The sequence below is a fragment of the Vibrio sp. 1151_11 genome, from assembly GCF_029478525.1.
Classification (GTDB): Bacteria; Pseudomonadota; Gammaproteobacteria; order Enterobacterales; family Vibrionaceae; genus Vibrio; species Vibrio anguillarum.
The window spans coordinates 1-57,005 of the sequence record NZ_SHMN01000006.1; the positions used below are offsets into that span (position 1 = coordinate 1).

The window sequence follows — 57,005 nt, forward strand, 5'->3', positions numbered from 1 at the left end:
ATCATTAATTATGTTTAGAGCTTGAGAAACATCCATAAAAAAATCCAAGTGCATTAAATACACTTGGATTTTGACAGCTCTGAAGGATCGTTCAACCGATCACTTTGGCCTTAACTGATCGGCATTAATCGTAAAATGACTTTTTATTATCATTTTCATGCCAAAATGGAATGATAAAAGGAGATATTATGGATATTAAAGCACTGCGCTATTTTGTTGAATTGGTCAATCAACAAAGCTTTACCCGCGCATCCGAGCAACTGTTCGTTACCCAGCCCACCATCAGTAAGATGATCCGCAGTTTAGAGCAGGAAATTGAACAGCCACTATTACATCGTGAAGGTCGACGTTTCTGGCTTACCGATGCAGGAGAGGTTGTCTATCAAAGAGCGCTAGAGATCTTAGCGCAGATGTCTCAGTTAGAAGCCGAGCTGGTCGATCTCAATCAGGTAAAGCGGGGACAACTGCATCTCGGAATTCCACCAATGGTTGGACACCTTTACGCAGGTCTGATCCGCCAATACCGTCAAACCTACCCTCATGTAGAGCTCACCATCGTTGAGTATGGCGGACGTAAAATAGAGCAAGCTATCCTCAATGGCGAAATTGACGTAGCCGTCACCATGCTTTCGCCTCATCCGATTGATAATCTGCGGTCACTCTCCTTAGACAGTTACCCCATTTGCGCCGTACTCCCTGATACATCCCCTTGGAAGCAGCAAGAAGCTATCGGTTGGGAGCAACTACAAAATGAGCCATTTTACCTCTATACCCATGATTTTACGCTGAGTGACTACATCCACTCATTCTGCCTACAACACGGATTTACACCACAAGTTGCAGCGCGCAGTAGCCAATGGGATTTTTTAGTCGCGTTGGTCAAAAGTGGCGTAGGCGTTGCCTTTCTACCCGAACCACTTTGTCGACGAATTCAAGGAGAAGGCGTCTTAGTCAAACCGATGACACCCAGTATTGATTGGCACTTAGGATTAATATGGCACGCGGAACGGTACGTTTCTCGCACCGCCGAAGCTTGGATTGAGCTGTGCCAAATGCAGAACGAACAGCCTTAGCGATCACAAAAAGTAACCATTTTGTCTGCATCACTCTCTTCTCTATATTTAGGTTTTTTGCGCACGTACAATTTACGTTGCACTTCAGAGACCACTTCGCCTTTGGCATCCTTAACATGGATAACAAATTCCGGAAAGCATTTATCCCCATTGGCCGTGCTCACTAAGATTGAATCCAGTTGGTCTTGCGTTATCAGAAACTCCGCATACAAATCAGAATGGCCCGGTTTGATAAAGTTGATGCTGGCCTCTTTGTCCCATACGTAATATTGCTCACCCAAAATCCCCATTAACATCAACGAGTAAACAGGGTCAGTAAGAGAGAAAATGCTGCCACCATACTGAGTGCGATTGGCATTTTTGTTCCACCACCGCAGCTTTAGGCGCATTTTCACCTGACGGAAGTCGCTACTAATTTCATCAATGTGGATACCAGCTCCCCAAAAAGGAGGCCAGCTATTTAACGCCCACTTAACAATATTTGGCTTATAAAATCTTGCTAAAGAGTGATTCATTCCGTGCTCACCTTTTAAACCTATCGACTCAATCACTAATAAATGTTACGCAATTGTAACTGGTAAGAGCTGTTATATCAGTGATATTGCGCGGCTTTGTGACAAATATAAAGTAACCCTTTGAACTTCGTGGTTTATTGTTAGCAGTGACTCCCCTATAATGATCGCAATTATGAATTCTGTTAACTGCTGCAGATCATCAACAGGAAAGTGTATGTCAGATAATAACCAAGCGCTCAAGGATGCAGGTCTTAAAGTTACCCTTCCTAGGCTAAAAATTTTAGAAGTGCTACAGCAGCCTGAATGCCAACATATCAGCGCTGAAGAACTGTATAAGAAATTGATTGATCTTGGTGAAGAAATCGGTCTTGCGACTGTTTATCGAGTATTAAACCAATTTGATGATGCGGGTATTGTCACTCGTCACCATTTTGAAGGTGGAAAATCCGTTTTTGAACTTTCAACACAACACCACCACGACCACTTAGTGTGCTTAGATTGTGGTGAAGTGATTGAGTTTTCAGATGAGGTGATCGAACAACGCCAAAGAGAGATTGCTGAGCAATATAATGTACAGCTCACCAATCACAGCCTTTATCTATATGGTAAATGTGCCGACGGCAGTTGTAAGCAGAACCCTAACGCGCACAAGTCAAAAAGATAGCCATCATTCTCAGCCTTGAGCTGGACGATAATAAAAAAGCCGGGTGAATCAATCACTCGGCTTTTTTGTGTAGAGAGAAAGGAGTGGTAAGCCACTCCTTTTTACTAGGTATTAATTAGAAATAATCTCGAATCAACACTTCCGCAATTTGTACCGCATTTGTTGCAGCGCCTTTTCTCACGTTATCTGCCACTACCCACATGTTAATGCCACTGTGGTGACTGATATCGTTGCGAATACGCCCTACAAGAACCGTATCCTTCCCTCCCGCATCGCGAACTTGCGTGGGGAAATCATTCCCGCTGAATACTTCAATACCTTCAGTTTTCTCTAATAACTCAATAACTTGCTCAGCATCAATCGGTAAGCGTGTTTCAATATGCAGTGACTCAGCATGGCCGTAAAAAACTGGCACGCGTACACAAGTTGGGTTGACCATAATGGTTGAGTCATTGAATATTTTTTGCGTTTCCCACACCATTTTCATCTCTTCCTTGGTGTAACCATTATCCATAAACTGGTCGATTTGTGGGATGCAGTTAAACGCAATTTGCTGGCTAAACACATCAGGATCGGCCGAAACACCGTTTAACAGCCTTGCGGTTTGTCCCGCCAACTCATCAATGCCTGACTTCCCAGCTCCTGAAACGGACTGATAAGTTGATACGTTAATTCGCTCGATACCCACAGCGTCGTGAATCGGCTTTAACGCCACCAACATTTGGATGGTTGAGCAGTTTGGGTTCGCAATAATATTGCGGTTACGGAAATCCGCAATCGCTTCAGGGTTCACTTCAGGCACAACAAGTGGGATATCGTACTCATAGCGGAAATGTGAGGTGTTATCGATGACTACCACGCCTTCTTCTGTGGCAATAGGTGCCCATTTTGCGGACAATTCACCACCAGCGGAAAACAGTGCAATCTGAACTTGTGACCAATCGAAATCTTCAACATTTTGTACTTGTATGGTCTTACCATTGAAGCGGTAGAATTTACCTTCACTACGCTCACTGGCAAGTAGGTAAAGTTCACCAACGGGGAATTTGCGATCTTTGAGCACTTCAAGCATGGTTTCACCAACCGCGCCGGTTGCTCCTAAAATAGCGATATTAAATTCTTGGCTCATTTGTTACCTCTGTTTTAAAACCTAATTTAGCTAAGGGAGTGAGATCACACGACTCACTACCGACGACAGTCATCGCGCTATATTCTCTTCTATCCCAATAAAGTTTACGCATTTGATCAAAAGCACCTGGTTTGCCAATTTCACGGCGAAACAAGGCGTCATCTTTGCGTACGTCATAAATCAATTGGGTTAAACTGCGTAATGTTTCTTCATCCCAACCGCGTGATAAATACACTTTGGCAATGGGGGTCTCGGGTAATAAACTACTGGCATTCGCGCAATGGTCATCGCCAAGATACTCACAAAAACTATTGAAAATCATGGTCGTGCCTCGGGCTTTACCTTCTAACCCATAGCCAGCCACATGCGGCGTCGCAAAGGCGAGCAAAGGCAGCAGTTCCATATCCACTTCAGGTTCAAATTCAAACACGTCTAAAGCGGCAATAAAACCATCATTTTTCTGTAGGCGTTGTTTCAGCGCTTGGTTATCCACCACAGGGCCACGAGCCGCGTTGATCAAGATCTGATCACTGCGCAACTGTGCAAGTCGAACTTCATCAATCAAGTGATGAGTCGGCCATTCACCACTTTTAGTAATGGGTGTATGCAGCGTAATGACATCCGCTTTATCAAGTAAAACATCAAGATGAGTAAACTCGCGGCAATCACCTTGTGCTTGTTTTGGGGGATCGTTGAGCAGCACATTAATGCCAATCCCCGCTAAACACTCGGCTAAATAGCTGCCGACTTGACCAGCACCAATAATGCCAACGGTTTTCTCTAAGGCAGAAAAACCATGCTGCTGCGCTAGCACCATCAATACACTGAAAACATACTCAGCCACTCCCACCTTATTACACCCCGGTGCGGCAGTAAAAAAGATGCCTCTTTCAGCCAAAAGCGCTTGATCAACGTGGTCCATACCTGCCGTCGCCGTACCAACAAACTTTAATTTATTGGCTTTCGCTAATAATGCTTGATTTACTTTCGTAACAGAACGAATCATCAAGGCGTCAACGTCGATAAGATCATCAGCCGTTAAGCTTCTACCGGGTTTCAACACCACCTCACCAAGCTGGCTAAATAACGATTCAGCATAAGGCATGTTTTCATCAATAAGGATTTTCATAGCGGAGTTCACAATTTTCGAAATTGAAGGAATTGTGCAGAAAAGCGCACAGACTGTCGAGAAGAAATCCCGCTTTCCATAAAAATGCCCGGCTCCTCACGGAAACCGGGCAAAAACCCAGAACAAAAGGATCCCGTCCCGCTCTCCATGGGACAGAGTCTGCGTCTGTTCGATCAGCTAAGCTGACCCGCTCTGGAAACCTTTTTATTAGAGGTGTGTAGGCGCATTAGCCTTGATACTTTTTGATCACTAGCGTCGCGTTCGTACCGCCAAAACCAAAGCTGTTAGACATCACAGTAGTTAGCTCTTGCTCGCGCATTTCGGTCACAATATCAAGGCCATCAGCCGCTGGATCTAAATTGTCAATGTTGATGCTTGGCGCGATAAAGCCGTGGTGAAGCATCAAGGTAGAGTAGATGGCTTCATGCACACCTGCCGCACCCAATGCGTGGCCAGTCATTGCTTTTGTCGCCGAGATAGCTGGGCTGTTGCCAGCGAACACTTCTTGAATGGCACCCAACTCTTTTACATCACCGACAGGTGTGGAAGTACCATGTGTATTGACATAATCCACACTATCTACCGCTTGCATTGCCATCTTCATGCAACGCACAGCGCCTTCACCTGATGGAGCCACCATGTCGTAGCCATCGGATGTCGCGCCGTAACCGACGATTTCACCGTAAATTTTTGCGCCGCGAGCCAGTGCATGCTCAAGCTCTTCAACCACAACCATGCCGCCGCCGCCTGAAATCACGAAACCATCGCGGTCAGCATCGTAAGTACGTGACGCTTTTTCTGGTGTTTCGTTGTACTTAGTTGACAGCGCACCCATTGCATCAAACATCATAGTTAAAGACCAATCGAGCTCTTCACCACCACCTGCAAACACAACATCTTGCTTACCCAATTGGATAAGTTCCATTGCGTGACCAATACAGTGAGCCGACGTCGCACAAGCGGAGCTCATGGTGTAGTTGACGCCACGGATTTTAAATGGCGTAGCAAGACAGGCTGAAACAGTCGAAGACATAGTACGTGGAACCATGTAAGGACCAACGCGCTTCACGCCTTTTGTGCGCAATGTGTCGACAGCAATAACTTGGTTATACGACGACGCACCGCCAGAACCAGCCACAATACCAGTGCGGTCATTAGAGACCTGCTCTGGTGCTAAACCTGAGTCAGCAATCGCTTGTTCCATTGATAGGTATGCAAACGCGGCCGCATCACCCATAAAACGCATCTGTTTGCGATCAATATGGTCAGCAGGGTTCATTTTCAGGTTACCCCACACTTGAGAGCGTAAACCGTTCTCTTTGAACTGCTCAGAAGCGGTAATACCTGATTTGCCTGCTTTTAGAGACGCTAAAACTTCTTCGACGTTGTTACCGATACTTGAAACAATACCCATACCGGTGATTACGACTCGTTTCATGTGACATTCCTATAATTCAAAATTCGCTTAGATAATAACTAAGAAGAATAACAAAAGTGGTCAGCTTTCCCAGAAATTCGTACAATCTCGAGCTATATATCGCCCGATTTCACAGAATTACACCATTATGACCAGCATAACCAACGCAACACTGGGTTGGAATGAAGCGGGCACACCCGTTTCCGACCAATTCGATGACGTTTACTTTTCCAACGTTAACGGCCTAGAAGAGACGCGTTACGTGTTTCTTTCCCAAAATCATATACCACAAAGATGGCACCAATATGACCAAAAACGATTCGTCATTGCCGAAACGGGGTTTGGCACTGGGTTAAATTTTCTCGCTGTATGGCAAGAATTTGATGCGTTTAGGCAACAAAACCCAAATGCGCCATTGCAAGCGCTGCATTTTATCAGTTTTGAAAAATATCCGCTCAATAAACACGACTTGATAACAGCGCACCAAGCGTGGCCTGAATTAGCGACTTATGCGAAAAAGCTTCAACAACACTACCCGATTGCAGTACCAGAATGTCATCGCATTGTTCTTGATGATGGTGCCATTACCCTTGATCTTTGGTTCGGTGATATCAAAGAGTGTATGCCGCAAGTTCCCACAACCGAGCAAGGCGTGGTAGACGCATGGTTTTTGGATGGTTTTGCTCCCAGTAAAAACCCTGAAATGTGGAATCAAACGCTGTTTGAGAATATGGCCAAACTGGCGAAACACAAAGCCACGTGCGCCACTTTTACCGCCGCAGGTTTTGTACGACGCGGATTGATAGAAGCAGGCTTTTCGATGAAAAAAGTGAAAGGCTTTGGCACCAAAAGAGAGATGATTGCTGGTCAACTGGAACACAAAACGCCGTACAGCAATATAAAACCTTGGTTTGCGATTGCGCCGACAACCAATATTACCGACGTGGCGATCATCGGCGGCGGCATTGCTAGTGCCACATTAGCTAAAATGCTCAATCGCCGCGGTATCAATGTCAGCCTGTATTGCGCCGATCCTCAGGCCGCTCAAGGTGCTTCAGGTAACCGACAAGGTGCGGTTTACCCACTGCTGAATAAAAACCACAGTGGTGTATCGCGTGTTTTTGCGCCCGCTTTTCTGTTTGCTCGGCAATTTGTTGAGCAAATGGCGCAAACCGTCCCTTTTGATCATGATTGGTGTGGTGTGACCCAATTGATGTGGGATGAAAAATCGACCCAAAAACAGATGGCGATGCTTGAAGGGAAATTTAACCCTCAGCTAATGCACTACTGCGATCAACAAGCAACGTTACAAAACGTCGGCTTACCGACTGACATGGTCAGCTTACATTACCCACTCGGAGGATGGCTTTGCCCTGCTCAACTGACACAAGGCCTGTTTGACCAATTAAGCCAAAGTGAGCGATTCAACGCCTATTTCAATCACGAGGTGGAGTCTTTGCACTGGGATGAAATACAGCGGCAGTGGACATTAAGTATTAATGGTAACGAAAAGCACCATCAGTGTGTGGTCATTGCAAACGGTCATCAATTTGACCATTTCGAGCAAACACAAGCGTTGCCACTTGGCAAAGTGAAAGGACAAGTAAGCCATATTCCAACCTCAGAAACATTGCAAAAGCTGAGCAGCGTGTTGTGTTACGACGGCTATATGACACCGCACAACCCCAACACTCAACAGCACTGCATTGGCGCAAGCTATGACCGAAGTCAAATCAACCAAGCATTCGATGCGGCGGCGCAGCAAGAGAATGGACAACGCTTAACCCGTTGTATTAACGACCAAAACTGGACACAGCAAGTCGATACATCTAGCAATCAATCTCGCCAAGGCGTTCGCTGTGTCAGCCGCGATCATTTGCCGTTTGTCGGGAATGTGGGCAACTTTGAACAGATCAAGCTCGACTACCAGCCGTTACCGTCCCAAGATCCGCAACAGACTCCATCTGTGGCTCACTATCCTCATTTGTACTGCATGCTCGGGCTAGGATCGCGAGGGCTAAGTTCTGCGCCATTAATGGCTGAGTTACTGGCTTCACAAATGAGTGGCGATCCGCTACCACTTGCTGTTGATGTACTCGAAACGCTTCATCCAAGTCGAATGTGGGTGAGAAAACTCAAAAAAGGCAAAGCCATCACCGAACGTACTCCTCGATAAAACCCATCATAGAAAAAAGCCTTGCTTATCCAGCAAGGCTTTTTTAATGCTCACTTTTTCACGCGAAAAGGCGTGAAACTTAACGTGAGACGAATTTAAAACGAGACAAGAAAACTATACGAGCTTCGCAACCGCGTCTTTCAATTGTGCAGCCACTTCTGGGTTAGTCACTTGACCCGTGGCCAAGTCAAAATTGTCATAAAAACTCGGTACCGAGACAGACGCTTTTACATTACCACCAAAATAAGGAGCAGAATTATTTGCCGCCGCCAAAACCGATTGCGCGCCACCAGGACCAGGAGAGCTGGCTAGGTAAACAGCAGGTTTACCTTTGAATAGTTCACGGTCAATGCGTGTTGCCCAGTCAAATAAATTTTTGTACGCCGCTGGGTAGTGACCATTATGCTCAGCAAAAGAGATAACAAACGCATCCGCTTGAGCAAGATCACGCAGAAAAGCTTGAGCGCCTTCGGCTTGACCAAGCTCTTTTTCAAGATCTTCGCTAAACATAGGAACGGTATAGTTGTTAATATCAAGCACCACCACGTCTGCACCTTCGATGAGGTGAGCGGTGTAAGTGGCCAATGCTTTATTGATTGAAGTTGAGCTGTTTGATGCTCCAAATGCGATGACTTTCATGGTGTTGCCCTTGTGTGTTCGAATATGGCTTAAGCATAGCGATCGCACAAATTAACAACAACCATAAAAATTTTACGGACTCATTCAAAGAATTCGAATGAGTTAAGTGTGCTCATCTTAAGCTTGGTTGTGAAGCTCGGTCCATAAATCGAACACAATCACGCGGTCGGCAGGCGTCAGCTCTGTGCGCGCTTGCTCTAGGCTTTGCTCAATTCGTGCTTTAAACAGAGATAGATCGTCAATTCCTTCATCTTCACACGCGGCTGCAGACAAAGAAATATGACCTCGCAAATAACCACCCGCAAACAATTCATCGTCCGATGCCGTCGCAATACGTGCATCAATCATTTCCAGCAGTTTTTCTTCAAATCCAATAATCATACAACTCTCATTTTCTCTTATTATTTAGCTAGTTACCTGATAATAAAGTGCTCTAGCCTTAATTCTGTCGTACCATAAAAAGCACGTAATGCATCTGACAGCATCTTCACTCGGGGTGGAAGTCCAACCTGTAAGATAGCGACTACCTCACGATGTACCTGAGTCATAAAGGCGATACGGTCTGGTTCAAAAGCGCCGTGTAGGTTGTCACAACTCACAGTAAAAGGAAAGCCAGCACTGACCGATAAAATCCACTCATACGCTTGAGGGCGAACCTCTACTTTTTCAAATTCGGCTTGAACTTGCGCGGTTCGCCCGTCTGGTTGATACCAATAGCCAAAATCTTCCATCAATCGTCGTTCAGGGCCGGCGACACACCAATGCGCGATTTCGTGCAGTGCCGAGGCAAAGAAGCCTCGTGCGAAAATGATGCGGTGATGATTGATTTGCGCATCAGCAGGCAAGTAAATCGGCTCATCACCACCGAGCTCTAAACGCGTATTGAATGGCTCAAAAAAAGTGTCATTGAACAGGGAGATCAAGTCTTGGTATTGATGTGTCATCGCTCAGTCATGCAGGCAAAAATTTCTCAACGCATTCTCTTATTTTTCTGTAGTCAGGTAAAGCCATTCAATCGCCCCACTTCATTAGTTTTATTAATCGGTCAAACGGTTTCTTGGCATAAAATCTCATTCGCCATCGCCTGACTTTACTACTACACTTGCGCCTCCATTTTTAAGTTCAACCGCTTTCTCGGTTCTTATATACCTAAGGAAGTGCTGTCGGAGTACCGCATTATGTTGCTCAGTGTTTTATATATTATTGGTATTACTGCCGAAGCGATGACTGGCGCATTGAGTGCAGGCCGTCGAAAAATGGATTGGTTCGGTGTGATGTTAGTAGCGAGTGCCACTGCGATTGGAGGCGGTACGGTGAGGGATATTTTACTCGGCCATTATCCGCTAGGTTGGGTGAAGAATCCGGAGTTTTTAGCCATTACCTGTATCGCAGGCGTTCTCACCACAGGCTTAGCTAAATGGGTAATCAAACTCAAAGGGTTGTTCATTCGTTTAGATGCATTGGGGCTAATTGTGTTCAGTATCATAGGCACAAAAGTCGCAATGGGCATGGGTTTGCATCCCGGTATTTGTATGGTTTCTGCGTTGGTCACTGGGGTGTTTGGTGGGTTATTACGCGATTTAATCTGCAGACAAACGCCACTGGTACTACATGAAGAACTCTACGCTTCGGTTTCATTAGTCGCTTCAGGGCTTTATTTAACCTTACTCGCATTCGGCATCAATGATGTCACCAGCACGATAGTAACGCTTATTGTGGGTTATTTATTGCGTATGGCGGCAGTGCGTTTTAAATGGCGTTTGCCTTCTTTCCAGCTTGATGCTGAAAATCAGATTCATTAGCCATAATCCGATGTTAGATATTCCGATGTTAGATATTTGGTTAGTTAGCTGACTTGTTTCGATAAAAGATTCATTCAGCCGCGGAAATTGGCTAAACAGAAAATTGGTTAAACAAAAGCGCCCTAACAAGAAGGGCGCTTTTCATTTTAATTCGGTTATGCTGGATTAGATTTTAGGCGTTTCGGTTTGAACCGCAAAATTCTGCCCGCGATGACGAAGTAAGTGGTCCATCAACACAATCGCCAGCATTGCTTCGGCAATGGGCACAGCGCGAATACCAACGCAAGGATCATGGCGACCTTTCGTGATAAGTTGTGTGGGTTCACCCGTGCGAGTAATGGTATCGCCGGGTACTGTAATACTTGACGTGGGTTTAAGCGCAATACTGGCAACAATATCTTGCCCAGTCGAAATACCGCCTAAAATACCGCCGGCATGATTTGAGCGAAAGCCGTTCGGTGTTAGAGGATCTCGATGCTGGCTGCCTTTTTGCTGCACGACATCAAAACCGTCACCAATCTCTACCCCTTTCACCGCATTAATGCTCATCAAAGCATGCGCAATATCCGCATCTAGACGATCAAATACCGGCTCACCTAAACCAACAGGCAGGTTGGTCGCGACAACTTGAATCTTTGCACCGATCGAATCACCTTCTTTTTTCAAATCACGGATCAACTGGTCGAATGCCGCCACTTTGTCTGCATCTGGACAGAAAAAGGCGTTATTCTCAATTTCATTCCAATCCACTTTATCGATACAAACATCACCCATTTGTGACAAGTAAGCGCGAATTTCAACCCCAAATTCTTGTTTGAGATATTTCTTCGCAATGGCTCCCGCTGCCACTCGCATCGCTGTCTCACGTGCTGATGAACGGCCACCACCACGATAGTCACGAATGCCATATTTTTGATGGTAGGTATAATCGGCATGACCGGGGCGAAACTTGTCTTTAATGTCTGAATAATCGGTTGAACGTTGGTCGGTATTTTCAATTAATAGACCAATCGATGTACCTGTGGTTTTCCCCTCAAATACACCAGAAAGAATTTTGACTTCATCCGCTTCACGGCGCTGCGTTGTATAGCGAGATGTGCCAGGACGGCGACGATCTAGGTCTATCTGTAAGTCAGCTTCTGTAATTTCTAAGCCCGGAGGGCATCCGTCGACGATACATCCTAGTGCGATACCGTGACTTTCTCCGAATGTCATCACTCGAAAATGTTGTCCGATACTGTTTCCTGCCATTACTTCCTCAATATTGATGACACAGAGCGACATGCTCCCTATCACCGCTTCATTCTATTGTTCGTGGATTCATAGTGGCTTTATTACGAAATGATGTAAAGCCCCAAAATAAAGCAATGTGTATTTTTCTAATGGATAAAAAAACGCCAGCACTGTGGCTGGCGTTTTTCTTATGCGTACGGCATTAGTCGATATAAAGCGCAAAGTCGCTAGCGCAATCAACCAACTGCTGGCGAGTCAGCATGAATACGCCATGCCCGCCATTTTCAAACTCAAGCCAAGTAAACGGAATGTGGTCGTATTGGTTCATCATATGCACCATCGAATTGCCCACTTCACAGATCAAAATACCGTTATCGGTGAGATACCCCGCCGCATTGGCCAAAATACGACGCACCAATTTCAAACCATCGGTACCGGCGGCTAAGCCGAGTTCTGGTTCGTGTTTGAACTCTTTGGGCAAACTATTCATATCTTCTTGATCCACATACGGTGGATTCGACACGATTAGGTCATATTTCTCTTTTGGCAAATCACGGAATAGATCGGAACGGATCGGGAAAACTTGTTGCTCCATACCGTGATCTTGAATATTTTGCTCTGCCACTTGCAGTGCGTCGGTTGAGATATCAATCGCATCCACTTCAGCATCAGGGAACGCGTGGGCGCACGCAATGGCGATGCAACCGCTGCCAGTACACAAATCCATAATGCGTACAGGCTCGTCGATCAACCAAGGTTGGAACTGCGCTTCAATCAATTCGCCAATCGGTGAACGTGGCACCAGTACTCGCTCATCCACATAAAACTCAAGGCCACAGAACCACGCTTTATTGGTTAAATAGGCGATAGGAGTACGTTCATTAATGCGCTTAATCACCCGTTCAACAATACGCAGACGTTCGCTGCCTGTTAAACGAGAATTCAGTACATGCGGAGGAACATCAATCGGAAGATAGAGTGTCGGTAGGATTAGCTGAACGGCTTCATCCCACGCATTATCGGTCCCATGACCATAAAATAAGTTGGCGGCATTAAAACGACTGACCGTCCAACGAATCATATCTTGAAGCGTGTGAAGTTCAGAAACCGCCTCTTCTACAAAAATCTTATCCAAAATTGCCTCCGAAAAGCGCTACAATACTGCCAATATCGATCTGTTAGAAAATGACCAAACCCAATGAGCCAAAAAGAGACCGAACACGATGACGCTTTCGACTTGTTTCGGGATGCAGTAAAGGGCGTTAAAAAGTTGCGACAGGATACCATAATCCAGCCGCCAAACAGAAACCCCAAACAAAAAGAAATCCGCCGTATTGCGCGGGAAGCCAACGATACCGAATTTTATTTTTCCGATGAGTTTATACCAAAACTCAGCGATGAAGGCCCGACGCGCTATGCTCGTGATGATGTGTCGAAATATGAAGTTAAACGTTTAAGACGTGGCGTCTATGTGCCGGATGTATTTTTGGATATGCACGGCATGACACAGCAAGAAGCGAAACGAGAGCTCGGGGCGATGGTTGCTTATTGTGTGAAAGAAAATATTCACTGCGCTTGTGTCCAACATGGGATCGGTAAACACATTCTCAAACAAAAAGTTCCTCTCTGGCTCGCTCAACATCCTGATGTGATGGCGTTTCATCAAGCCCCTCTTGAATTTGGCGGGCATGGCGCGGTGTTGGTGCTGCTTTCCATTCCTGATAAGTGATTTAAACTGACGCTAACTTCAGCATCAACGCTTTTGCTCCAGCATAACGATGAGGATTAATGCCGTAAATCCGGTGGAATCGGCATGTTATTCTCATCGAGTTTGGGTCTTTGACCACCGCGTTTACGATACTGCTTAAGCTGAAAGACGTAAGCCAGTACCTGCGCGACCGCCACGAAAAGCCCGTCGGGGATCTCCTGTTCAAGATCGGTTGTGTGATAAAGCGCTCGAGCCAAAGGCGGTGCGGGGATGATGTGTATATCATGCGCACGTGCTACTTCACGAATTTTCATCGCCATGTGATCGACGCCTTTAGCCACCACAATCGGTGCTTTATCCGTATTTTGTTTATAGCGCAGCGCAACTGAGAAGTGTTCTGGGTTGGTGATGATTACATCCGCTTGTGGCACTTCCGCCATCATCCGCCGCTGGGCCGCTTCACGCTGCAACATCCGAATTCGGCCTTTAACCTCAGGTTTTCCTTCCGTATCTTTGTATTCGTCTTTTACTTCTTGCTTGGTCATTTTTAATTGGTCAGCGTGCTGCCAGATTTGGAATGGGATATCGATGGCGACCACGACCAATAAAGAGCAACTGATCAGCAACACGAAGTTGAGCAAAATATCGAGCGCATGGAAAATATTTTGTGGATAGACATCCATGCTCAGTTGAAATAGATCTTCTTTCGATACATTGATCAGATAAAAAGCAACGCCAGAAACAAGCAGTACTTTTAAAATGGACTTAAATAACTCAACCCAACTTTGCAAACCGAACATACGTTTTAAGCCACTGAGCGGGTTCATTTTGGAGGGCTTGGGCATCGCAGCTTCGACAGAAAAGTTAATTCCACCAATGCCAGCCGCGCCAATTAATGCAGCAATAAATAACGTGATTAAGATAAGCGAGAGTGGCAATATCAGAGTCGCAAGAGAACCAGCCGCAATATCAAACAACTTTCCAAGATCAAACACTTCTTCTCGGCTTAAGTTGAAGATTCGCCCCATCAAAGCGTACAAGGCTCGGGCTAACGATTCGCCAAACCACATCAATGCAATCGCACCCACCACCAGTACCGAAACGGACGCTAACTCTTTTGAACGAGCGACTTGACCTTTTTTTCGCGCCTCGTCCAATCGCTTGGGCGTGGCGTCTTCGGTACGTTCTTGACCGTCTGACTCTGCCAAACGCGCCTCCTAACAGTTCATACGGATAAGGCGACAAATTTGTTGCTCGCCTTCTAACCAGAATAGTTCGTAGTGACTATACAGGCCGCCTAAAATATACCAACAGAGTAGCAAGCCGACCAAAAGCGCAAACGCAAAACCCAACGAGAAAATGTTGAGCTGAGGGGCTGCACGAGTCATCACACCAAATGATAAGTTGACGGTTAATAGCGCAATGATGCCAGAAAGAGACATACTCAGCGCCACTTTAAACATAATTCCCAGCCACAATGCGAGCTCACGAAAATCCACGGTCGTTAATGCCCCATCGCCAATAGGCAAGGTTTTGAAACTGAATACCACCAGTTGGATCATCTTTAAATGACCATCGGTTGCTAAGAAGAACAAGGTCGCTAAAAACATAAACAATTGACCAAGCAAAGGGGTGTTCTGCCCGTTTACGGGGTCGACCATTGAAGCAAAACCTAAGCTGGCTTGCATACCCAATATTTGGCCAAGCATAACAAAGGTTTGGATTATAAACTGGGTGATCATGCCCATTGCAACGCCAATAATAATCTGCTCAAAGGTGGTCAAAAAACCTTTAAATGAAAGTAGTTCAACGGTCTCTGAAACGGCAGGAATCGCGGGCATCACGGCGAAGGTAATAGCCAAACCTAAGTAGAGCCGCACTCGGGTCGGAACAAAGCGGGCCCCAGTGACTGACATCACCATCAGCATGGCGGAAATACGAGTGTAGGGCCAAAAATAGCTAGCAATCCACTCTAAAACGAGGCTTGTTGGGTACTCCATTCAAGCTCCTAGTACAGCACCTGTGGTAGCCGTTCAACGATAGAGAAGAAATACTCCATCAACATCTGCGTCATCCAATGGGCAAAGAACATCAGTGCCAGTAACGTCACAATGAGACGCGGTAAAAAGCTCAACGTCTGTTCGTTAATTGAGGTCGCGGCTTGGAAAATGGCGACCACTAAGCCAATCAACAAACTCGGGATGATGATGGCGCACACCATGATAAGCACCATCCACAGTGCGTCTCGAAACAGCTCAACAAAGACTTCAGGAGTCATTCGCGCCCCCGCTATAAAGCAAAACTGCCGGCTAGCGTTGAGAGGATCAAGTTCCATCCATCCACTAGTACAAACAGCATGAGTTTAAAAGGCAGCGAGACGATCATCGGCGAAAGCATCATCATACCCATCGCCATCAAAACAGACGCCACCACTAAATCAATGATTAAAAAGGGCAAAAATAGCATAAAGCCGATTTGAAACGCCGTTTTTAGCTCCGAGGTGATGAACGCAGGGATCAGCACCGCCATCGAGACCTCTTCAGGATTGGTTGCGTCAGAGCCCGATATCTCAACAAAGGTTTCTAAATCTTTGACTCGCGTCTGTTTCAGCATGAAGGCTTTTAGTGGCTCTTGAGCCGTATCAAACGCTTGACGCGCCGTCATCTGCTCATTGAGATACGGCTGCACAGCTTGCTCATTAATGGCATTGATGACTGGTGACATAATGAAAAAAGTGAGAAAAATAGCGATGCCGATAATTACTTGGTTTGACGGCGTTTGTTGCAGACCCATTGCCTGGCGCAAGATCGACATCACAATCACGATACGTGTAAAGGAAGTCATCAAAATGACCATGGCAGGCAAAAAACCTAACATGGTCATCAAGGCTAAAATTTGTAGATTGATCGAGTAATCTTGACTGCCATCTGAATTGGTCGTCATGGTAAATGCTGGAATACCGCCACCACCACTGACGCTACCAGCGGCTATCGTTTTAGAGGCACCACTGTCTTTATTCATCGCCGTTACTGTCACCGTTTCTGCGCCTACGGCGCTGGAAGGAATTGGCGTGGCTAACTCTTGCTCTGAAAACGCAAACGGGGTAAACAATAATGCCACCAGCAACATAGAAAGATGCCATAGATGAGCAAGGTAACCCAATGAGGCCGTGCGACTATTTCTTGTCATTTTTCTTTAGCAGCTGAGTCAGTTGACCGGCAAACGGACTGACCTCAGCCTCCTCCTGTTTGAGTGGGGCATCTAATTTGGCGATCAATTGGACGGATTGTGACGTGACTCCGACGAGAAATTGTTCTTCTCCCGCTTGCACAATAACGATACGCTCTTTAGTACCCACCGGCAGTTGACGTACAATGCTCAGCCCTTTTTGATTACCGAACGTGGGCACTCGCATGCGTTTTAACACCCAAGCCAAAAAGAGAATTAGCGCAATAACGAACAAAAGCGACCCGAAAGTGGTCGCTAAATCTAAGTGATCATTCGGCGCTGCCATCGCCTGGCTTGAACAGAGCAATAAACCGATCAGTTTTTTCATCCAAATACTTCTTTCTCGTAAACTGACGTTATGCTAACGCAGCTTTTTAATACGCTCAGTCTGGCTGATTACATCGGTTAAACGAATACCGAATTTATCGTTAACCACTACCACTTCGCCATGAGCAATCAAGGTGCCGTTTACCATCACATCCAATGACTCACCCGCGATGCGATCAAGCTCAACCACTGAGCCTTGGTTCAATTGCAGTAAGTTACGAATGCTGATCTTCGAACGCCCCACTTCCATCGAAATGGTCACTGGAATGTCCATGATCGTATCAAGTTTGCGGCGCTCATCTTCGGTGATCGGTGGCGAAGTATCTTTTAATTCATCAAGAGGCGCGGCCAGAATTTCATCTACATCAATACTAGGCGCGGATGGGTCTTCCCCTAATGCGGCTGCCCATTCGTCTGCCAATCTTTGGTCGTCACTTGGTTCCATCTTCGTTACCTACTCTATTATTCTTCGTTATCTTCTTCGTCATCATCTTCAAATTCAGACATGATGTCTTTGCCTAAAAAGGCGAGATCCGTTTTTACTACATCAGGGCGTTTGATTTTTTCAGAGACTTGAACAGCCATTTTTTCGCCAGAGCGACCCATTTTCACTCGGTAAGTAGGCAGCTCTTCAACAAACATCGTTGCGTTTTTGGGCATTTTAATTGGGATGATATCGCCTACTTGTAGATCCATTAAGTCACGCAATGAAATATCTTGCTCTAATAAATTGACTCGGAAATTGACGGGCACATCCATGATCTCTTCGCGCAATGCAGAACTCCAACGCACATCGGTTTCCATTTTATCCGACTGGACACCCGCATCGAGCAACTCACGAATGGGTTCAACCATCGAATAAGGCATGACCACGTGGAAATCACCACCGCCGCCATCGACTTCGATATGAAACGAGCTCACCACGATCACTTCCGTTGGGCTGACGATGTTAGCCATACTTGGGTTCACTTCAGAATCCAAGTATTCAAACTCAACGCCCATCACTGGTGACCAAGCTTCTTTGTAGTCGCCAAAGACAATTTTTAACAGTAATTGAATGACGCGCCGTTCTGTTGGTGTAAATTCTCGCCCTTCAATTCGAGCGTGGAAACGGCCATCGCCACCAAAAAAATTCTCTACCAAAATGAACACCAAGCGCGCTTCCATCGTGACCAACGCGGTCCCTTTTAATGGACGAAAACGCACCATGTTCAAACTAGTCGGAACATAAAGCGTATTTTGGTATTCACCAAACTTCATCATTTGTACGCCGTTAATCGACACCTCGGCGGTTTTGCGCAACATGTTAAACAAGCTAATGCGCATATGACGAGCAAAACGTTCGTTGATAAGCTCCAGCGTAGGCATACGCCCACGAACGATGCGGTCTTGTGAAGAGAAGTCAAAATTAATCGCCGGCTTACCGTCAACATCGTCATCGTCTTCCGCCTCATCAACACTGTCTACACCATGGAGCAGGGCATCAATTTCGTCTTGGCTTAATAAATCAGTCACTTCTCACCTACTGCATTACAAAATCGGTAAACAACACTTTTTCGATCACAGGTTGCCCAACCGCTTTAGTGAGTGCCGCTTTAATATCATCTGTTGCCTTATCTCTCAGCTCAATTCGCCCGGTAGGGCTACGAAGCTGTTCCACAGTGGCAGACGCAAAAGTGGCCAGTAAAGAACTTTCCACTAAAGGTGAATGGTAACGTGCAAGGCTTTCGTTTTCTGAACCTCGCACCATCAACTGCACTTTGATTTGCACCAAACGATCTTTCTTATCACCCGTGACGTTAAACACAAACGGCTGTGCAATATTAACGTAAGCCACAGGATCCGTTGGCAAAGCTTGCTGCGCTGCGGGGGCTTGCTCACTCGTGGCTTCAGCCTCATCTCCGCTCATCAAAAAGAAAGCTGCACCACCACCAAGCAGTAACACTACGGCAGCAATAACGATAATCAGCAGTTTTTTCTTCCCTTTGGGGGCTTCCGCGCCTAACTCTTCATCAGCCATAATGTTTCTCTATGTCGTTATTTTAATGTTAGTTTAAGCGTAATAACTGATTCCATCACGCTTTGATGCGACATTCAAATCAAGTTTGACGTCTGTATCAAGGTTTTCTTCGTCTAAATAGCTTCCGTTGCGCGCCAATTGACCAGATTGAGCATCCCCGTCAGCAGTGTAGCGCGCTTGTTGCTGACCAGCGCTCTGTTGTTGGACAGAGGTCTCACCCAACTGCACACCTTGTTGTGCCAACATTTCTCGTAGCCTTGGCATAGATTGTTCAATCACATCACGTGCTTGATGGTTAGCGACCGTAAAATGAACCGTCGTATGATCACCATTCATATTCATACGAATTTGTAAACGCCCCAATTCCGGTGGATCTAAGCGAATATCGACATGTTTAAGGTTTTTCGACATCATCATTTGCAGCCGTTCCGCCATTTGCTCACTGGCCATTTCTCGGTTAAGCAACAAAGGAGGCTGTTGCGCGGCTTGCAAGTTGTCAGCACGGCTCTGCGTCGCGTTCAAACCATGTTGCCCCAAAGCACTCGAAAGCTGCTGCGCTAATGTGCCCTCTTTTTGCTCTTGAGCCGACCCTGCATCATTCACACCCGATAACGCTTTCGCGCCTAATCCGGCTTTGAATAGCGCGGGGTTGAGTGGCAATTCTGCATGGGTTGCAGCTGGTATCGCGGCCGCATTCGCTAACTGTTGTATTTGTACATTGGATAACTCATTGCTTGCTGTCACAAGAGGTGACGATGCTAGTGCGGCTTTGTCTGCCGCCACGGCAGCCTGCATGGTTTGAGATTGTTGCTGAGCTAAGGCTTGCTGAACAGAATGGGCTAATGAAACCGGCGTATTTTTACCCTTGAGGACCGTTTCACTTTGTGCAACATCTAGAGGTAATGCTTGCCCTTCGGCAATAACTGTGTTCGCCCAAGGAATGGCAGCGGCAGTCAATAACGCCTCTGTGGACAGTCCTTGCTGATCATTTTCCGAATCGGTTTGAGGTGTATTCGTAGATGGAGAGAGTGGCAACTTGCCCTCTGCTAAATTTGTCGTCAATTGTGAATCAAGTGCTTGCGCTTCAACCAAAGGTGATGGCTCTATGGGCATGGCGTTGTCACTTTTTACCACCGCGTTAACTGCTGCATCGCCAACTTCAGTTGTGGCAAGTAAAGTGGCCTCATCTTCTATCGCTTGCGACAAAGCGCTTGCTTGCACTGACTTTGTATCTTGAGGCGGCTGAATGAATTTTCGGACTGATTCCGGCAGGCTGAGTTCACCATTCTCTTCAGTCTCTGCGCTTAAGCTTGATGCCGTAGGTGACCCTTCCGCAGCAATCAAACGCTCTTTGCCCTGCTGAATAGGCAGCACACGCTCTGCATCTTGTTCCGTGATGTGCTGATCAGATAATGGAGCTTGCTCATTCACTGACGTCGGTGCTACTGGGTCAGTAGTGGGTTTAGCGAATGTATCCTGTGCTGATATTTGCGCAGCCGCTGGCGCTTTTTTCTCCACTTGATCCGAGGAGTCACCTGCGTTGTCGTCGATTTGCACGTCTACCGGATGAGTGTTTTGTGGCAAGGTTTTGCCGTTTTGGTCAGCAAGTGCTTGATTGGCGCTATTTAAACGGCCAAGGATTTCATCGCCATCGCTCATCACTTGTGCTGTTTTCTGCTGAAGAGCGGAGTCATCAACCTCTGCTGAAGGGGGTGATTTTGTTTGCACGGTAGTAAGATCAGCCTCTTCACTCAATGCCTCACCAAGTTCTTTATCTAACAAGGCATCGCTACTTTGGGCTGCCACGTCATCGGTGAGCACAGCTCCCTCATCCAGCGCCTTAAAGTCGGTTTCTGCCGAAGATTCAGTGCTACGACCCATAATGAGGGCGGTCAGTTTTTCAAAAAAACCTTGAGATTCAGAACCTTCACTCACCGCATCAGAGCCTGCTTTACTCACGCTGGCCATTTTAGAGGTGTCGGATGGTGTTGTAATATTTACATTCATATCCATGATGCTCGCACTAAAAACAGAGGATGACGCGGATTCATTATTGGCCAGTAAGCCATGTTTCATCATTTTTTGACGATGGCGCAGTGGATTAACCTAATGAACTCCGTGATTAGTCAGAAGCAAGAAATGAGCCAAGCCTTCAATATCGATAAGAAAGTATGACACCCATCTTATTGGACACGTTGACGACTTGAGGCGTCAGTGACTTAAAACTTATTTTGATTAAAACTTATGTTGCTTAAAACTTGTGTTGATTAGAACGTTGCCGACTAAAGAGCAGTGTAGAAAACTCATCCATCTGCTTCTGCTCTCGTTTATCTTGCAGACGTTGCGCTTCTATCTGTTTTTTTTCAATGAGCCATTCGTAAGAGCGTCGCTGTTTTCTCACTTCCATCCAATGCTCTTGGCAATTCTCTACCTGATTTTTGAAGTGTTGTTCTGCATCTCTTTGTTTGACAAGGGTTTCATCTAACTGGGTAAGAAATCGGTTTAAGTGTCCATATTGGCTCGCCGTCAAACCTGACATACCGCGCTCCATAAGCTGCTGACAATAATCCAGTCGGTATTGTTCAATCTGCGCTAACTGCTTGTAATAACTCTCTAGCTCATCACGCGATTTAGATAACGCCATCACGGCTTTTTCTTCTTTGTCTTTGGCTTGATCAAGCAGAAACTCGAGTGCGTTATCCATCGATTACCCCACTTGCAAAACGTGCTTGAGCATATTGACGCACATGTCGTAAGGAACCGAATCCTTCATCCCTTGCTGCAAATATTCATCCAGCCTAGGTTTTAGCGTAAATGCACTGTCAATCGCAGGGTCCGTCCCCGGCTTGTAAGCACCGATAGAGACGAGATCTTGATTTTTCCGGCAGATGGAGAGTATTTGACGCACCGCTTTCGACATCAACAGATGCTCATCGGTGGTGATTTGTGGCATGACACGGCTGACCGATTTCTCTACATCAATCGCTGGGTAATGTCCGGCATCGGCCATTTCACGTGATAAAACAATGTGACCATCAAGAATGGCTCGCGATGCATCAGCGATCGGGTCTTGTAGATCATCCCCTTCGGTGAGCACGGTAAAGAAAGCGGTAATCGATCCTTGGTGAGGACCGCCATTTCCCGCTCGTTCAACCAAGGCGGGCAGTTTAGCAAACACCGACGGCGGATAACCTTTTGTGGCTGGCGGCTCACCGACAGATAACGCAATTTCACGTTGCGCTTGGGCAAAACGAGTCAACGAGTCCATTAGTAGCAATACATCTAACCCTTGATCACGAAAGTATTCCGCAATCGCTAACGCGGTTTGACAGCCTTTTAAACGCATCAGCGGTGAGGAGTCCGCAGGCGCGGCTACTACAACTGAACGTTGACGTCCATCAACGCCTAAAATCTCTTCTATAAACTCTTTTACTTCGCGGCCACGTTCACCAATCAGCCCCACCACCACCACTTGAGCGGTTGTGCCACGAGTCATCATGCCAAGCGTTACAGATTTACCGACACCAGAACCAGCAAATAAACCAATCCGCTGCCCTTTACCCACCGTCAGTAAACCGTTGATCGCTTTTAGGCCAACGTCCAGAGGTTCTGTTATGGGTTTGCGAGCTAATGGATTGATGGGGTCAGCATTAAACGATGCGCGCTTTTCGGTATAAATAGGCCCCAGCCCATCGAGTGGATTACCGACACCATCAATCACCCGTCCAAGCAGCTCCATCCCGACAGGTAGCCCCGCATCCCCTGTCATTGGGGTAACTTTAGCTCCGGGCAGTACGCCTGTTATCTGTTCGCTGGGCATCAGATAGAGGTTATCGCCAGAAAAGCCAACCACTTCCGCTTCCATTTCTCCGGACATGGTTTCTACTTTACATAAGCTACCAATAGGGGCTTTACAACCAGTAGCCTCAAGGGTTAAACCAACCACACGGACCAATTTGCCCGATGCCATTGGGCGGCAGGTTAACCCTTCAGTTTTGTATTGACTAAGGCGATCGGCAAGAGACAACACTATTGATCACCTTGTTGGTGACGATTGGTGCCACAAAAACTTTTCAACACGCTACGAATGCGATCTTCCATTCGATAATTCACACTCGACTCACCAGCTTCAATCTGGACGTCACCGCGATTTAATGCTGGTTCTTTGACCAATGTCCAGTTTCGGAAATCCAGTTCTTTTTCGCCATAAGCAGAATGAATCACGTCAACATCTTCTGGATGGAGTTTTAATGTGATGGCATGACCGGATACAGGCAGGGATTCAACCGACGATTTGACGGTATCTAAGATCACTTGCGGATTGGTTTGTACCTCAACGTGAACGACTTCTTTGACCAAGGTTAAAACCATATCGACCAGCTGTTTTTCGACTTGGGCATTCATCAACTCTAGCGGTTGAGCAAATTGATTGGCAAGACCAACGAAAATATCAACCTGCTGCTGGATGAGAATTTGCCCTTCAGCGACACCCTCGGTTTTGCCTTGCTCAACACCTTCTTGGTGTCCTGCAATCAGACCTTCTTCTTTGCCTTTTTCATAACCTTGTTTGAATCCGGCTTCTTGACCTTGATGCAAACCTTCTTGATAAGCCCCTTGTTTGATCTGGCCAATCTCTTCTTCGCTGAGTTGCAACGGCTCTTCAGCCACTGGCTCATCAAAACTTGGCATCCAACCGGGGTCGTAGTTCATTGCCGTTTCTTTGGCTTTTTTATTGATCTCTGCGCCGTAGTCCGGCAACCCCCACTTTTTGGCTTGTTCAATATTAGCGTCTGCATCTAAACGTAAAAAGCCGCGTTTTCTTTCTCCAGACATAATGCTACCTATTGTTGAGTCAGGGTTAGATTATAAGAATTCGTCTGCGCCGCCAGACAGCATAATTTCGCCACTGTCGGCCATGCGACGTGCAATCGCCAGAATCTCTTTTTGCGCCGCTTCGACATCTGATACTTTAATCGGAGGCATGGCTTCCAGATCATCTTTCATCATCTCAGCAGCACGTTTTGACATGTTTTTGAAGATCTTCTCGCGCAAGGCATCATCAGCACCTTTGAGTGCTTTTTGCAGCACATCTTGCGGTACATCACGCAGCAATTTTTGAATGCCTTGGTCGTCGACTTCGACTAAGTTTTCGAACACGAACATCAGATCTTGGATCTGCGTTGCCATGTCTTCATCTTGCTCACGCATCTGATCCATGAGCAAGCCCTCAAGATTATTATCGAGGTAGTTCATGATATCGGCCGCCGCTTTCAAACCACCAATTTTCGCTGCTTGCGCACCCGCTTGGCCTGCGAACTGTTTCTCCATGATTTCATTTAGCTCAGCTAATGCAGAAGGTTGTACTTCTTCAAGGTTAGCAATACGCATTAGCAAATCTAAACTGTCACGCTGTGCGAACTGCGCCAAAATTTCAGCCGATTGATCCGGTTCTAAATACGATAAAACAATGGTTTGGATTTGTGGGTGTTCATTAACAATGATGCTCGCCACTTGTCGCGGATCCATCCATTTCAATGAATCCAACCCTTTTGAACCCGTACCAAGCAAAATTTGATCGACCAAGTTATTGGCTTTATCGGCACCTAATGCAGCGATAAGCGCGTTACGCATAAAGTCTTCGCTGCCCATACCGATATTGGTGTATTTCTGAATATCTTCGAGGAAAGCACGATGCACCGCGCCCACTTTTTCTTGGCTAAGCTCTTTCGCTTTCGCCATCGCGCTACCGACTCGTTGTACCTGCTTAGGTTCAAGATGGCGGATGATGCCTGCGGCGTCCTCTTCGTTTAAGCTCAACAACAAAATAGCCGCTTTTTCATCACCAGAAATCGTTGATATATCGATCTTTGATTCTTCCACTTCAGTTCCATTTTTATCTTCAGGCATTTTGCATCCAATTCTTCACTACTTGAGCCGCAAGTTCAGGCTCATTGGCCACCAGAGCACGCACCGCTTTCAGTACATCCTCATCCTTGTGTAAGTTTGGCAAATCAATACCGGAACCAAACTCAAAGAGATCACCGCCGTCAATACCACTGCCAATTAAACTGGTTTCACCATCAGCACCAATGGGTAAACCATCAGGTCCGTACATTGGGTCATCATCATCCGCAGCAGGGTTGAGCAGTTTTTTCAGTGCAGGGCGCACCAGCACCAGCACAACAACCACAATAACCAAGGCACTAGCAAACCAGCGTACCCAATCGTTGAAGTTTGGATGTTCCCAAATAGGGACATCAACCATTGACTCAACTTCAGGCACGGCAAATTGCATGCTCAAGACATTCAATAAATCGCCACGGTTTTCATCAAAGCCAACCGTCCCAATCAAGACTTGTCGCACGGCGCTAATTTCACTTTCGCTCAAGGGAGTATAGGTGACTTCGCCAGTCTCTGGGTTAACCGATGATCGGTTTTTAATCGCCACCGCCACCGTTTGTCGGTTAACAACACCGGACTGCCTGCGCTCATGGCTAATGGTGGTATCGAGTTCAAAATTGCGAGTGGCTTCCTTGTGCACAGAACCTTGCCCGAGTATCGAACCATCTTTCATCTGCGCAACGTCTTGAGGGATCGAAGCATCCGCTGGGGGTTGATTACTTAATGCACCCGGGACACCAGCGACCATACTACCGTTGTTATAATCTTCAAGCGTATATTCACTGCGAGTTGCGGGAGTATTGGGATCAAAACGTTTACGCGTTTGTTCAATGGCACTGAAATCCAGTTGGATATCCACTTGGGCGGTATAATTACCAAAACCTAGAATTGGTATTAATACCGAATCAATTTTTTCACGCAGCGCCTCTTCTTGCTTGCGTTCAAGTTCTTGTTCTTTACGACGAGCAGAAGACACGGGGTCTTGAGAGCCTGAACTGAGCAAACGGCCATGTTGATCAGTTACGGTAATTCGATTGGGTTTCATCCCTGGCACGGCACTGGCGACCATATCGACAATAGAGTCGACCTCTTCTTGTTTGAGGTTCGCGCCAGTTCGTAAGGTAAGAAAGACAGATGCGGATGCATCTTGGTTATGACGAACAAATACGCTTTGTTTTGGCAATGCCAATAACACACGAGCTTTATTGACGAGCTTCATCTCTTCAATCGCTTTGGCAAGCTGACGTTCACGGCTAAGTTTAAGTCGCTCTTGCTCAAGGCGCTGAGAAACACCAAAGCCCATATCTTGCATCAAGATTTCATCGCCCGCTTGCTTGTTTTGATTTAACCCTGCACGGACGAGGTTGAGTTTTAAGCTGTTGTATTCACTGGATGGCACTAAGATAGTATTACCATCTAATTTGTAGGTTAGTTTCTGCTGATCAAGATAATCGAGGACAGGAATAAGTTCTTCGGTTTCATAAGCGCCAAGTGGGCGCATTTCAGGTTCTCGAACCCAAAAGAACAACATGACAATCAGCGCGACACAGATGGAAATAGAAAGGACTAACACCACCTGGCGCAACAAGTCCAAGTCGCCCATCGCAAAATCACTTTTGGATGAACTCTTCTCTTCAAGATCTGGGTTTTGCGTGTCCATGTCTAGATCTGAGCTCGCCATTAAAGCGTGGTCAGAACCACTGGTCACGGTAAGATCGGTTGTTTGCTTATCTTCTGCCACGGCGGCTACCTAATTTATACGGGCATATTCATGAGTTCTTTGTAGGCTTCAACAAGTTTATTTCGAACTTGAATCGTCGCTTCAAAGGCTACACTCGACTTGTTACGAGCAATCATCACATCCGATAGTGAGACATTTTCATCTCCCCGATCAAAGCGGGTTTGTAAATTACCTGAGGTCTTTTGCAAACTGTTCACGTTATTAATGGCTTTGGAAAGCATGTCGCCAAAATCAGCACTCACACTTTGTCCAGTTGCCGTAGGACGAGCATTGGTTGCTTCCAACATCATTGTTTGCATTTCGCTGTTTAAACCATCAAGTCTCATTGCTACCTCTAACGCCAAATCTTTGACTGCTGTGCTGCTTCTTTCTGTGATGCAGCAATTTATATGCCATCACCCACTTTGGGGTTAATTCGGGATATCAATTCCTGCATCACGCATTTTTGCTAATTTGTAACGCAGTGTCCTAGGGCTAATTCCGAGCTTATCTGCCATCTCTTTACGGCGGCCTTGGCACTCGACTAAAGTATCCATGATAATGGTGTACTCTTGATCTCTCAGCTCATCACCCAATGCAGCGCCATTGTTATTAAACAACTTGTTCACTTCGGCTTGTGCTACAGGCTTAATCTCTGGTGTGGCAATATCGCTGCGCTCTACAACTTGTTGCAGGCTGCTAGCATCTTGCCAATCAACCCCTTCCAACAAGATATGTTCACTTGCAATGTCTCCTTGCTCGCTCAAAATCAGCGCGCGTTGCACGACGTTATCAAGTTCACGGACGTTGCCCGGCCAAGCGTAACTAAGCAACTTGTTAATGGCTTGCGGCGCGATACGAGGCACAGGTAAACCAAGTTTAGTGCAGTGACGCTCTACAAGGTGGTGAGCCAGCGGTTCAATATCCCCTTTGCGGTCACGTAGCGCTGGCCATGAGATTGGAAAGACGTTGAGGCGATAATATAAATCATCACGGAAATTGCCTTCCTGCACATACTGCTTTAGGTCGCGGTTGCTGGTCGCCAATACGCGGACATCAAGCTTAATGCTTTTACGCCCCCCCAAGCGTTCCACTTCACGCTCTTGGAGTACACGCAGCAGTTTTGCTTGTAGGTTCAGATCCATCTCGCTGATCTCATCGAGTAAAATGGTCCCACCTTGTGCTTGTTCAAATTTACCCGGACAAGCTTGTACCGCTCCTGTAAATGCCCCTTTTTCATAACCAAATAAGGTGGCTTCGAGCATGTTGTCTGGAATGGCGGCGCAGTTGATCGCCACAAATGGCCCATCTTTACGCGGAGATGAGTTATGAATGTAGCGAGACATGACCTCTTTTCCAGAGCCGCTTGGGCCCAAAATCATGACGTTAGCATCGGTTTTTGCCACTTTGTCGGCAAGTGACAATAAGCGCAGGCTTTTCTCATCTGCAACAACCGCATCACCGTTATCATCCGATTTCACTGGCGCGTAACGGCTAACCATGTTGAGCAGCACTTCGGGGGCAAAGGGTTTTGCCATGTAATCAATGGCGCCCTCTTTCATCGCCGAGACCGCATCTTCAATATTGGCGTACGCCGTCATCAGCAACACGGGTAAATTAGGCCAATGCTGTTTGATGTTGCGCAGCAGTGCAAGGCCACCCATGCCAGCCATTTGAACGTCAGAGACAACAATATCAACAGGATGTGCTTTGAGTTTAATCAGTGCATCTTCGGCGCAATCAGCTTCCAGCCATTCATAACCGGCCAGCGCCAAAGTATCGACTAACGCTTCGCGTAGACCTTCATCATCTTCAACGATTAAGACTTTGCTTTGAGCCATCATCCTTCTCCAGTCTCTGTTGGTGAAGAAGGGGCATGACGCTCGAGTGGAATGCACATAGTAAAGCAGGCACCCTCCCCTTCTTCTGAAATTAATTCCAATCGCCCATCATGGGCGCGGCAGACCATTTGTACCACCGCTAACCCTAACCCCGTTCCTTGTGAGCGAGTGGTAAAAAACGGTTCCATAATTTTACTTTGCAACGCAGCAGGGACTCCCGGGCCACTGTCTTGTACCGAGATTTTCAGCTCACCATTTACCGGGCGAAAAAAGACATCAATTTGCGACGCCTTACCCGCAATTTGTATCGCGTTCATCACTAAGTTACTCAGTGCAGAGGCAATGGCATTTGCATTGCCTAATACCACAGTCCCTTCTTGTTCCACTTCCTGATGATAATCAATTGCGCTATTTTTTAATGCCGTTTCCACCATGGGAACAAATTCGCTGACCAAGTCTGTCACTGTAAACGGCTGAATGACTTTATTGTCACCACCTTTGGCAAACAACAACATATCATTGACTTGTTTTTCAAGATCATGAAGCCTATCCATCAGCTTAGACTGAAAACGCTCTCTTGTAGCGTTTGGCAAGTTAGGCGCACCTAAATTTGAGGCATAGAGCATGGCACTGGATAACGGTGTGCGAACTTGGTGTGCCAAAGACGCCACCATTCGACCGAGTGAGGATAAGCGCTGTAAATCACTGATGCGCGATTGAAGTAACCGAGTTTCGGTTAAATCGGTGATTAATATCAATTGGCCTGTTGCTGATGCTGAAATGGCTAATCTAACTTTACGACCATTGCGCAGCGAGATTTCATGCCCATCATCTTCTCTCGGCGCAAAAGCACTTTGAATGACGGAATACCATTTTTCACCCGCCAATGGGACTTGCAATAACCGCTGAGCTTCAGGGTTAGCTTCTCTGACTACGCCTTGAGTATCGAGCAAAATGACGCCAGCAGGCATCACATCAAGAACCTGTTTATAGCGCTCAACTTGATCCTCTACAGAATCTAAGTGAGATTGATTAATGGGTGTGTCAGGAGACTGCATGTCGAAATTCTACCTATAAAACAACAATAGCCTAACACGCAAAATACATGCCAGGCTATTTTTCTTTAAAATCAAAGAATTAATCCATTGCCAATATATTGACTAAACTTTACCCATGCTGTTTTTGAATCACCGTTGCATATTGTATTTACGCATTTTTTCAACCAAGGTCGTACGGCGCATACCCAGCATATCTGCCGCACGCGCTACCACTCCGCCTTGAGCTTCAAGGGCTTGGTTGATCATATTGACTTCCAAGTCCGCCAATAGCTCTTTCAAATTCACGCCTTCAGGAGGCAATGACTGCGGTGCGTTGAGATTTTCGTGCATCTCTTCGACGTCTTCAAAACTGAAGTTTTCAGAGAAAATACCCGCCAGCACATCACGTTCTTGGTCTTCAACAGAACCATAGCAGCTGTGCTCTGGTTGGAATTCTGGAATATCACTATAGCGGTATTTAGTTGGTAAATGATTGACGTCGACGAGACTATTTGGATAGAGAATGATCATCCGCTCAACTAAATTCGCTAGCTCACGAACATTGCCCGGCCAATTATGTTCCATTAACGAATTGACTGCTCGCGGGGTAAAACAAAATGGCTGTCCACCTTCCGCTTCCATACGTGTCATGAGTTCTTGTAACAGCAATGGGATGTCGTCTTTGCGATCTTTTAGCGCTGGCATTTCAATTGGGAAAACATTGAGTCGATAGTAAAGATCTTCACGAAATGATTCATCATCAATCATGTTTTCTAAATTGCGGTGAGTCGCTGACACCACACGCACATTCACTTTAATGGTGGTATTACCGCCCACACGTTCAAAGCAGCGTTCTTGCAACACACGCAACAACTTTACCTGCATCGACATCGGCATATCACCGATCTCATCGAGAAATAAAGTACCGCCTTCGGCAAGCTCAAAACGACCTTTACGCGCGGTTATCGCTCCGGTAAACGCCCCTTTTTCATGACCAAATAATTCACTTTCAAGTAAATCAGCCGGAATCGCACCACAGTTAATCGGCACAAACGGGCCGTTGCGGCGTGCAGAATGATAATGGATGTTACGCGCAACCACTTCTTTGCCCGTTCCAGATTCACCTAAGATCAGCACATTAGCTTCTGTGCCTGAGACTTGCTCAATCAAATGACGAACTTCTTGGATACCATGACTTTGGCCTACAAGGCTACGAAATAAGGTATTCTTACGCGATGTAGAGGGAACTTGCACGCCTTTACGTCCTAAAAATTCTTTGCAATGTCGTAATGCGTCACTCAGTTGAGGATAATTAAGGGGTGACTCAAGTTCACCGACGTATTGAGTAAATTCTTCCAATGAATATGGCTGCTTGTTTGCCATTAGAAGTGGAATATAGTTGGCCTTAGTCAACCACTGAGCTATCTCATCAGTTAACTGCTCACTTTTTAGCGATCCAATAATGCAGCCCCCCCACAATCTTGAACAATCAATATCCTTGATTTGGGATGACTCGATCGCCTCGCAGTGCTCTCCAACAAATTCTAAAATGTTACTTAGATTGAGACGGATCTGCGGATCGTCTTCTATCACAAGCAGTTTTGCTAAACCTTGCATAGGTGAGAATATTTGCCTTAAATCAGAGAAATTGTGGCCGCACTTCTGAAAATCGTTATTCAGTTTTGTTTTTCTATAATCACTTGATTAAACGATAGACAATTTGTGGAATTCAGCAACAAAAAAAGCCATTAGGCTAGTAATGGCTTCTATTCTATGGAATAAAAAAAATAAGGCAACCAAGCAATGAGCTGGTGTGACATCAGTTAAAACTTTAAAAAATAAGTGCCTAAAGTTTTATAAATAACTTATATGCCCACTTCGCTTGCCGTTAGATTGTGGTATTCAGGAGGGATTTGATCCCATGCTGATTTAATTTCTCGAATGATGTCGATCACATCATCCAGTGGTTGCGGGTCATTTTGATGATTCGCTTCGGTGATCTGAGTGATCATAAATTCATAAAGCTGATCTAAATTTTTTGCAATATCCCCGCCATCACTCATCGATAAGCAACTGCGTAAGCTAATAATGATATCCAATGCTTTACCAAGGCGCTCACCCTTACTTGGGATATTGCCCTGTAGCATTGCTGCTTTTGCTTGAATAAGGCGTTCAATGGCACCCGCCATCAACATTTGTACGACTTTATGCGGCGAGGCCGCACTGAGCTGGCTATCCACTGATACCTTTTTGTATGCCTGTAAAGAACCGCGCATAGTCTTCCTCTTATAAAAACTTTTTGTATTGCTGAACGGATTTATTACCGTGTCGGTATTTTTGGAGCGTTCTACCGATCTCGACCGTTTTTGACTGCATCAGTTCAACAAGATGTTTAGTTTCATCAATAGCCTCTCGCCATTGGTTCGACATTGCAAACTGTGGATTTTCTGACGCATGCGTCAGTAAGTTTTGCAATATCCGTTCCCTTTTATCGACAAGATGATTGATTTCTTCAGTATTAATTTCATCAATGACAAGCATTGCTCTTATTTGGTGATCTAGATCACTTAAAAGGTCGAGTTGCTGCTCCATATCAGCCGCCTAACGCATTCATCATACCAGCTAATTGGTTCTGCATTTTACTGGTCGCGTCTTGCATTGCTGAAAACTTAGAATGCGTTCGCTTCTCCAAACTGTCCATGCGGCGATCAAGTGCCGCTTGGTCGTCCGCCACACGGTAGTTGCGTTCTACTAAGCTTTTTTCGCGTGTGCGAATCGATCCCGTCACCCCCGTCATGCTCTGAATAGCATCTTCAACCCGTTTGGCAAATCCTTGGTTTCCACCAAAGAACTCACCTAGCTTATTAAAGTTGTTATTGAGTTGGCGATCTAGCATGTCGTAGTTAATTTCAAGTGTCCCTTGGCGTGTGGTGGTAATACCAAACTCAATCAGACTTTTGATCTCTTCTGGAGCCTGCTCAATTCTAGTCGAAAAAACACTACGTAGGCGGGAGTCTGCACTGCGCACAATACTGTCACCCGCCAGTGGCCCAGCTTGGCCAGTCCGAGGGTCAACGCCTCCAAGTTCTTTAGAGACCTGATAAAACTGATTATACGCCGCGACAAATTGTTCAATATCATCGCGCACGGTTTTGCGGTCATATTCGATGCCAATTTCAGCCGGTGGTTTGCCTTTGCCCGTTTGCCCTTTAAGGGTCAAATCAACCCCTTCAATTGCATCTTCAATCACGTTGTTGTTGCTAGAAAGGGTCGCCACACCGTCCAAAACCACCACGGAATCTTGGCCTGCTTGTACTTGAGTCATACCTTGATAGGCGTCAAACGATGCTTGTGCCGCTCTAAGTTCAGCATCTGCTTTGTCCACTTTATCTAAATACTCACGCTCTTGCGGGTCAAGCTTTTCACGCTCTTTCTGCTTGGCTTGCTCTGGCGTCAGTTCACCACTACGCACCGCCGCCGCAACCGCGGCTTTTTCAGCTGCTAATTGCTGTTCAAGCTTGGCTTGCGCGTCTTTGGGGGTGACATAGGAGTCAACCAAAGTACCAGAAGCAGTATTGGTCCAACCGGGCACATCTGGCGCTTTTTCTAACGCAGTTGCATCAAGCTCTGGCTCAGGTTCATAGTAGGAATCGAGCAAGGTGCCAGAGGCGGTTTCAGTCCACCCTGGAATACGATCTTGCGGTTTCAGATATTTATTGGCAGCAACACCGGCGGCGGCAGCAGCTTTGACGGCGGCATCGGTTAATTCACCGGCAGCATTAGCGACTTTACCGTCGGCAGCTACTTGCCCGGCGACTTCTTGAACACCACTCGCCATACTTTGGTCAACTTCGCGTGCCGCCGCACCTATTTTCTCGGCGACTTTTGCAGCGATAGCTTGTTGAGCTGGCGTGAGTGGTGCAATGATTTGTTGCGCTGCAGCGCGTGCTTTTTCTAAATCTTTAACGCGTTCTTCCAGCGTTTTGTATTCTAGATTTTTGAGCGGATTTCCGGCATCAGACTGAGCATTAATTTTAATGTCATGATCTTTTCCAGATAGATTAGAGGCCACAATCAAACGTGGTCCTTCAACATCATTGATTACCGAAGCACGAACTCCGGGATTGGTTTTAGTGCTGTTGATACCGCGAACGATATCAATCAATTTTGAATTGGCTTGGACATCAACATCAAACTTCTGATCACCAAGTGAAATCTGCAGCTTACCAGGACCAAACTTTGCCTCTTTCTCTAAAACATCCGAGGCAACTTTATGGCTCTGTGCAAGCTGCAACACATCGATAGCATATTTACCTGCTATTGCGTCAGTGGTGGCTGTCGCGGAGACGACGTTTTCATCAGTAGTATCGACTTTTCGCAAAGCGAAAGCCTTCTCCTGACGAAAATTCGTCATAAGATTTTTCATCGTATCCAGCGACTCTTTGAGCCGGCCGTAGGCACTGATACTGGCATCAATTTGGCCAAGCTCATTATCAATACGTTGCTGCTTCGGAACGCGCTCTGCATTGACAATTTTGCTGACCAAGGAATTGATATCCATGCCAGTATTCATACCCATCGGGCCTAAGCTCATTAAATCACCTCAAAAACTACGATTACACCTTAGCAACCAATAAACCTGTACTGTGGTCTTTTTGTCTGGCAAGGCGTCGCAAAACCTCTAGCATTTCCTCGTTCGGGATCTGACGAATAATGTCACCAGTACTGGCTTCATAAATCGTCACAACATCCCGTCCTGATTCTTCATCGACTCTAAACGCTAAGTCTTTGTTGATAGATGAGATAAATTCATTCATCTGCTCTACCATCTTGGCTCTTTCCGATTTGTTGATCTGCTCTCGTTGCTGTGCAAGCTCGATTGCCGCTTCAACGCTTTGGTTTTGCCTATTTCTTAACTGTTCAGTACGATTCACCTCATTTTGTTTCGAGGAAGCGCGTGTCGCGCCATCGTTTTCTGAAGCAAATTTAATGCCACTTTGCGAGCCGTAAGGCTGGATGTTCGATGTGTAGGATGGTATTTCCATAACAATCTCCCTTCCACCTCATAGGTTGGCAGTGAAAACACTGCTTTCCCCACAAAGCTCCATTCGCCTATCGGTTAACCCAATAGACTAAGAGCTGCAGATGGTGACTGCTTCGCCTGTGCCAAAACTGACGTACTCGCTTGCTGCAAAATCTGCGACTTCGTCATTTGGGTTGTTTCACGGGCATAATCAGTATCCTTAATTCGACTACGAGAAGCGTTGACGTTCTCGTTGATGTTATCAAGGTTACTGATGGCATGACCGAAACGGTTCTGGAATGCACCTAACGAGGCGCGTTGGCTATCAACGGCCTTTAGTGCACCATCAATCAAAGCTACAGCTTCCTGAGAGCCGCCAACCGTTGTGACATTGATGTCTTTGACGGTTACGTCTTTACCTGCAGCAAAACCAATTTCAGTACCCAGTCCACCACCAATAGTGACATCGCTTGAGACTTTTTGATTGGCGGCAAACAGTTGCAGTTTACCTTCATCACCGACTGAAGCTTTGATGTCACCATTTTGACCATTAATGTAAGTAGCGACCTCTTCTAAGTCATCACCCGCTTTAGCGTTAATGGTGACTTCGCGAGCTTCTCCTTGTTTATCAGTATAGCTCAGAGTCAGATCCGTCGCATTGGTGACTGACCAGTCAGGCGCTTTGCCATTTGTCGCGACATAACTCTTACCGCCCATCGCTTTTGTGTCAGAACGCATGTCGCTCATGGAAAGCATCACAGCTTCACCAGAATCGGCACCAATTTGGAAAGATTTATTACCAAACGAACCATTTAGCAGTTTATTACCACCAAACGAGGTTGTTTCAGCAATACGGTTTAATTCATCATTGAGTGCTGAGACTTCCTCTTGGATCGCTTGGCGTTCTGAACTTGAGTTAGAACCGTTTGCTGATTGCAAAGAAAGATCTCGCATACGTTGCAAGATATTGGTGGTTTCATTCATTGCACCCTCTGCGGTTTGTGCAATGGAGATACCATCATTTGCGTTTCTTACCGCCATATCTAAGCCACGGCTTTGTGACGTTAAACGGTTTGAGATTTGTAGACCCGCTGCATCATCACGCGCGCTATTGATTTTATAGCCCGATGACAGACGCTCCATCGATTTCTGCGTACCATCAGCGGCGTTATTTAAATAACGCTGTGCGGTCATTGCAGACACGTTAGTGCTTACATTAATTGCCATATTGATCTCCTTAGGCATTGTGTTGATGTACTTCCGTGTCTCTCACCTCACGTCGGTACACCTCATTTCTCTCGTATCCTTTAACGGCGAAAGATTTATATCCTTTAGAAAAAAATAAGCCTTTTTTTAAAATTTATGCAGCGAGCATGAGAAATGTGATTAGCGTCAAAAAGTAAGAAAGATAATGCTGCATCAACTAACACTTTTTCCACTTTGCCGCTAAGCAAAAAAATCCAGCCGAGGCTGGATTTTCATTAAGGGTAACTCTTGAGCTATTGGGCTCTTTTAGCCAAGTAAGCTAAGTGCCGCTTGTGGCGCTTGTTTTGCTTGAGCCAGCACTGAGCTTGATGCTTGAGAAAGAATTTGCGACTTAGTAAGCGCTGTTGTTTCTTTGGCAAAGTCAGTATCTTTAATGCGGCTCTTAGAAGCACTCACGTTTTCGTTAATGTTATCTAAGTTGCTGATTGCATGGCTAAAGCGATTTTGGAATGCACCTAATTGTGCGCGATGGCTATCTACAAATTGCAGTGCAGCATCAACAATGGCAACCGATTCTTGAGCGCCACCCACAGAGGTCACATCAATGACATCTACGGTAACAGCTTGACCAGCTTGCATGCCGAGCTCACCAGCAAGACCGCCTGCGAATGTTACAGGGCCTTCTACTTTATTACTGCCAGCGAAGACTTGTAGTTTTCCTTCATCATCAACAGATGCTTTCACCATATCAGTTTGGCCGTTGATGTAAGTCGCCAACTCTTCAATATCATCGCCTTCTTTAGCTGAGATATTGATAGTCTGATCTGTACCTGAAGTATCTTTCAGTGTGATTTGTAGATCGTTGCTGCCGGCTTGAACTGACCAATCTTTATCTTTGCCGTTCGCCGCTTGGTAGCTTGTGCCGCCCATCATAGCATTGTCACTACGCATGTTGTTTAGGCTAAGCATGACGGCTTCACCGTTATCCGCACCGATTTGGAATGACTTAGTTTCAAAAGTACCGTTAAGTAATTTGTTACCACCAAATGATGTGGTTTCTGCGATACGGTTTAACTCGTCATTCAGAGCGGTTACTTCTTCTTGAATCGCTACACGGTCTGCTTTTGAGTTTGAGCCGTTAGCTGATTGTAGTGACAAGTCACGCATACGTTGCAAAATGTTGGTCGTTTCATTCATCGCACCCTCAGCGGTTTGTGCAATAGAAATACCGTCATTCGCATTACGTACTGCTACGTCAAGACCGCGGCTCTGAACATTCAAACGGTTAGAGATTTGTAGGCCTGCCGCATCATCTTTTGCGCTGTTGATTTTAAAGCCAGAAGATAGGCGTTCCATTGATGTTTGTTGTGCATTGCTAGCGCTGTTTAGGTAACGCTGTGCTGTCATCGCTGATACGTTGGTATTTACATTAACTGCCATGGTGATTACTCCAATTGATTTTCCGATGTTTCCGGTTTCCGACGTCTCGGAAAACCAAATAGTTCTCTCAAAGTTACTTTTTATAACGGCGGTATTTTCCAAAGCTTGAGGATTTTTTTTCAATTTTCTTAAAAAAAATGTGTTTAGTGTAAAAAACAGGACGAGAGGTCAAAAACCCACCAAAAAGGTAATAATTTCGCTAAAGAGTTGTTGATAAATGTCGATAATTGTTGATTTTTATCGCTAGCGAAGTAAGGCCAATGCTAGGTTTGGCTGTTTTTTGGCTTGCGCAAGAATAGAGGTACTGACTTGTTGTAGGATTTGCTGTTTTACCATTTGGGTGGTCTCTTTCACATAGTCAGTATCTTTAATTCGACTGTTTGAAGAAGCGAGGTTTTCATGTACGTTGTCGAGGTTGTTGATGGCGTGGTTAAAACGGTTTTGCAACGCGCCTAACTCAGAGCGATGGCTATCAACGTACTGCATTGCGGTATCAATGACGGCAACCGCCCGCTGCGCACCACCGACTTCGGTAATATCAATAGTGTCTACTGCTTCATATCCCGTCACATTCATTTGCAACTGATTGGCTAAGCTACCTTTAAAATCAATAGTCCCAGAGGTTTCTTTACCCGCCATGAACAGCTGTAGCTGTCCTTTGTCGTTGACTGAAGCCGATACTTTATCGGTTTGCCCATTGATGTAGGTTGCCAACTCTTCAATATCGTCCCCTACTTTTGCTTGGATTTGAATGTTGTGCTGTTTTCCCTTGGCGTCGGTATAGCTCATGGTGAGCTGCCGATTCTCTTGTGTCACCCGCCACTGGCTATCCACCATGCCTGCCGCAACATAGCTAAAGCCCCCCATATCCAAACTGTCTGAACGCATATTTTTTAACGAAACTTGCACTGCTTCGCCAGAGCTCGCCCCTATCTGAAATGAGGATTGACCAAACGAACCATTCAGTAACTTACGACCACCAAAAGAGGTGGTTTCAGCAATTCGGTTTAATTCATCGTTCAAGGCGCTCATTTCTTCCTGTAAAGCTTGCCTATCCGCTTTACTGTTCGCGCCATTCGCCGACTGCAAAGAGAGATCTCGCATACGCTGAAGCAGGCTGGTGGTCTCTTGCATTGCACCTTCAGCAGTCTGCATGATTGAAATGCCATCATTAGCATTGCGTACAGCGACATCTAAGCCCCTCATTTGCGACTCAAGGCGATTCGAAATTTGTAAACCCGCAGCATCATCTTTGGCACTATTAATACGCTTCCCGGAAGCAAGACGCTCCAAAGATTGATTCAACATTTCGCTTGCTGAGCCTAAGTGGCGCTGCGCAATCAAAGCGGAAACATTGGTATTAACGGTAATTGCCATAACAGACCCATGCCATAGAATGAATGATCTCTTTATCGGACAGTAGACGCTTTTCTTTACATAAAATGCTTAAAAAGAAAAACCGAGCACAAGGCTCGGTCCGATAGTAGGTCAGTATTGAAACTTACTTTAGTTCAAGATGTTGTAGCATATCAGCTGAAGGGGCAAAAAAGTACGCACCCGTTACGGCTTTGGTAAAGCGCAGCAGTTGGTCTGTTTTACCATCCGCCACACCATACATACTTTCCAACATCACTTTAAAGTTATGCAGCGTATGGCAATAAGCAATGAATAGTAAACCGTGCTCACCACTCACCGTACCGTAAGGTAAGCTATGACGAACAATTTTCAGCCCTTTCCCCTCTTCTTTAATATCAACACGGCCAACGTGAGACGCTGCAGGTACATTATCAAGCTCAATCGAATCAGGCTTAGTACGCCCAATCACTTTTTCTTGCGCCGCCACATTTAAGCGATTCCAAGCTGGAAGGTTATGCACAAAACGCTGCAACATCACATAACTGCCGCCAGCAAATTCACCATCAGCAATCAGTGCCACTTCTTGACGTTTTTCGGCTTTAGGGTTTTCAGTGCCATCGATAAAGTCCGTCATATCTCGCGCATCTAAGTAACGAAATGAGTAGGTTTCATCCACCATTTCAACCAACTCAGCCACAGGTTCCATCCATTTACGCAACACATAAAACAGCAAGTCATGACGCTGAGAATGGCAGTGAATCAACACATCCACCTCGGTACTTGGTGCTATGGTTTCGCCTTTACCAAGCTCAGGAAAATCAATCAGCTCTTGTGGTATGCTTTGGTTTAAACGCTGCCAAAAGATGCGAGTAAACGCGACCGACACGGTTAATTCAGCGCCGGGTTGATGTTGATTTATCTCATTGACTAAAGCGGGCAATGCTTTCAATTGCGCTAAAACATGCGCCGGGTTTTGCTTTACTTTTAAAAGGCTAAACAGTGCAAACGGACCTGCTTCAGGCAGAATCGCGGTTTGAGGTTGTGTCATAAAATATCCTCACTTACTTATTTTTGCTCAGTGTAATTCAGTTTTTGGGGGCGACCTTGATTGGGATCACGCCTTGTCTATGAGCGGGATAGAAAAACAATCACGCACACTTTTACTCTTCAGTAGATATAGGCCAAACCATAACAGCACCAACAGTGTGCTTGCATTGGCCCAATTAAAAACGCCGTGCTCTAAATAGATATGATAAAGCGTTTGCATAAATTGCAAGATAACCATAAGTAACGTCAGCGGTTTTCCCATGCTGACGATGCGGTTTAGCCACGATCGTTCAGGAGCACGTAAGCTGATAAGCCACATCAGAATGATACTTGGCAACCCTATAATCAACCCCAAATAAAGCATCGAATGGTCTGGGTAAACAATGGTTAAAATCGTCGTACCATTATCTCGGCTTGCTCCTGCCACCACGAAAACAACCCAAGCTTTTGCCAAAAATAACCAACCAAGCCAGATAAGTTTAGGGGCTTTAAGAAAACCATGTTGGTCGTATCGCTCTAACGCATAACGCATCAATACCTTCGCTCTTTTAAAAAAACGTTTTTACTTTAGCGAATCGATTTCAAATAGCTAGCCAGATCTTTTGCTCTTGACCAGTTTCTAACTTGAACATCACGCATAGTGATCAATCTCAATAGTGAAGGATGACGATACGTGATAGGGTGAGCGCCTGTCTATAGCCGCTTGTAAACGTTATGAATAAAACGATTATTCCCTCAGAACAAACTCAGCAACAAGCCATGAAAGTCGCCTTAGCCACTCAAAAGCAAGGGCAAACGAAAGAACAAACCAAGCTGATCGCTCAAGGCATTGAGAAAGGCATAGCCTTGTATAAAAAGCAGCAAAAAGAGAAAAGCCGACAGGCAGATAAAGCAAAAAAAAGAGCATTGCAGCTAAAGAGAACCGCACAAAATAGAGAAGAAGAACCCGCGCAGATTGAAACTTCATCCAGCTTAGTACTGACCTCATGGTTACCTTGGGCACTGCTGATCGTGAGCTGGCTTGGTTTTATCTCTTATTTAGCTTTGAAAGGTTAACTTATGAAAAGACTGTCTATATTATTGCTGGCAGCGCTAATGATAGGCTGTAGCTCATCACACAGCCCACTCCTAAACGATGCAGATCGCATCCAGATTCGTACTGATGCCGGATTTGATGCTGGTCAGTGTGACTGGTTAGGGGATGTGACAGGCAGTGAAGGTTACTGGTTCAGCTCTTGGCTCATTCCCAATGACAAATTAATTCGAAGGGCAGTAAACGAGCTAAAAACTCACGCTCATCAACTGGGAGGCGATACAGTAACGCTCGACTACTCCAATTATTTCAAAACCTCTGTCACGATTTTCGGTACTGTTTATCGTTGCTTACCCAATGTGGATATGAAAACACCATAAAAAAAAGCCAGCAAATGCTGGCTTATGCACTAAATCCAAGGCTAGTCGCAATATCACAGCGACGATCTAATACCCATTGACTATCAAATGGCCCCCAATCAGAGAGTTGATAGTAACCATCATTGTGACGCCTTCCATCTTGAACAAACATCAGTTCAATCCCTATTCCTGGCAGTGCTTTCAGGACATCCTGAATCGTACGGCGAGGCCACCCCGTTTTTTCGATGAGTTTGGGCACGTTTGGTCTTTCAAGGCTTTCTACTAACAAAGCTAAATACAGTCGCCTTGCAAAAACAGGACTCAGTTCCATTGACACCTCCTATTACTGTGCCGCTTCATTATTTCTGTTTTCACATTTAGAGTGTTGCGTTCGATCAATAACTTTCCAATCGTAAGCAACTGAAACACATTTTTTTTTAACAACGAAATAAAAGCATCTCTATTTTGTAAGCCACAGCGCTTCCTGATAGGATTTGACCATTAAAAAAATAATACGCCTCAACAAGGATTTTTATGACGATCACTATGTATGGCATTCCCAACTGCGACACCATTAAAAAAGCACGGAAATGGTTGGAAGCTGCGGGGGTGGATTACCAATTTCATGACTACCGCAAACAAGGTATTGATGCCGAGCTCGTGGCTCAGTTTTGCCAAGCACTTGGTTGGGAAAATGTACTCAATAAACGCGGAACAACCTTTCGTCAGCTCACGCCCTCACAAAAAGAGTCATTAGATGCTAACAATGCAGTGACCTTGCTGGTTGAACAGCCTGCTATGATCAAACGACCTATTTTATTGGTCGACACCCATTACCATCTCGGTTTTAATGCTCAGCAATACGCTGCTATTTTCTCTTAATACAAGGATTTCAAGGATGACAGACAGCCCTGTACTGGCACTCGCAAAAGATCTCATTAGTCGCCAATCAGTAACTCCTGAGGATGCAGGTTGCCAAGACCTGATGATTAAACGCTTACAAGCGCTAGGGTTTGAAGTGGAAACAATGGTCTTTGAAGATACCACTAATTTTTGGGCTCGCCGCGGCACTCAATCGCCTCTTTTTGCCTTTGCTGGCCATACGGATGTGGTTCCCGCTGGTCCTTTAGCGCAGTGGCATACAGCGCCGTTTGAACCGACTGTAATTGATGGTTATTTACATGGGCGCGGGGCGGCAGATATGAAAGGCTCGCTTGCTTGCATGGTTGTCGCTGTTGAGCGCTTTATTGAACAGCACCCTAACCATCAAGGTTCGATTGCCTTTTTGATCACTTCAGATGAAGAAGGGCCATTTATCAATGGCACCACTCGCGTAGTCGATACGTTAATGGCGCGTAATGAGCCAATTGATATGTGTATCGTCGGTGAGCCATCGAGTACATTAAATGTGGGCGATGTGATAAAAAATGGCCGTCGTGGCTCAATTACAGGCGATCTACAGATAAAAGGGATTCAAGGACACGTTGCTTATCCTCACCTTGCTAATAACCCGATTCACCAAGCCTTGCCTGCGCTAGCCGAACTTGCGGCAATAAAATGGGATGAAGGGAACGCTTATTTCCCACCGACCAGCTTCCAAATTCCAAACTTGCAAGCTGGTACGGGGGCATCAAACGTCATCCCCGGTGAGTTTGACGTGCAGTTTAACTTCCGTTTCAGTACCGAGTTAACCGATGAAGAGATCAAGCGCCGCGTGCATTCTATCTTAGATGCCCATGGATTGGATTATGAATTACGCTGGACATTAAGCGGCCAACCTTTCTTGACCGATACGGGTTCATTACTGACTGCCGTCGTTAAAGCCGTCGATGAGGTGAACCACAAATCCCCAGAGCTATTGACGACAGGGGGCACATCTGATGGACGCTTTATTGCCCAGATGGGCGCACAAGTGGTCGAACTTGGTCCTGTTAACGCGACAATTCATAAAGTTAACGAGTGCGTTAAGATCGCCGATTTAGAGAAACTGACGGATATGTACCAAAAAACCTTAGAGAATTTATTGGTGTAACCCATGACTCCAGAGCAGTTGACCGGACAAACCGACTCCCATTTAACATCAGTGCTGATTGGGCAGAAATCTTTCTTGGTTCACCCCGGGGTGATCCAAGATTTGCTCGATTTAAAGCAAGCAGCTGACGATGCTGGTTTTGATTTCCATATCGCCAGTGGGTTTCGTGATTTTGAACGCCAGTTGAACATCTGGAATCGGAAAATGTCAGGGCAAGCCGAATTACTTGATAATAACAGTCAACCGGTAAACCCTGCTCAGTTAAGCGAAGAACAAAAGATATTCACGATTTTGCGCTGGTCAGCGCTGCCCGGTAGCAGTCGCCACCATTGGGGTTGTGACTTTGATGTTTTTGATCGCAAAGCATTACCGACAGGTGTCACGCTCAAGCTTGAACCGTGGGAATATCTCTCAGGCCACCAAGCTCCTTTTTATCAATGGATGAAAAAGCATTTACCTAAGTTTGTTTTTTTCTTCCCCTACCAAGGAAAGAAAGGCGGTGTTGCGTTTGAACCTTGGCATATTAGCCACAAAACAGCGGCTAAAGACTGCCTTGACCTGTTGACGCCAAGCGTATTGGCGACACAGCTTGAAAACATGCCGCTCCTAGGTGTGTCGACGGTACAAGAGAACTTAGATCGGATCTACACTCAGTACATTGTTAACATCAGCCAACCGGAGTCCTGATATGGAATTCATTACCAACCCTTGGGTTATCACTATTGTAATCTTAGCGGTGTTTATCGGTAATATTGCCGCGCTGAAATACACGGCTAACATGAAATTTGGCTTGAAAGGGAAGAAGAGTGATCTGGATAAACTCAACGAACTTGATAAGCACGAAGACTCAGATTCAGAGCAAAAATAAAGGGACTTTCGTCCCTTTATTTTTCATGGATTCGTCATCACAATTACTGACGCTCGGCAATCGCCGACAGTACAGGCACCATATCTTTCAATAGCTCCTCTTCCACCGGTTTGCCAGCTGAATTGGTCACGTTGATCGAGGTACGGTTACCTAGATCACCTAACAAGAAGGTGTAAGTTCCACTTTTCAGCGAGATAGGTTTCACGCCAATGTCTTGCCAAAAGGCGTCATCTGGCGCGGAGTATTTCGCTTTTATTGTACCTTGAGATTGGTTGCGCTCTTCGAGCGTAAAACCGAACTGCGGCATAAGATTAGGCAAACGTTGCCACAGAACATCGTAAGAGGTACGAGCAATAATGACAGGGAAACCACTACGGTCACTGCCCATCGTAATGGGGATCTGTTTAACCAACTGTTGAGCTTTACGTGCTGCTTCTTGACGTAGATCGGTATCGTAACGAGCCGTGACCAAATTGGTCATGAACGCATTATAACGCTCTTTATTGGTAGCACTCACTGGCATCTCTTTGCCACCTTCACGCCAACCAGTCAATGAAATCTTAAAGCCAAAACGATTATTCGCCATCACTCGTGAGATTTGGTAGCGGCTACCAATCTCAACTTCTTCATCTTCAGAAACCCAAGTCACCCAATCAGTATCAATCTGGTTTTCACTTTGTGCAGCGATACCAATGTTTCGCTCTTTAAGCATGGCTAACGCAGTTTGCCACACCTTGTCGGCTTCATCTTGCTTGATCATCCATAATGTCACTTCGCCATTTTGGCGCTCGGCACGCGCGCCAGGGATCAATTCTAATACTTGTTGAGGAGGACGAATATCCACAGTACGGCCAATGCCACCTTGGAAGTCACCTTCTGGTATTTGGTAGTTAAGATAAAACTGCGGAGTGGCTCCTTCAGGAAGTTGCCACTCTTTTAGAGCCGGGGTTTCTAAATAAGCAAAATCATCTTTTGCTTGGCGACGCTGAGAAGCGTTACCAGCACATGCGCTTAAAACAAAAACAGCTAGTGAACTGATAACTAGCTGATGAGTAAATTTCATTCAAACTCCTAGACTGCCGAGGAAAAAGCCTCGGCACAATATTGAATCGATTTAGAAGATACAAGCTTCGGTCATGGCTTGGGCAACCGTTGAACGTACAGGTTCAGACAGTTCAGTCAAAGGTAGACGTAGATCACCATTTGTAATCAATCCCATTTTGTGAGCAGCCCATTTCACTGGGATCGGGCTCGACTCAACAAATAGACCTTTATGCAAAGGCATCAAACGTTGATTAATAAGCTCAGCCTCGTCGAACCGGCCTTCTAATGCTAAGTGCATCATCTGCGCCATATCTTTAGCGGCAATATTATTCGTCACCGAAATAACACCTTGTCCACCTAATTTAACGAACTCTAAACCTGTCGCGTCATCACCACTTAATAAGATAAAGTCTTTTCCACAAAGTTCACGATGCAGAGCCACTCGGCTCAAATCACCCGTTGCATCTTTTAAGGCGACAATCGTTTTAATTTCAGCAAGGCGAGCGACGGTTTCAGGACGCAAATCAACCGCTGTACGGCCTGGTACATTATAGAGAATCTGAGGGATATCAGTCTCTTGAGAAATTGCTTTGTAGTGTTGAAATAAACCTTCTTGGGTTGGTTTATTGTAATAAGGAGTCACACTTAAACAGCCAGCAATACCTGTATTATTTAATAAACGGCTAAACGTTACCGCTTCATGAGTAGCATTCGCACCCGTTCCCGCAATCACAGGAATACGTCCTTCGGCAAACTCGACGGTTTTTGCGACAACTTTGACATGCTCTTCAACGGTTAGCGTGGCAGATTCACCCGTTGTTCCGACGGCAACAATGGCGTCAGTTCCGGCTGTCACGTGAAAGTCCACCAGCTTCTTCAAACTAACAAAATCAACCTCACCATCATGATTAAACGGTGTAATGAGCGCTACGATACTTCCTGAAAACATGTCCATCTCCCTAATTTGTTACTTTCTGCATGGTACTGTAAGGCGATTGAAAAACACAAGGGATTAAATTCGCTTAATCAGCCCATTTGGATGAATATTTATCAGATGTTAGAGGTTTAACAAACAACATCAATTAAGGGCAAACTTTATAGCGGATCTGAATATGTCGATGTCAACAACACGTTATTTTCAAGACGGAGTTCTTAAAAAGCTATTCCACCACCGTTCCTCTATAATTTAACTGTGATAACATGCCCAAAACGATAAAAGTGAAGCGATATTATGACTCAGCATCTAGTGATCACTGCTGTAGGGACAGACCGCCCTGGTATCTGTAATGAAGTGGTACGTTTAGTTACGCAATCAGGCTGCAATATCATCGATAGCCGAATTGCTTTGTTTGGCAAAGAGTTCACGCTCATCATGCTGGTCTCTGGCAATACAAACCACATCACCCGAGTAGAGACAACCTTACCTTTATTAGGCCAACAACATGATCTCATCACCATCATGAAACGTACATCACCTCATGATTATCAAGATAATGCCTATACGGTTGAAGTGTTTGTTGAGTCTGAAGACAAAATTGGCCTAACAGAGAAATTCACTCAATTTTTTGCCAATCGTAATATTGGTATGGCTTCACTGAGTGCGCAGACGATTCATAAATCAAAGTTACGCCTTGATCACGACCAATTTCATATTGCCATTACCGCCAGTGTCGATTCAGGGTGTAACTTAATGCAACTACAAGAAGAATTTGACAGTTTATGCAAGACACTGGATGTACAAGGTTCTCTTAACTTTATAAAAAACAGTCAATAAAAAAGGAAGAATAATGAAAACGCTTACTGCAGGCACGCCAGCACCTGCTTTTTCACTTTTAGATCAAGATGGAAATACCGTTTCCCTTGCTGATTTCTCAGGGAAAAAGGTGTTGTTCTACTTTTATCCTAAAGCCATGACACCAGGTTGTACTGTTCAGGCTCAAGGCCTTCGAGATGTAAAAGCAGAACTCGATGCTCATAACGTAGTGGTACTCGGAGTCAGCACCGATCCCGTGAAGCGTTTAGGTAAATTCATTGAACGTGATCACTTAAACTTTACTTTATTATCCGATGAAGACCACGTGGTTGCTGAACAGTTCGGCGTATGGGGTGAGAAGAAGTTCATGGGCAAAGTGTATGATGGTCTACACCGGATTAGCTTTTTAATTAACGAGCAAGGTATCATTGAACAGGTTTTTGATAAATTCAAAACCAAAGATCACCATGAAGTGGTACTTGATTATCTAAACGCCCAATAATCAAAACTCGACTGAAATAAAAAATGCCAGTTCTTAATACTGGCATTTTTGTAACACGACTAATCAAAAGTTGATGTGTAATTACACAATGAACTTATTGAGCAGAGCATCTTGCTCACGAACGTTTTCCGTTTGAACCTGCATTGCGATATTGGCTTCTTCAGCAGATTGTGCCACTTGCGTCGACAAATCTTTAATCTTCACTGTATTGGTGTTGATCTCTTCAGCCACAAGGCTTTGCTCTTCTGCCGCAGATGCAATTTGGATATTCATGTCCGAAATCACTTGTATCGCATCACGAATACGATTCAATGCCGAATTTGCCGTTTTCGCTTTATTCACCGCATCAACAGCCGTCGTTTTACTTTCATTCATAGCCGAAGAGACAGAACTCGCTCCTGCTTGTAATTGCTCAATCATACTGCGAATTTCGGTGGTCGATTGTTGAGTGCGCTGAGCTAGTGTACGCACTTCATCAGCAACAACGGCAAAACCACGGCCAGATTCACCCGCTCGAGCCGCTTCAATCGCCGCGTTTAAGGCAAGCAAGTTAGTTTGATCAGCAATGTCATTAATCACTTTCAAAATAGTTTCAATATTCGCCGTCGCGGACTCTAGGCCTTTCACCTCTTCCACCGCTTGGTCAATGCGGGCCGATAAATTGTCGATCGACAATGTCGTTTCACTGACCACACTGGAACCATCTTGCGTTGCTTCATCGGCTTCTTTCGCCGCTGCTGCTGCACCTTGCGCATTATTGGCAACTTCTGTCGATGTCACCGCCATTTCGTGCATTGCGGTTGCAAGCTGCTCTAGCTCTTGTAACTGAGTACGCATTGCTTCGGCCGATTCATGAGCTCCCTGTACCGTAAGCTCTGTACCACGCATGATCTCTTCACCAATCGCTTTTGATTGCGTGATCTGCTTTTGCAGCGTCTCGGTAAAGGTATTAAACCCTGATGCGAGTTGAGCAAACTCTTGGTCCGTATTGGTATCCAAGCGCTTGGTTAAATCCCCCTGCCCTGAGGCGACATCTTGAATCGCTTCATTGAGCACACCTAATGGACGCATTAACACTTTAATCAGTAGCGTCAAGCCAATCACACTCAACACAAGCCCAATTAACGTATAGATAATAGAGCTATTGCGTAATACGCCAATCGCATTGAAGGCGATGGATTCATCAACAATCGCACCGATGTACCAGTTCTCACTTGGAATATGAGTGAAGCTGACGAGATAACGGGTACCATCAATTTCAATCTGTTGGTCCCCCTCTTTCAGAGTCACTTGCGGTAAATAAGTCGATAACTTCTCACCATTATTTTTGGTATCAGGGTGAGCAATCGTCGCTCCGTCACCTGAAACGATAAAGAGGTAACCCGCATCGAATAAATTAATAGAGTTCACCAATTCAGCTAAACCCGTCAATTCCATATCGTAGAACATGGCACCAGAGAATCGACCTTGATCGTAAATAGGCGTACCAATAGAAATGATCACATTTTTGGTAGAAATATCGACATACGGCGCTGTAACGATAAGTTTTTTCGATGCTTTAGCATCCACAAACCAAGGGCGCTTGCGAGGATCGTAATCAGCGCTTGGCTCCCAACCGTCATCATTCTCCACCACTTTACCATCGGATTCATATCCTAACCCTATGGCTAAAAAGCTTTTTTTCAACTTCGGTTTTTCAAGAATGTTTTTAACGTAATCCCGGTTGAGCGGATCAAGCTCAATCACCTCAGTCATTGACTGAGCCAAGGATTTTTTGCTTTCCGTTTCAGAAACAATGGTGTTTTTAACCCCTGCTTCCATTTCACTCAGACTTTTTGTAACTAGAGATTCTATCTCCGAGCGAACAATGCTCAGTTGCTGAATGGAAATAAGCGAGACGGTAACAAGCAGAAGTGCAGAAGAAGCTGCAACTATTTTTTGGCTAAACTTCATAAGTATCCCTCATTGATGCCAAATTAATTATCATTTTTGTGGTTATAGTTAGTTATCGCCAAGTTACAAAAAATCTATAGCTTTTTTTACACATCTCCTTAGTTCAGTCTAATCAATATTTACTATTTGGCAAAAAAAAGCCCAAAACGGTTACGGTTTAGGCTTCCTTAATGATTCTGTTTACTCTCTATTTTTTATTTATAATTCAGCGGTTTTAGGACGATTCAGCCTCAACAACAGGTTCATCTGTGCTGGGCAAAGCATGCCATACTGCTTTTACTAGAGTGGCAAGAGGAATAGCAAAAAATACGCCCCAAAACCCCCACAGCCCACCAAAGACCAACACCGCGACAATGATAGCAACGGGATGTAGATTAACGGCTTCAGAAAATAGAACGGGAACCAATACATTGCCATCCAAAGCTTGGATGATGCCATAAGCAATTAATAATGTGTAAAACGGCGGAGTCATGCCCCATTGGAAGAGACCAACAATGGCAACTGGCACCGTCACAGCGGCCGCGCCAATATAAGGGATCAAAACCGATAGGCCCACAGCCACAGCAAGTAACACAGAATAACGTAAATCAAGAATGGCGAAAGTGACGTAACTGATACTACCAACAATCAGTATTTCTAACACTTTTCCACGGATGTAGTTTGAGATTTGTTGGTTCATCTCTTGCCATACTTTAGCCGCGAGTTTACGGTTGCGTGGCAATAACCCACTGGTCATTCGCAGCATTTCATTCTTATCTTTCAATAAAAAGAACACCAGCAACGGCACTAAAATGAGATAGACACCCAAGGTGGCCAAACTCACAAGAGAAGCAAGTGACCCTTTAACGACACTTTCCCCCATACCTAAAGCCTGGTTCTTCGCATTGCTTATCACCGACTCAACAATCTGTAAATTATCGAGTTCAGGGTAACGTTCAGGAATACTCAAAATGAAGCTTTGCAACCCTGCATACATGTTAGGAATGTCATTGATTAAATTACCAACCTGTTTCCAAATGGTTGGTACTAAACCAAAGATAGCCAGCAGCATCAAACCGACAAACAGCAAAATCACCAAAATTACGGAAACGGACCTAGGAAGCCCAAAACGGCGCAATTGCATTACTGGCCACTCAAGTAAATACGCCAGCACAATGGCTACAAGCAGCGGCGCAATCAAATGACCGAAGAAATATATCGTTACAAAACCAAAAAACAGAATAGCAACCAGACTAACGGCATGAGGATCAGAAAAGCGTCTTTGATACCAACGAGTTACCATTTCAAACATTTAATCGAGTTCCTTAATTACTTTTAGCCAAAAATAGCCGGGTGACGTGTTCCACTGGCAACGAAAGCCATGAGCAGACAAATATTTTTCTATATCCTGTCCTGAGCTGACGTCGTTAAGCCAAATGTCTAATACCTCACCCAAAACCAATTGAACAGTGTGACGCTTCGCAAGTAATAAAGCCATCGGACAACGCTGCTGGCGTAAATCCAGAATATTTGGTTCCATTCTTCTGCTCAATGCTTAATATAGGCCTGCCATTGTATCGAGTTTTGACTGGCATGCCAGTGTTTATCGATACTCAAACACCGGCTGGCTTACTCTTCTCTCTCTACAATTTTTGGCCGTTATTTTGAGTTGGAAACCAATTCACACATTCAATGTCATACAGACAAGAAGCTCACGGAATATCACTGACAAATATGAAGTTTAAACGCGCTCGATCCTTACTTTGCCTCTGTATTACTGTGGCGATAAACGCCCCTTCCTTGAGCTATGCCGATACCATAGAGCTACCGGACATTGGGACAGTAGCAGGTTCGACCTTGACGATTGATCAAGAGCTTATTTATGGCGATGCTTATATGCGCATGCTGCGTAACAGCCAGCCTATCGTCAATGATCCGGTGATAAACGAGTACATCGATAGCCTAGGGCATAAATTGGTTGCCAATGCCAACGATGTAAAAACACTGTTCACCTTTTTTATGATCCGCGATCGCAACATCAATGCGTTTGCCTTCTTTGGCGGTTATGTTGCGTTGCACTCTGGGTTGTTTTTGCATGCACAAACAGAAAGCGAACTCGCTTCGGTTCTTTCGCACGAAATTGCCCACGTCACGCAGCGCCATTTAGCACGCAGTATGGAAGACCAAGCCAGACGCTCACCAGCAACAATCGCCGCATTGGCAGGCTCTTTGTTACTGGCTATTGCGGCACCTGAAGTGGGCATTGCCGCCATTACCGCCACCACTGCAGGCAGTATGCAAAGCCAAATAAACTATACGCGCAGTAATGAGAAAGAGGCTGACCGATTTGGTATTGCAACGCTAGCCAAAGCGGGGTTTGATGCCCAAGCCATGCCAAGGTTTTTTGGCCGCCTCGCTGATGAATATCGTTACGCGAGTAAACCGCCACCGATGTTACTAACCCATCCGCTGCCAGAAGATCGTATTACCGACAGCCGTGAGCGCGCCCAACACTACCCGCCTATGCGCCTTCAACCTTCATTGGATTACCATTTAGCACGCTCGCGAATTGTTGCTCGCTATGCTGGGATTGATAATGAAGCCGCTCTTGATTGGTTTAAGCGTGCGGAGAAAAAAGAGAGTGCGACTCTCGCGCCAGCCTTCCAATATGGCAAAGCCTTGGTTTATCTCGATAGCAAGCAATTTGATAAATCAGAGGCGATTTTATCAAAGCTGGTTGCACAAGACCCAACAAACAATTTCTATCTTGATGCGATGGCCGATCTCGATATCGCTCTAAATCAAGCGGCCAAAGCCCAAACCTTGCTCGAGAAGGCACTCAAACAGAAACCGAACAATCCAACCTTAACAATTAACTACGCCAACAGCTTGTTAAAACAAGATAAATTGTCTGATGCCATTCGGGTATTGCAGCGCTACACCCATGACAACCCTAATGATACCAACGGCTGGCATTTGCTATCAGAAGCGAATATCGGCATTGGCAATAGCCAAGAAGATCTTGCTGCGCGGGCGGAGCTTTTAGCGCTCAAAGCCAATTGGAATAAAGCAATTCAATATTACACTCAAGCAAGTCAACTCGCCGAACTTGGCAGCTTAGAACAAGCTCGCTACGATGCACGCATTGACCAATTGATGGTGCAACGAGACCGATTCTTATCACTCCAATAATCACAATACAACGAGGAGAAGTTATGTCAGTCGTGATTTATCACAACCCTAAATGCTCAAAAAGTCGTGAAACTCTGGCACTGCTAGAAGACCGCCAGTTAAAGCCACAGATCATTAAATATTTAGACCAAGCGCCAACCATCGAACAGTTGAAAACCTTGTACGCTCAACTCAGGCTACAGCAGGTTCGTGACATGATGCGCACTAAAGAAGAGCTCTATAAAGAACTTGGCCTAAGTGATGATGCACTTACTGATGATCAACTATTTTCAGCCATGGCCGCGCATCCTAAGTTGATTGAGCGTCCCATTGTTGTCGCCAATGGTAAAGCGCGCCACGGCCGTCCACCAGAGCAGGTACTTGAGATTTTATGAGTATTAAAGTCGTCGTACTTTATTACAGCAGGCACGGTTCAACGCAAGCACTGGCACGGCAAATCGCACGCGGAATTGAAGCACAAGGCGCGACAGCGCTCTTGCGCACCGTTCCGGCGCTAGACAACCATGCAGAGCAAACGACCGATCCCTACCTGACTCTGGATGAGTTAAAGCAATGTGATGGTTTGGCTTTTGGCAGCCCAGTCTGGTTTGGCAATATGGCCGCGCCACTGAAGCATTTTTGGGACCAAACGACCCCTTTATGGATTAGCGGCGCATTAATTGATAAACCCGCTTGCGTGTTTACTTCTTCATCCTCTTTGCATGGCGGCCAAGAGAGTACGCAACAGAGTATGATGCTGCCACTGATGCATCATGGCATGTTAATCGTTGGCATCCCTTATTCAGAGCCTGCACTGCATACCACAACCTCTGGAGGCACGCCATATGGTGCAAGCCATGTCGCAACACACTCGCCACAACTCACTACGCACGAAAGTGAACTGGCTAAAAATTTAGGAAAACGGCTGGCAATGCTAGCCAGCCGATTAAAGGACAGATTATGACGGCAGAAATGATGCCAAGCACCAAGCAGTACCGATGGCTAGCTTTACTGAGTAACTTATCCCTAATTATATGGGTGGTTTTATGGCAATTCTCGCTCTCTCCTCACCCTCATCTTAATCATGTTGCATTGGCCATTGCATGGGTTATCCCACTGCTTTTACCATTACCGGGAATTTTGGCCGGAAAACCCTACACTCACGCCTGGGCCAACTTTGTTTTAATGCTCTACTTTCTACACGCATTGACGCTGGTTTATGTTGATGGAGGGGAGCGCTGGTTAGCGGTAGTGGAACTGCTACTTACATTTGCCGCTTTTGTCGGTAATACCTTGTATGCTCGCCATCGCGGTAAAGAGCTCGGACTGAAACTCAAGCGTCTATCTGAAGTCGAAAAGCAAGAGAAAGCCAATTTTACCCACGATAATCAACCATAGAGTCAATCCATGACAGGATTGCCTATTCTTCTCATACAAAAAGAGCCCTGATGGGCTCTTTTTGATTATCTCAGCATTTGTTCAAGAGGTGACTGAGTACTTTACGCTTGCCACTCAAAAGAGAGCACTCGCTTCACTGGTTCAGTGATGGCCTGAGATAATGACGGTTCAGGTGTGACTTGCAAAGAGCCTGACTCCACAGCAGAATCATCAACCTCTGCTGCTGGGGTAAGCTGTGTTGGCACACTCTCTGGCTGTGGGTCGTCAATTTTAGCGACTTTGCCCATGCGTAGCACTTCTTGCTCAAACTCGGACTCTAAAGCCAACAAATGCACTTCGAAAGTGATTTCCTCACCTTGAATCTTGAGAATGTCCAAAGAAGCAACAGAGCTTAAGCGCTTCAACTTATTCTCCAAGGTAAAGAAATCCATTGCATCATCAATCGGGCTAAAACGAGCAAGCAGCGAAGAAGAGGATTCACTGGCCACGATAACCGAGCTCTTTCTTGCATAGTAATCACTCAATTGATCGACCATTTGTTCAATGGCATCGTCACCAGACGCTTGACCAGACAGTGGCGCTTTCGTGGCTTGTGCCATTTGAGCGGCGGGTTGATCATACAAACTCCAGCGCACACCATTACTTTGTACTCTGACCACCAATACCGCATCAGTTGGATAACGTTGGCTAGCCATGCTGATAGGCTGCACGAAACCGCCCCACAAATCCGATACTTCCACACCAGTAATATCATCAAAATCACCCACAGGCACTGTGATAGGCAAACCGCGAGTTTGAGTCGCGTCTTTAAGCTGTTTTAGCGTACTCGTGTCAGAGTGTTCCCATGCAATGCTGCGCTCATAACCTGACTCTTCAATCAACCAGACTAAAACATTAGCTCGGTTTTCAGGCCAAAATGGTAATTGAGCTTGAGTTAGTAATGTGCGGATATGCGGTGCGCTAAACCCCATAACAATCGAAGATTGCGCCCCATTTTGACCATAACTGATTTGCGCTAAATATTGCGAATTCTGCCTTAAGGCTTTTTTAATCACCTCATTGTTCACCGCATTCCTATCACCCGAAGCTCGAACAATCACTTCGCTCATCCCTTTGATACGAGCATTCGCGTCGGCATTGTCTTGCTGTTGATCAATCACGACTTCGGTATGGTATAAGTCGACCTTGGTTAAGGCATAAGCAGGGAGAGTGAGTAAGCTCATCACCAACATAGCTAAATAGCGCATACTGTTCCTATGATCTGTTTTGTGAACGTCGATGATAAGCAACTATCCGGTCCGCGGCAAGGAATCCACGGCAGAGTTCGGTGATAATTTCATCAACATTTGTGACTTTATTTGATCTAGTTTCAATGGCAATCGTTTGCAAAAGTGATAGAATCCCGCGAATTTTTATTTTGCTTCAGGGAAATCATGATGAAAAATGCCATCCAAGGCGCACAGATGCTCTTCGTCGCATTTGGTGCGCTGGTTCTTGTCCCACTGTTAACTGGGCTTGATCCTAACGTTGCACTATTTGGCGCCGGTGTCGGTACCCTTTTATTCCAACTTATTACTCGCCGCTCTGTCCCCATCTTTCTTGCTTCTTCTTTTGCCTTTATTGCACCGATTATGTTTGGCATCCAAACTTGGGGCGTTGCCTCGACGATGGGCGGTTTAGTGGCCGCTGGTTTTGTCTACATACTACTGGGAGCGATCATCAAAGTCCGTGGCGTAGAAATCATCCACAAAATTTTACCTCCTGTCGTGGTTGGCCCGGTGATCATGGTGATTGGCTTAGGCCTTGCGCCTGTTGCTGTAAACATGGCGCTAGGTAAAACTGGAGATGGTTCGGTACAACTGATTAGCTCAGATGTAGCGATGTGGATCTCTTGCGTTTCACTGTTAACCACCATCACGATTAGCGTTTTTGCCAAAGGTTTTCTCAAACTGTTGCCGATCTGCGGCGGTATTTTTGCAGGCTATCTTTTGGGCCTCTATTTTGGTGTAGTGGATTTTACTCCTGTTACGCAAGCGGCTTGGCTGTCAATGCCGAACTTCACTTTCCCTGAATTCAACATCAACGCGATCTTGTTCATGATCCCGGTTGCAATTGCTCCGGCAGTCGAACACGTGGGCGATATGCTCGCGATCTCAAACGTCACTGGAAAAGATTACATCAAGAAACCTGGGCTACATCGCACCATTGCGGGTGACGGTGTTGCCACCATCGCAGCCTCTATGCTGGGTGCGCCACCAAACACTACATACAGCGAAGTGACGGGTGCTGTAATGCTGACGAAAGCCTTTAATCCAGTAATCATGACTTGGGCTGCGATCACCGCGATTGTATTAGCATTGGTTGGTAAGCTGGGCGCGCTACTGCAAACCATTCCAATTCCCGTAATGGGCGGCATTATGATTTTGCTGTTCGGTTCAATTGCAACGGTTGGCCTAAACACACTGATTAAAAATCATGTCGATCTTCACAAGTCTCGTAACTTAGTGATTGTGGCAGTGACATTAGTGTTTGGTATCGGCGGCATGGCCTTTGGTATCGGAGAGTTTAGCCTACAAGGTGTCAGCTTATGCGGTATCGTAGCCATTATTCTAAACTTGATCCTTCCTAATGACTTAGGAGAAAACCATGTGGTGGATAACGCCCAGATGGAAGAAGAGATCAAACTGAAGAACTAATTTTGCCAGTCAATCCGGCCTCACTCGAGGCCGGATTTTCATTCTCTATTCTTGACACAATTCAACAAACTCACCTCGCGTTAATAACGCAAGATCGCTCGGTGCCAATTCAATCTCTAAACCGCGTTTACCTGCACTGACACAGATGGTCGATTGTTCTTCTGCGCTGAGATGAATGAAAGTCGGTAGTGCTTTTTTCTGCCCAAGCGGGCTAATGCCACCGACCACATAACCTGTGGTTTTTTGCGCTATGTCTGGATTAGCCATTTCCGCTTTTTTCGACTTAGCCGCTTTGGCCGCACGCTTTAAGTTTAATTTTTGATCAACAGGAATAATCGCGACAGCGAGATTTTTCGGCTCGCCATTTAAGCAAAACAGCAGTGTTTTAAACACTTTTTTCGGATCTTGTCCCAAAACCTCAGCCGCTTCTAAACCATAACTGCTGTGATTAGGATCATGTTGATATTGATGGAGAGTGTGAGGAATTTTTTTCTTTTTCGCCAAATCAATCGCAGGTGTCATCGTGCTTATCTCAAAGTAACCGTTAGTGCCAATAAAAAAGCGATGCCTAAGCACCGCCTTTAGT

The 57,005-nt window shown here is 45.6% G+C and carries 62 protein-coding genes; 18 read left to right on the forward strand and 44 right to left on the reverse strand.

Annotated elements, in window-relative coordinates; all coding sequences use genetic code 11:
- Positions 1-188 precede the first annotated feature (188 nt).
- The gene (locus EXZ60_RS06185; protein WP_029388096.1) at positions 189-1,073 is read left to right on the forward strand and encodes a LysR family transcriptional regulator; all 885 of its coding nucleotides are present in this window, start codon (positions 189-191) and stop codon (positions 1,071-1,073) included.
- Here the strand turns inward: EXZ60_RS06185 and EXZ60_RS06190 are convergent.
- Positions 1,070-1,588: a DUF4442 domain-containing protein gene (locus EXZ60_RS06190; RefSeq protein ID WP_010318688.1), complete on the reverse strand. Its 519-nt coding sequence runs from the start codon at positions 1,586-1,588 to the stop codon at positions 1,070-1,072. The genes EXZ60_RS06185 and EXZ60_RS06190 overlap by 4 nt on opposite strands.
- A gap of 214 nt (positions 1,589-1,802) precedes the next feature.
- On the opposite strand from EXZ60_RS06190, the gene fcrX reads away from it, so the two are divergent.
- Complete coding sequence (gene fcrX / locus EXZ60_RS06195) at positions 1,803-2,252, forward strand: ferric iron uptake transcriptional regulator FcrX (protein WP_010318689.1); 450 nt, start codon at positions 1,803-1,805, stop codon at positions 2,250-2,252.
- A gap of 115 nt (positions 2,253-2,367) precedes the next feature.
- Here the strand turns inward: fcrX and EXZ60_RS06200 are convergent, their stop codons facing one another.
- The 3 genes from EXZ60_RS06200 to fabB all read right to left on the reverse strand — a co-directional run bounded on the left by EXZ60_RS06200 (position 2,368) and on the right by fabB (position 5,948).
- Complete coding sequence (locus tag EXZ60_RS06200; RefSeq protein WP_013856334.1) at positions 2,368-3,381, reverse strand: aspartate-semialdehyde dehydrogenase; 1,014 nt, start codon at positions 3,379-3,381, stop codon at positions 2,368-2,370.
- Complete coding sequence (locus EXZ60_RS06205; protein WP_115339192.1) at positions 3,365-4,510, reverse strand: 4-phosphoerythronate dehydrogenase; 1,146 nt, start codon at positions 4,508-4,510, stop codon at positions 3,365-3,367. Before EXZ60_RS06205 ends, EXZ60_RS06200 begins: the two co-directional genes overlap by 17 nt.
- Before the next feature lie 226 nt (positions 4,511-4,736).
- Positions 4,737-5,948, reverse strand: coding sequence for a beta-ketoacyl-ACP synthase I (gene fabB, locus EXZ60_RS06210; RefSeq protein ID WP_277435460.1), 1,212 nt, complete (start codon positions 5,946-5,948; stop codon positions 4,737-4,739).
- Between the two features lie 127 nt (positions 5,949-6,075).
- Here fabB and mnmC point away from each other — a divergent pair, with 127 nt between their 5' ends.
- On the forward strand, positions 6,076-8,103 hold the full coding sequence (gene mnmC, locus EXZ60_RS06215; RefSeq protein WP_277435461.1) for a bifunctional tRNA (5-methylaminomethyl-2-thiouridine)(34)-methyltransferase MnmD/FAD-dependent 5-carboxymethylaminomethyl-2-thiouridine(34) oxidoreductase MnmC: 2,028 nt from the start codon (positions 6,076-6,078) through the stop codon (positions 8,101-8,103).
- 114 nt (positions 8,104-8,217) lie between these two features.
- On the opposite strand, the gene EXZ60_RS06220 is transcribed toward mnmC, so the two are convergent.
- From EXZ60_RS06220 to EXZ60_RS06230, 3 genes are all read right to left on the reverse strand, one after another.
- Positions 8,218-8,742: an NADPH-dependent FMN reductase gene (locus tag EXZ60_RS06220; RefSeq protein ID WP_026027294.1), complete on the reverse strand. Its 525-nt coding sequence runs from the start codon at positions 8,740-8,742 to the stop codon at positions 8,218-8,220.
- Between the two features lie 117 nt (positions 8,743-8,859).
- Positions 8,860-9,123, reverse strand: coding sequence for a YfcL family protein (locus EXZ60_RS06225; RefSeq protein ID WP_013856329.1), 264 nt, complete (start codon positions 9,121-9,123; stop codon positions 8,860-8,862).
- Between the two features lie 32 nt (positions 9,124-9,155).
- Positions 9,156-9,686 (reverse strand): elongation factor P hydroxylase, encoded by a 531-nt coding sequence (locus tag EXZ60_RS06230; protein WP_017042731.1) that lies wholly within the window; start codon positions 9,684-9,686, stop codon positions 9,156-9,158.
- A 234-nt stretch (positions 9,687-9,920) separates the two neighbouring features.
- Between EXZ60_RS06230 and EXZ60_RS06235 the strand changes: the two genes are divergently transcribed.
- A complete protein-coding gene (locus EXZ60_RS06235) occupies positions 9,921-10,544 on the forward strand; it encodes a trimeric intracellular cation channel family protein (RefSeq protein ID WP_026027295.1) in 624 nt (207 codons plus the stop codon).
- A 165-nt stretch (positions 10,545-10,709) separates the two neighbouring features.
- Here EXZ60_RS06235 and aroC read toward each other — a convergent pair whose 3' ends face one another.
- Together aroC and prmB are read right to left on the reverse strand one after the other, a co-directional pair.
- Positions 10,710-11,795, reverse strand: a complete 1,086-nt coding sequence (gene aroC / locus EXZ60_RS06240) for a chorismate synthase (RefSeq protein WP_026028357.1) — start codon at positions 11,793-11,795, stop codon at positions 10,710-10,712.
- Between the two features lie 184 nt (positions 11,796-11,979).
- The gene (gene prmB / locus EXZ60_RS06245) at positions 11,980-12,912 is read right to left on the reverse strand and encodes a 50S ribosomal protein L3 N(5)-glutamine methyltransferase (RefSeq protein WP_013856325.1); all 933 of its coding nucleotides are present in this window, start codon (positions 12,910-12,912) and stop codon (positions 11,980-11,982) included.
- Between the two features lie 63 nt (positions 12,913-12,975).
- On the opposite strand from prmB, the gene smrB reads away from it, so the two are divergent.
- A complete protein-coding gene (smrB, locus tag EXZ60_RS06250) occupies positions 12,976-13,506 on the forward strand; it encodes an endonuclease SmrB (RefSeq protein WP_129532664.1) in 531 nt (176 codons plus the stop codon).
- Between the two features lie 56 nt (positions 13,507-13,562).
- Here the strand turns inward: smrB and flhB are convergent, their stop codons facing one another.
- From flhB to EXZ60_RS06385, 27 genes are all read right to left on the reverse strand, one after another.
- Positions 13,563-14,693: a flagellar biosynthesis protein FlhB gene (gene flhB / locus EXZ60_RS06255; protein WP_017045734.1), complete on the reverse strand. Its 1,131-nt coding sequence runs from the start codon at positions 14,691-14,693 to the stop codon at positions 13,563-13,565.
- Between the two features lie 9 nt (positions 14,694-14,702).
- Complete coding sequence (gene fliR / locus EXZ60_RS06260; protein WP_013856322.1) at positions 14,703-15,485, reverse strand: flagellar biosynthetic protein FliR; 783 nt, start codon at positions 15,483-15,485, stop codon at positions 14,703-14,705.
- Between the two features lie 8 nt (positions 15,486-15,493).
- Positions 15,494-15,763 (reverse strand): flagellar biosynthesis protein FliQ, encoded by a 270-nt coding sequence (gene fliQ, locus EXZ60_RS06265; RefSeq protein WP_013856321.1) that lies wholly within the window; start codon positions 15,761-15,763, stop codon positions 15,494-15,496.
- Positions 15,764-15,774: 11 nt separating this feature from the next.
- Positions 15,775-16,614, reverse strand: a complete 840-nt coding sequence (gene fliP / locus EXZ60_RS06270; protein ID WP_017042736.1) for a flagellar type III secretion system pore protein FliP — start codon at positions 16,612-16,614, stop codon at positions 15,775-15,777.
- A 46-nt stretch (positions 16,615-16,660) separates the two neighbouring features.
- Positions 16,661-17,041, reverse strand: coding sequence for a flagellar biosynthetic protein FliO (gene fliO / locus EXZ60_RS06275; protein ID WP_013856319.1), 381 nt, complete (start codon positions 17,039-17,041; stop codon positions 16,661-16,663).
- A gap of 33 nt (positions 17,042-17,074) precedes the next feature.
- Positions 17,075-17,485: a flagellar motor switch protein FliN gene (gene fliN / locus EXZ60_RS06280; protein WP_010318705.1), complete on the reverse strand. Its 411-nt coding sequence runs from the start codon at positions 17,483-17,485 to the stop codon at positions 17,075-17,077.
- A 17-nt stretch (positions 17,486-17,502) separates the two neighbouring features.
- Positions 17,503-18,555 (reverse strand): flagellar motor switch protein FliM, encoded by a 1,053-nt coding sequence (fliM, locus tag EXZ60_RS06285; RefSeq protein WP_017042737.1) that lies wholly within the window; start codon positions 18,553-18,555, stop codon positions 17,503-17,505.
- Between the two features lie 7 nt (positions 18,556-18,562).
- Entirely contained in the window at positions 18,563-19,060 is a 498-nt protein-coding gene (gene fliL / locus EXZ60_RS06290; RefSeq protein ID WP_017042738.1) for a flagellar basal body-associated protein FliL, read from the reverse strand.
- Between the two features lie 33 nt (positions 19,061-19,093).
- The gene (locus tag EXZ60_RS06295; protein ID WP_277435462.1) at positions 19,094-21,139 is read right to left on the reverse strand and encodes a flagellar hook-length control protein FliK; all 2,046 of its coding nucleotides are present in this window, start codon (positions 21,137-21,139) and stop codon (positions 19,094-19,096) included.
- 172 nt (positions 21,140-21,311) lie between these two features.
- Positions 21,312-21,764 (reverse strand): flagellar export protein FliJ, encoded by a 453-nt coding sequence (gene fliJ / locus EXZ60_RS06300; RefSeq protein ID WP_010318709.1) that lies wholly within the window; start codon positions 21,762-21,764, stop codon positions 21,312-21,314.
- 3 nt (positions 21,765-21,767) lie between these two features.
- A complete protein-coding gene (gene fliI / locus EXZ60_RS06305) occupies positions 21,768-23,090 on the reverse strand; it encodes a flagellar protein export ATPase FliI (RefSeq protein ID WP_013856312.1) in 1,323 nt (440 codons plus the stop codon).
- Positions 23,090-23,893: a flagellar assembly protein FliH gene (gene fliH / locus EXZ60_RS06310; RefSeq protein ID WP_017042741.1), complete on the reverse strand. Its 804-nt coding sequence runs from the start codon at positions 23,891-23,893 to the stop codon at positions 23,090-23,092. Before fliH ends, fliI begins: the two co-directional genes overlap by 1 nt.
- A 30-nt stretch (positions 23,894-23,923) precedes the next feature.
- On the reverse strand, positions 23,924-24,967 hold the full coding sequence (fliG, locus tag EXZ60_RS06315; RefSeq protein WP_017042742.1) for a flagellar motor switch protein FliG: 1,044 nt from the start codon (positions 24,965-24,967) through the stop codon (positions 23,924-23,926).
- The gene (gene fliF, locus EXZ60_RS06320) at positions 24,960-26,702 is read right to left on the reverse strand and encodes a flagellar basal-body MS-ring/collar protein FliF (protein ID WP_017042743.1); all 1,743 of its coding nucleotides are present in this window, start codon (positions 26,700-26,702) and stop codon (positions 24,960-24,962) included. Before fliF ends, fliG begins: the two co-directional genes overlap by 8 nt.
- A gap of 14 nt (positions 26,703-26,716) precedes the next feature.
- Positions 26,717-27,028, reverse strand: coding sequence for a flagellar hook-basal body complex protein FliE (gene fliE / locus EXZ60_RS06325; protein WP_010318714.1), 312 nt, complete (start codon positions 27,026-27,028; stop codon positions 26,717-26,719).
- Between the two features lie 84 nt (positions 27,029-27,112).
- On the reverse strand, positions 27,113-28,522 hold the full coding sequence (locus EXZ60_RS06330; RefSeq protein ID WP_026028065.1) for a sigma-54 dependent transcriptional regulator: 1,410 nt from the start codon (positions 28,520-28,522) through the stop codon (positions 27,113-27,115).
- The gene (locus EXZ60_RS06335; protein ID WP_013856306.1) at positions 28,522-29,580 is read right to left on the reverse strand and encodes an ATP-binding protein; all 1,059 of its coding nucleotides are present in this window, start codon (positions 29,578-29,580) and stop codon (positions 28,522-28,524) included. The genes EXZ60_RS06330 and EXZ60_RS06335 overlap by 1 nt, the downstream gene beginning before the upstream one ends.
- Positions 29,581-29,709: 129 nt before the next feature.
- Complete coding sequence (locus EXZ60_RS06340; RefSeq protein WP_088729045.1) at positions 29,710-31,176, reverse strand: sigma-54 dependent transcriptional regulator; 1,467 nt, start codon at positions 31,174-31,176, stop codon at positions 29,710-29,712.
- Between the two features lie 248 nt (positions 31,177-31,424).
- On the reverse strand, positions 31,425-31,835 hold the full coding sequence (gene fliS, locus EXZ60_RS06345; protein WP_010318718.1) for a flagellar export chaperone FliS: 411 nt from the start codon (positions 31,833-31,835) through the stop codon (positions 31,425-31,427).
- Positions 31,836-31,845: 10 nt separating this feature from the next.
- A complete protein-coding gene (locus tag EXZ60_RS06350) occupies positions 31,846-32,151 on the reverse strand; it encodes a flagellar protein FliT (protein ID WP_277435463.1) in 306 nt (101 codons plus the stop codon).
- Between the two features lies 1 nt (position 32,152).
- Positions 32,153-34,153: a flagellar filament capping protein FliD gene (fliD, locus tag EXZ60_RS06355; protein WP_277435464.1), complete on the reverse strand. Its 2,001-nt coding sequence runs from the start codon at positions 34,151-34,153 to the stop codon at positions 32,153-32,155.
- A 22-nt stretch (positions 34,154-34,175) separates the two neighbouring features.
- Positions 34,176-34,604 carry a flagellar protein FlaG gene (gene flaG / locus EXZ60_RS06360; protein ID WP_013856302.1) on the reverse strand — a complete coding sequence of 143 codons (429 nt, stop codon included), beginning with the start codon at positions 34,602-34,604 and terminating at the stop codon, positions 34,176-34,178.
- Positions 34,605-34,678: 74 nt separating this feature from the next.
- Complete coding sequence (locus tag EXZ60_RS06365; RefSeq protein WP_026028066.1) at positions 34,679-35,809, reverse strand: flagellin; 1,131 nt, start codon at positions 35,807-35,809, stop codon at positions 34,679-34,681.
- Between the two features lie 285 nt (positions 35,810-36,094).
- The gene (locus tag EXZ60_RS06370; protein WP_019281599.1) at positions 36,095-37,228 is read right to left on the reverse strand and encodes a flagellin; all 1,134 of its coding nucleotides are present in this window, start codon (positions 37,226-37,228) and stop codon (positions 36,095-36,097) included.
- Between the two features lie 243 nt (positions 37,229-37,471).
- Positions 37,472-38,605, reverse strand: coding sequence for a flagellin (locus tag EXZ60_RS06375; protein ID WP_277435465.1), 1,134 nt, complete (start codon positions 38,603-38,605; stop codon positions 37,472-37,474).
- Positions 38,606-38,729: 124 nt separating this feature from the next.
- Positions 38,730-39,632 carry a Dyp-type peroxidase gene (locus EXZ60_RS06380; RefSeq protein WP_277435466.1) on the reverse strand — a complete coding sequence of 301 codons (903 nt, stop codon included), beginning with the start codon at positions 39,630-39,632 and terminating at the stop codon, positions 38,730-38,732.
- A gap of 66 nt (positions 39,633-39,698) precedes the next feature.
- Positions 39,699-40,166, reverse strand: a complete 468-nt coding sequence (locus EXZ60_RS06385; RefSeq protein ID WP_017048865.1) for a DUF2919 domain-containing protein — start codon at positions 40,164-40,166, stop codon at positions 39,699-39,701.
- A 179-nt stretch (positions 40,167-40,345) separates the two neighbouring features.
- Here EXZ60_RS06385 and EXZ60_RS06390 point away from each other — a divergent pair, with 179 nt between their 5' ends.
- Positions 40,346-40,687 carry a DUF2956 domain-containing protein gene (locus EXZ60_RS06390; RefSeq protein WP_194662476.1) on the forward strand — a complete coding sequence of 114 codons (342 nt, stop codon included), beginning with the start codon at positions 40,346-40,348 and terminating at the stop codon, positions 40,685-40,687.
- 3 nt (positions 40,688-40,690) lie between these two features.
- Positions 40,691-41,044: a DUF4156 domain-containing protein gene (locus EXZ60_RS06395; RefSeq protein ID WP_096036594.1), complete on the forward strand. Its 354-nt coding sequence runs from the start codon at positions 40,691-40,693 to the stop codon at positions 41,042-41,044.
- Positions 41,045-41,066: 22 nt separating this feature from the next.
- Here the strand turns inward: EXZ60_RS06395 and EXZ60_RS06400 are convergent, their stop codons facing one another.
- Positions 41,067-41,354: a helix-turn-helix domain-containing protein gene (locus tag EXZ60_RS06400; RefSeq protein WP_010318729.1), complete on the reverse strand. Its 288-nt coding sequence runs from the start codon at positions 41,352-41,354 to the stop codon at positions 41,067-41,069.
- A 203-nt stretch (positions 41,355-41,557) separates the two neighbouring features.
- Here EXZ60_RS06400 and EXZ60_RS06405 point away from each other — a divergent pair, with 203 nt between their 5' ends.
- The 4 genes from EXZ60_RS06405 to EXZ60_RS06420 are packed head-to-tail and all read left to right on the forward strand — an operon-like array spanning position 41,558 to position 43,923.
- Positions 41,558-41,905, forward strand: coding sequence for an ArsC family reductase (locus EXZ60_RS06405; protein ID WP_017042757.1), 348 nt, complete (start codon positions 41,558-41,560; stop codon positions 41,903-41,905).
- 16 nt (positions 41,906-41,921) lie between these two features.
- A complete protein-coding gene (gene dapE, locus EXZ60_RS06410) occupies positions 41,922-43,055 on the forward strand; it encodes a succinyl-diaminopimelate desuccinylase (RefSeq protein ID WP_017045749.1) in 1,134 nt (377 codons plus the stop codon).
- 3 nt (positions 43,056-43,058) lie between these two features.
- Positions 43,059-43,742, forward strand: coding sequence for a M15 family metallopeptidase (locus EXZ60_RS06415; protein ID WP_277435467.1), 684 nt, complete (start codon positions 43,059-43,061; stop codon positions 43,740-43,742).
- Between the two features lies 1 nt (position 43,743).
- Positions 43,744-43,923 carry a DUF2897 family protein gene (locus EXZ60_RS06420; RefSeq protein WP_170906945.1) on the forward strand — a complete coding sequence of 60 codons (180 nt, stop codon included), beginning with the start codon at positions 43,744-43,746 and terminating at the stop codon, positions 43,921-43,923.
- A 43-nt stretch (positions 43,924-43,966) separates the two neighbouring features.
- Here the strand turns inward: EXZ60_RS06420 and bamC are convergent, their stop codons facing one another.
- The gene (gene bamC, locus EXZ60_RS06425) at positions 43,967-44,986 is read right to left on the reverse strand and encodes an outer membrane protein assembly factor BamC (RefSeq protein ID WP_088729052.1); all 1,020 of its coding nucleotides are present in this window, start codon (positions 44,984-44,986) and stop codon (positions 43,967-43,969) included.
- A 51-nt stretch (positions 44,987-45,037) separates the two neighbouring features.
- On the reverse strand, positions 45,038-45,916 hold the full coding sequence (gene dapA, locus EXZ60_RS06430; protein WP_026028067.1) for a 4-hydroxy-tetrahydrodipicolinate synthase: 879 nt from the start codon (positions 45,914-45,916) through the stop codon (positions 45,038-45,040).
- 282 nt (positions 45,917-46,198) lie between these two features.
- On the opposite strand from dapA, the gene EXZ60_RS06435 reads away from it, so the two are divergent.
- Positions 46,199-46,741 (forward strand): glycine cleavage system protein R, encoded by a 543-nt coding sequence (locus EXZ60_RS06435; protein WP_017042763.1) that lies wholly within the window; start codon positions 46,199-46,201, stop codon positions 46,739-46,741.
- A 13-nt stretch (positions 46,742-46,754) separates the two neighbouring features.
- Positions 46,755-47,222, forward strand: coding sequence for a thioredoxin-dependent thiol peroxidase (bcp, locus tag EXZ60_RS06440; RefSeq protein WP_013856283.1), 468 nt, complete (start codon positions 46,755-46,757; stop codon positions 47,220-47,222).
- A gap of 81 nt (positions 47,223-47,303) precedes the next feature.
- On the opposite strand, the gene EXZ60_RS06445 is transcribed toward bcp, so the two are convergent.
- The 3 genes from EXZ60_RS06445 to EXZ60_RS06455 form a co-directional block, all read right to left on the reverse strand.
- Positions 47,304-49,175 (reverse strand): methyl-accepting chemotaxis protein, encoded by a 1,872-nt coding sequence (locus EXZ60_RS06445; protein WP_277435468.1) that lies wholly within the window; start codon positions 49,173-49,175, stop codon positions 47,304-47,306.
- Positions 49,176-49,389: 214 nt separating this feature from the next.
- Positions 49,390-50,466, reverse strand: a complete 1,077-nt coding sequence (locus EXZ60_RS06450; protein WP_277435469.1) for an AI-2E family transporter — start codon at positions 50,464-50,466, stop codon at positions 49,390-49,392.
- Positions 50,467-50,694: a sulfurtransferase TusA family protein gene (locus EXZ60_RS06455; protein WP_017042766.1), complete on the reverse strand. Its 228-nt coding sequence runs from the start codon at positions 50,692-50,694 to the stop codon at positions 50,467-50,469.
- A 194-nt stretch (positions 50,695-50,888) separates the two neighbouring features.
- On the opposite strand from EXZ60_RS06455, the gene EXZ60_RS06460 reads away from it, so the two are divergent.
- Genes EXZ60_RS06460 through EXZ60_RS06475 form a run of 4 tightly spaced genes read left to right on the forward strand, consistent with a single transcriptional unit; the run spans position 50,889 to position 53,723 of the window.
- Positions 50,889-52,346: a M48 family metallopeptidase gene (locus EXZ60_RS06460; RefSeq protein WP_277435470.1), complete on the forward strand. Its 1,458-nt coding sequence runs from the start codon at positions 50,889-50,891 to the stop codon at positions 52,344-52,346.
- 23 nt (positions 52,347-52,369) lie between these two features.
- Positions 52,370-52,720 (forward strand): arsenate reductase (glutaredoxin), encoded by a 351-nt coding sequence (arsC, locus tag EXZ60_RS06465; protein WP_170898752.1) that lies wholly within the window; start codon positions 52,370-52,372, stop codon positions 52,718-52,720.
- Entirely contained in the window at positions 52,717-53,289 is a 573-nt protein-coding gene (wrbA, locus tag EXZ60_RS06470; RefSeq protein WP_017042769.1) for an NAD(P)H:quinone oxidoreductase, read from the forward strand. The genes arsC and wrbA overlap by 4 nt, the downstream gene beginning before the upstream one ends.
- Complete coding sequence (locus tag EXZ60_RS06475) at positions 53,286-53,723, forward strand: DUF2069 domain-containing protein (RefSeq protein ID WP_094125221.1); 438 nt, start codon at positions 53,286-53,288, stop codon at positions 53,721-53,723. Before wrbA ends, EXZ60_RS06475 begins: the two co-directional genes overlap by 4 nt.
- Positions 53,724-53,824: 101 nt before the next feature.
- Here the strand turns inward: EXZ60_RS06475 and EXZ60_RS06480 are convergent, their stop codons facing one another.
- Entirely contained in the window at positions 53,825-54,970 is a 1,146-nt protein-coding gene (locus tag EXZ60_RS06480) for a DUF2066 domain-containing protein (RefSeq protein WP_277435471.1), read from the reverse strand.
- Positions 54,971-55,159: 189 nt separating this feature from the next.
- On the opposite strand from EXZ60_RS06480, the gene EXZ60_RS06485 reads away from it, so the two are divergent.
- The gene (locus tag EXZ60_RS06485; protein ID WP_010320498.1) at positions 55,160-56,419 is read left to right on the forward strand and encodes a uracil-xanthine permease family protein; all 1,260 of its coding nucleotides are present in this window, start codon (positions 55,160-55,162) and stop codon (positions 56,417-56,419) included.
- A gap of 45 nt (positions 56,420-56,464) precedes the next feature.
- On the opposite strand, the gene ybaK is transcribed toward EXZ60_RS06485, so the two are convergent.
- Positions 56,465-56,941: a Cys-tRNA(Pro) deacylase gene (ybaK, locus tag EXZ60_RS06490; protein WP_094500388.1), complete on the reverse strand. Its 477-nt coding sequence runs from the start codon at positions 56,939-56,941 to the stop codon at positions 56,465-56,467.
- Positions 56,942-57,005: the final 64 nt, after the last annotated feature.

Coding starts and splice junctions, on each gene's coding strand:
- EXZ60_RS06480 (WP_277435471.1), bottom strand. CDS start 54,970: ATGCGCTATTTAGCTATGTTGGTGATGAGCTTACTCACTCTCCCTGCT.
- EXZ60_RS06295 (WP_277435462.1), bottom strand. CDS start 21,139: ATGATGAAACATGGCTTACTGGCCAATAATGAATCCGCGTCATCCTCT.
- fliD (WP_277435464.1), bottom strand. CDS start 34,153: ATGAGCTTAGGCCCGATGGGTATGAATACTGGCATGGATATCAATTCC.
- EXZ60_RS06350 (WP_277435463.1), bottom strand. CDS start 32,151: ATGGAGCAGCAACTCGACCTTTTAAGTGATCTAGATCACCAAATAAGA.
- wrbA (WP_017042769.1), top strand. CDS start 52,717: ATGAGTATTAAAGTCGTCGTACTTTATTACAGCAGGCACGGTTCAACG.
- fliP (WP_017042736.1), bottom strand. CDS start 16,614: ATGTTGCTGGTGGCATTATTGTTTACCCCGTTTGCGTTTTCAGAGCAA.
- aroC (WP_026028357.1), bottom strand. CDS start 11,795: ATGGCAGGAAACAGTATCGGACAACATTTTCGAGTGATGACATTCGGA.
- ybaK (WP_094500388.1), bottom strand. CDS start 56,941: ATGACACCTGCGATTGATTTGGCGAAAAAGAAAAAAATTCCTCACACT.
- EXZ60_RS06400 (WP_010318729.1), bottom strand. CDS start 41,354: ATGGAACTGAGTCCTGTTTTTGCAAGGCGACTGTATTTAGCTTTGTTA.
- EXZ60_RS06435 (WP_017042763.1), top strand. CDS start 46,199: ATGACTCAGCATCTAGTGATCACTGCTGTAGGGACAGACCGCCCTGGT.
- EXZ60_RS06445 (WP_277435468.1), bottom strand. CDS start 49,175: ATGAAGTTTAGCCAAAAAATAGTTGCAGCTTCTTCTGCACTTCTGCTT.
- EXZ60_RS06455 (WP_017042766.1), bottom strand. CDS start 50,694: ATGGAACCAAATATTCTGGATTTACGCCAGCAGCGTTGTCCGATGGCT.
- EXZ60_RS06190 (WP_010318688.1), bottom strand. CDS start 1,588: ATGAATCACTCTTTAGCAAGATTTTATAAGCCAAATATTGTTAAGTGG.
- EXZ60_RS06205 (WP_115339192.1), bottom strand. CDS start 4,510: ATGAAAATCCTTATTGATGAAAACATGCCTTATGCTGAATCGTTATTT.
- EXZ60_RS06340 (WP_088729045.1), bottom strand. CDS start 31,176: ATGCAAGGTTTAGCAAAACTGCTTGTGATAGAAGACGATCCGCAGATC.
- fliS (WP_010318718.1), bottom strand. CDS start 31,835: ATGCGCGGTTCTTTACAGGCATACAAAAAGGTATCAGTGGATAGCCAG.
- EXZ60_RS06395 (WP_096036594.1), top strand. CDS start 40,691: ATGAAAAGACTGTCTATATTATTGCTGGCAGCGCTAATGATAGGCTGT.
- EXZ60_RS06420 (WP_170906945.1), top strand. CDS start 43,744: ATGGAATTCATTACCAACCCTTGGGTTATCACTATTGTAATCTTAGCG.
- EXZ60_RS06185 (WP_029388096.1), top strand. CDS start 189: ATGGATATTAAAGCACTGCGCTATTTTGTTGAATTGGTCAATCAACAA.
- EXZ60_RS06390 (WP_194662476.1), top strand. CDS start 40,346: ATGAATAAAACGATTATTCCCTCAGAACAAACTCAGCAACAAGCCATG.
- fliR (WP_013856322.1), bottom strand. CDS start 15,485: ATGGAGTACCCAACAAGCCTCGTTTTAGAGTGGATTGCTAGCTATTTT.
- EXZ60_RS06235 (WP_026027295.1), top strand. CDS start 9,921: ATGTTGCTCAGTGTTTTATATATTATTGGTATTACTGCCGAAGCGATG.
- EXZ60_RS06375 (WP_277435465.1), bottom strand. CDS start 38,605: ATGGCAATTACCGTTAATACCAATGTTTCCGCTTTGATTGCGCAGCGC.
- fliE (WP_010318714.1), bottom strand. CDS start 27,028: ATGAGACTTGATGGTTTAAACAGCGAAATGCAAACAATGATGTTGGAA.
- EXZ60_RS06225 (WP_013856329.1), bottom strand. CDS start 9,123: ATGATTATTGGATTTGAAGAAAAACTGCTGGAAATGATTGATGCACGT.
- bamC (WP_088729052.1), bottom strand. CDS start 44,986: ATGAAATTTACTCATCAGCTAGTTATCAGTTCACTAGCTGTTTTTGTT.
- EXZ60_RS06460 (WP_277435470.1), top strand. CDS start 50,889: ATGAAGTTTAAACGCGCTCGATCCTTACTTTGCCTCTGTATTACTGTG.
- dapA (WP_026028067.1), bottom strand. CDS start 45,916: ATGTTTTCAGGAAGTATCGTAGCGCTCATTACACCGTTTAATCATGAT.
- fliJ (WP_010318709.1), bottom strand. CDS start 21,764: ATGGATAACGCACTCGAGTTTCTGCTTGATCAAGCCAAAGACAAAGAA.
- fliL (WP_017042738.1), bottom strand. CDS start 19,060: ATGGCTGATGAAGAGTTAGGCGCGGAAGCCCCCAAAGGGAAGAAAAAA.
- fabB (WP_277435460.1), bottom strand. CDS start 5,948: ATGAAACGAGTCGTAATCACCGGTATGGGTATTGTTTCAAGTATCGGT.
- EXZ60_RS06200 (WP_013856334.1), bottom strand. CDS start 3,381: ATGAGCCAAGAATTTAATATCGCTATTTTAGGAGCAACCGGCGCGGTT.
- EXZ60_RS06380 (WP_277435466.1), bottom strand. CDS start 39,632: ATGACACAACCTCAAACCGCGATTCTGCCTGAAGCAGGTCCGTTTGCA.
- fcrX (WP_010318689.1), top strand. CDS start 1,803: ATGTCAGATAATAACCAAGCGCTCAAGGATGCAGGTCTTAAAGTTACC.
- fliH (WP_017042741.1), bottom strand. CDS start 23,893: ATGTCTGGAGAAAGAAAACGCGGCTTTTTACGTTTAGATGCAGACGCT.
- EXZ60_RS06475 (WP_094125221.1), top strand. CDS start 53,286: ATGACGGCAGAAATGATGCCAAGCACCAAGCAGTACCGATGGCTAGCT.
- bcp (WP_013856283.1), top strand. CDS start 46,755: ATGAAAACGCTTACTGCAGGCACGCCAGCACCTGCTTTTTCACTTTTA.
- mnmC (WP_277435461.1), top strand. CDS start 6,076: ATGACCAGCATAACCAACGCAACACTGGGTTGGAATGAAGCGGGCACA.
- smrB (WP_129532664.1), top strand. CDS start 12,976: ATGAGCCAAAAAGAGACCGAACACGATGACGCTTTCGACTTGTTTCGG.
- fliQ (WP_013856321.1), bottom strand. CDS start 15,763: ATGACTCCTGAAGTCTTTGTTGAGCTGTTTCGAGACGCACTGTGGATG.
- EXZ60_RS06370 (WP_019281599.1), bottom strand. CDS start 37,228: ATGGCAGTTAATGTAAATACCAACGTATCAGCGATGACAGCACAGCGT.
- EXZ60_RS06450 (WP_277435469.1), bottom strand. CDS start 50,466: ATGTTTGAAATGGTAACTCGTTGGTATCAAAGACGCTTTTCTGATCCT.
- EXZ60_RS06230 (WP_017042731.1), bottom strand. CDS start 9,686: ATGACACATCAATACCAAGACTTGATCTCCCTGTTCAATGACACTTTT.
- fliG (WP_017042742.1), bottom strand. CDS start 24,967: ATGCCTGAAGATAAAAATGGAACTGAAGTGGAAGAATCAAAGATCGAT.
- EXZ60_RS06405 (WP_017042757.1), top strand. CDS start 41,558: ATGACGATCACTATGTATGGCATTCCCAACTGCGACACCATTAAAAAA.
- fliO (WP_013856319.1), bottom strand. CDS start 17,041: ATGAAAAAACTGATCGGTTTATTGCTCTGTTCAAGCCAGGCGATGGCA.
- EXZ60_RS06220 (WP_026027294.1), bottom strand. CDS start 8,742: ATGAAAGTCATCGCATTTGGAGCATCAAACAGCTCAACTTCAATCAAT.
- EXZ60_RS06415 (WP_277435467.1), top strand. CDS start 43,059: ATGACTCCAGAGCAGTTGACCGGACAAACCGACTCCCATTTAACATCA.
- flaG (WP_013856302.1), bottom strand. CDS start 34,604: ATGGAAATACCATCCTACACATCGAACATCCAGCCTTACGGCTCGCAA.
- arsC (WP_170898752.1), top strand. CDS start 52,370: ATGTCAGTCGTGATTTATCACAACCCTAAATGCTCAAAAAGTCGTGAA.
- EXZ60_RS06365 (WP_026028066.1), bottom strand. CDS start 35,809: ATGGCAATTAATGTAAGCACTAACGTGTCTGCAATGACCGCACAGCGT.
- EXZ60_RS06330 (WP_026028065.1), bottom strand. CDS start 28,522: ATGGCTCAAAGCAAAGTCTTAATCGTTGAAGATGATGAAGGTCTACGC.
- dapE (WP_017045749.1), top strand. CDS start 41,922: ATGACAGACAGCCCTGTACTGGCACTCGCAAAAGATCTCATTAGTCGC.
- EXZ60_RS06335 (WP_013856306.1), bottom strand. CDS start 29,580: ATGCAGTCTCCTGACACACCCATTAATCAATCTCACTTAGATTCTGTA.
- EXZ60_RS06485 (WP_010320498.1), top strand. CDS start 55,160: ATGAAAAATGCCATCCAAGGCGCACAGATGCTCTTCGTCGCATTTGGT.
- fliN (WP_010318705.1), bottom strand. CDS start 17,485: ATGGAACCAAGTGACGACCAAAGATTGGCAGACGAATGGGCAGCCGCA.